We start from the raw sequence: 56,084 nt of genomic DNA on the forward strand, positions 1-56,084 counted from the left end.
GGTCGAGGCGATCATCTCCACCGGTGCCTCCGCCTGCACTGGCGGGGACGCGTCCTGCCTCATGCACATCGGTGGCGGCCTCTCCCGCACCGGACGCCTGGTGCCCGGCGAGGGCCACATTCCCGCCGCCGTGCACCTGGCACGCATCCTGGCGTCCACGAAGGAGAATCCGTTGCTGCTGCCCGAGGACGGCGCCACGGTGACGGGAGGTGCGCTGCGATGAACACCCCGACCCGCAACACCACCGTCCTCGGCATGCCGACCGTCCCCGGCCGTGGAAACCTCAACGAACTCCACCCCTTCCCCGAGGTCGCCGAACACGAGCTCGGCAACGTCCAGATGCGCACCAACCTGCGCAAGGCCACCGGCACCATCCGCGGCAAGCGTCTGCAGCGCGTCGCCGAGATGCCGGACTGGGAAGACCTTCGCGACACCGCCGAGGCGACGAAGAACGACGTCATCGACCGGCTGCCCGAACTCCTCCTCCAGTTCGAGGAGGCCTTCACCGCAGCCGGCGGCCACGTCCACTGGGCCCGCGACGCCGACGAAGCCAACGCCATCGTCACCGGACTCATCGAGGAGAACGCCCCGGTCAATGAGCGGGGACGCCGTGACGTCATCAAGGTGAAGTCCATGGCCACCCAGGAGATCGGCCTCAACGAGGCCCTCGAGCCCGCCGGCATCGACGCCTACGAGACCGACCTCGCCGAACTCATCGTCCAGCTCGGCGGCGACAAGCCCAGCCACATCCTCGTCCCCGCCATCCACCGCAACCGCGAGGAGATCCGGCAGATCTTCCTCAACGGCATGGACGACGTCGACCCCGACCTCGACTCCGAACCCGAGCACCTCGCCGAGGCGTCCCGCCGGCATCTGCGCCGCAAATTCCTCGAGACGAAGGTCGCCGTCTCCGGCGCGAACTTCGGCATCGCCGAGACCGGTGCGCTGTCCGTCGTCGAGTCCGAGGGCAACGGCCGCATGTGCGTCACCCTGCCCGAGACCCTCATCACCGTCATGGGCATCGAGAAGCTGCTCCCGACCTTCCAGGACCTGGAGGTGTTCATGGAACTGCTCCCCCGGTCCTCCACCGGCGAGCGGATGAACCCGTACACCTCCTTCTGGACCGGCGTGACCCCCGGCGACGGCCCGCAGAATGTCCACGTCGTCCTGCTCGACAACGGCCGCACCCGGGCCCTGGCCGACCAGCACGGCCGCGACGCCCTGCGCTGCATCCGCTGCTCCGCCTGCATGAACGTCTGCCCCGTCTACGAACGCGCCGGCGGCCACGCCTACGGCTCGGTCTACCCCGGCCCCATCGGTGCGATCCTCACCCCGCTGCTCACCGGCGTGGACGAGTCCGCCAACGGTTCGCTGCCCTACGCGTCCTCCCTCTGCGGAGCCTGCTTCGACGCCTGCCCGGTGAAGATCAACATCCCCGAGATGCTCACCCGGCTGCGCAACGAGGACCAGGAGGTCAACCACAACACCCGGCTGCCGCACACCCAGCTGGACGCCGCACTCGACGGCGCGAAGTGGATGATGAGCGACGGCCGGCGCATGGGCCTGGTCGAGAAGGGCCTTCCGATCGCCAACCGGCTGTCCCCGAAGGCCGGCCTGTGGGGACTGCCCGGCGTCGCCGGGAAATGGACCTCCTCACGCGATGTCCCGCAGCCGCCGAAGCAGTCCTTCCGCAGCTGGTTCAAGGACCGTGAGAAGAACGGCGAGAAGGGAAAGAACAATGACTGACACCTCTGACGCGCGCACCGAGGTCCTCGCCAGGATCCGGTCGTCCCTGGGGATGCGTGACGGGGAGAACAGCACCCTGCCCGCCGGGGAGACCACCGACATCCCCCGGAACTACCGCCGCAGCGGTGACCTCGCCTCCGGCTCCCCCGAACTCGTCGACCTCCTCGTCGACCGTCTCGAGGACTACGACGCCACCGTGCGACGCGTCGCGGACACCGATGACGCCATCACGGACGCCGTGGCGTCCTACCTGGCCGAGCGCGGCCACGGCGGGGACGGGAACACCGTGGTCGCCCCCGTCGACGTCGACGCCCGATGGCTCGGTTCCTTCGAGGACGCCGGCGGCGAGGTCCTGCAGGACTCCGCCTCCGCCCCCTTCTCCGTGGCCGACCTCGACCGGGTGGACGCCGTGGTCACCGCGTCCTTCTGCTCGGTGGCGGAATCGGGGACCATCCTGCTCGCCGGCCCGGACTCCGGACGCCGCGCCACGACCCTGGTCCCCGACCACCACGTCGTCGTGGTGAAGGTCGCCGACATCGTCGAACTGCTGCCCGAGGCCGTCACCCGGCTCACCGACGCCGGTCTGCACACCTCCCCGGTGACGATGGTCGCCGGGCCGAGTGCCTCGGTCGACATCGAGCTGGTGCGTGTCCAGGGCGTCCACGGGCCGCGGACCCTGGACGTGGTGCTCGCGGGGTAGTCACTCCCCGGCGGGGAGGTTGCGCTCCGCCGGCTTCCGGATGAAGACGACGGAGGCCAGCGCACCCACCAGGGCCAGCACGGCGGCGATGATGAAGATGCCGTGCAGGCCGTCAAGGAAGAACTGCAGGGACTGCTGCGCCAACGGCGCCGACTGCTCCGCGATCGCCCGGAACTGCCCCGCCTCGGCGGCCTCCTGGGCGACATCCCGGAACTGGTCGGGGATCGGCAGACCGTCCAGTCCAGACCCGACCTTGTTCGCCAGGTACGCGCCGTAGACCGCCACACCGAAGGCCGTGCCGAGCGGCAGCGCCGTATTCGCCAGACCACTGGCCATCCCCGTACGGGACGCCGGCACGACCTCCACCGCCAGACTCATCACGTGCGGCAGCATGAGGCCGGTTCCCGCACCCATCACCACGAGCATCGGCAGCAGTGTCTGCCAGCCCGAGGAGGCGTCCAGCCGCAGCCCCAGCATCAGTCCGGCAGCGACGACGACCATGCCGACGGCCTGCACCCACCCCACCGGGATCCACGTCACCGCCCGGATACCGACCGCCGAGAAGATGATCATCGGCACCGCCAGACCACTGGCCACGTAGCCGATCTCCAGGGCGGACAGCCCCAGCTGACCCGACATCCACAGCACCAGGAACGGCAGCATGCCGAAGCTGAACATGCGGGACGCGAAGGCGTTGAAGGTCACCGTGGCGAAGGAGGGGATACGGAACAGGCGGAAGTCCACCATCGCGGCGTCCTTCTTGTTGATCTCCCAGAGGATGAGCGCGGCGAAGAGGAGCACACCGGCGATGAGTGCGGCGAGGATCGCGTGGTCCGTCCAGCCGCGGTTCTCGCCGTCGATGATGCCGTAGTTCACCAGCACCAGGGCACCCACCGTCAGCACCATGGCGAACGGGGCGACACGCGGCACCTTCTGCTGCGACGGGTCGCCCCGACGGTGCAGGTCAGGAACACAGAACAGGGTGGCGAGGATGACGAGGACGCCGATCGGGATGTTGATCGCGAAGATCCACTTCCACTGCCCCGTCTCGACCAGCGCACCACCGATGAGCGGGCCGAAGGCACTGGCCGCGCCACCGATGCCCATCATCGCGGCGACCGCCTTCGTGCGCTTGGCGGAGTCGTCCGGGGAGAAGGCGTCCGACAGCAGCGGCGTGGCTGTCCCGAAGACCAACGCACCACCGGCGCCCTGGAGGGCACGGAAGGCGATGAGGCCGGCCTCCGAGCCGGTGACGATACAGCCGATGGACGCCGCGAGGAAGACCACGTGCCCGATGAGGAAGATCGTGCGGCGTCCGATGATGTCCGAGAGGCTCGCCGCAGCGAGCATGAGGGACGCGAAGGTCAGCGAGTAGGCGTTGATGACCCACTGGGAGCCGGACAGGGTCAGCCCGAGATCCTCGCGGATGGCGGGGAGGGCGACGAGGACGATCGTGATGTCCAGCGTCATCATGATGGTGGAGACCGCGGAGACCCCGAGACTCCAGCCGACGATGCCCCGGGACGACCGGTCGGGGTCGGCATTGGCCCTGACCTTCCGGTGCCTTCCCGGGCTTCCTCGGCCGGTCCGTGCGCTGGGTGCGGTAGTCATTCCAGTCACTGTATCGGAGGGGAACGCGGTTGTGGTGGAACAGTGGCCACAGAAGTTTCATTCAGCGCCAGGCAGCGCCAGGCAGCCCCAGGCACGACGGAACCCCCGCGTCCGTCCGGGATGGACAGGCGCGGGGGTTCCGGGACCCTTTGACGGGACGCTGTGGCTCAGAGACCGCCGAGCAGCAGATGGAGCAGATCGCCGACAATTCCAACGAGACCAGAAACGAGACCCATGTGGTTCTCCTCCTGAGGAAAATAGGTTGAGGTGAGGGTAGATGTTCTGGCTGTCCGGGTGTCCGGATCAGCGCTTCGAACACCCATGAATGTATGGGGGTAGCACTATCAACTGATTGCCCGGCCATTACAGGTCAGTAACAACACCTGTTTCCGCCGTGCTACACCAGGGTTTTCCTCTACTCCCTCCCGTTGCCGACCCGGCATGCGTAAGGTGGCCCGCATGAATGAATCTCCTTTCAGTACCACGCTGACCGTCGGCCGGCTCGAGCTGCCGAACCGCATCGTCCAGGCCCCCATGGGCCGCCTCCGCGCCGACCTGGAGGGACGCCCCGGCGATCTCATGGTCGAGTACTTCCGGCAGCGCGCCGGTATGGGCCTCATCGTCACCGACGGCACCTCCCCGTCCCTCGACGGCCGCGTAATGTACACACAGCCCGGCCTGTACTCCGATGACCAGGTCCCCGGCTGGACCGCCGTCGCCGATGCCGTCCACGCCGAGGGAGGACGCATCGTCGCCCAGCTCATGCACGCCGGCTGGAACACCCACGAGAAGGTCACCGGCCTGCCGGTCGTCTCCGCGAGCGCCGTGGATCACCGTGGCTGGGCGCACGACGCCGAAGGTAACCGTCTCCCCTACGAGACCCCTGTCCCCCTCGATGCCGAGGGCATCGCCCGGATCCGTGCCGACTTCGCCGCCGCCGCCCGCCGTGCCGTCGACGCCGGGCTCGACGGTGTGGAGCTCCACTCCGCCAACGGCTACCTGCTGCACTCCTTCCTCGCCCCGAACTCCAATATCCGTGACGACGAGTACGGCGGATCCCCGGAGAACCGGGCACGCTTCGTCATCGAGGTCGCTGCCGCGGTCGCCGAGGAGATCGGCGCCGACCGCCTCGGCATCCGCATCAGCCCCGGCATGACGATCCAGGGTGCCGTGGAGGACGACGACGCCGTCGCCGCCGAGACCTACCGGCACCTCATCGACGGGCTCAACGCCCTGGGTGACGGCTCCGGCATCGCCTACCTCAACCTGGCCCAGCCCGCCCTCGACGGCGAGCTGGCGACCGGCATCCGCGAGCAGTTCAACGGCCCCATCTTCGCCAACCGGACCACCGGAACCAAGCAGGTCAGTACCCGGCAGGACGCGCTGGACATCCTCTCGCTCGGCTACGACGCCGCCACTGTCGCCCGCCCTGCCCTGGCCAATCCCGACCTCGTCGTCCGGTGGACCGCCCCGGATTACACGGAGGAGTCGCTCAACGCCCCGGACCCGAAGACCTTCTACTTCGGCGGCGAGAAGGGCTACACCGACTACCCGACGCTCTGACGGGTACCTGTCTTCCCCCGCGTCCTCCCGCTGCGCGCCCTCTCCGCGCCCTCTCCGCGCCCTCTCCGCGCCTTATGTCGAGTTAGCACCCTCACCGGCAGGATTGGGGCGGACTTTTCTGCCTGTGAGGGTGCAAACTCGACACGGGGATCAGGATGGCGGCGCTGCCAGTGCTTCAGCAGCAGCCACCGCCCTCGCAATCGCAGCATCCACCTGCTTCATCAGCTCCTCCAGATCCGACAGCAGATCGCGGTTCACCCGCACCACCTCCCACCCGAGGTCCTTGAGCTGTTGGAACAGTCGGAAATCAGTGTCGTTCTGGTCGTCCTCGTCATGATGCCGCCCGTCGTAGTACAACGCGACTTTCAGTTCCACGCACGCCAGGTCAGGTGTCGTGCGCTTCCGGTACCCGGTCCCGAGAGCCACCGTGACCTGGGACGACCAGACGTGGTCGCCCGCGACATCCGCAAGCGCGTCCCGCACCAGCAACCGGAGCACGGTCTCCATCGGTGACTGGGCACCCTGGTCGCACAACGCCAGCACCCGCTTCAGCACCCGACGGCTCACCGTCCCCCGCGCCGCCACGAGAATCTGCCGTGCCGTGACATGGGTGCACTGGTAGAAAGCATCGATCAACTGGACCGCCCGCACCTCCCGGTCCCCCATCCCGGGAACTGACGGTATTCACCAGGTCTTCTTGCCGCGCATAACGCTGGACAGGCACTGGACGGCGGCGGTCGCGGCGTCCACCGAACGCAGCTCGGGGAACAGGGGGTCAGGACGCACCGTCACCAGGTCAGCGGGCGGCGTCCGGAACTTCGCGCCGAAACGACTGCGGGCGCTGCGGCGGGTGTGGGTCGAGAAAAAGACGACAGGTTCACTGTCCGCCCAGTGCGGCAGACCGTGCATCGCCGCCGCGAGCCAGCCGGTAGCGACAGCATCGCGGGCGAGTAACCAGTGTGCCCTGCCGCGGGTGACGATGTCCCACTGGAACTCCCCTGGATCCTCGCTGGACCAGCCGCAAGGTCCCAGTCGTTCCGGGAACGGCCCTCCCTCTTCCGGCGGGATCAGAACACCACGGGTAGGACGGTCCGACCGGTCCACTGCACTGCGTGGTATGCCCTGGTCAAGGGCATCTTTCCGCAACAGCGGAGCCAGGTCCGGCAGCACCCTTTTCGTGAAGTTCGGTCCCCGGCCAGGCTTTATCCGGCCGTCTCGTTCTGCGGCATCCCAGAGTTCTCCCCCGTATTTCCCCATGGCACCAGTCAACACGACGGGGACAAGCTGACGGGGCGTTTTCCCCGACTCCCTCCGGTCCATCCCCGGAGATGTCGAGTTCGCACCCTCACCGGCAAGATTGAGGCACATTTTCCTGCCGGTGAGGGTGCGAAATTGACATCAGAGACATCAGAACAGTGGGGCGGAGGATTGTGGGGCGGGAGTGGTGAGCGGGGACGCAGCGTACGCAGGGGGCGCGGCAGCTACTTCTTGCACGTCACGATCGGCGAGGGGTCGTACTTCGTCGTCGTGGTGTTCCGGGAGACCTCACGACCCGAGAGATCACGCACCACGCGGGTGTCCGTGGTGGTGAACCCGCGCGAGCCCGAGGACGGGGAGCACTTGTCACCCTCCAGCTCGATACGCTCCGGGTCGGTGTAGTTCGTCTTCGCACCCGGGATCGACTCCACGTCCACGTGCCGCACACCGCGCAGCTTCACCGACACCGAGGAGCTGTCCGCCGAGGCCTGGATCAGCACCGGGGTGTCGAAGGTGTTCTTGAACTGCAGGTCGATGGCACCTTCATAGACCGTCGCCTCGCGTCCCGCGGGGTACCGGCTGATGTAGTAGGAGTGCGCCGTGTGCGCCACATCCTCCATCCCGGCGAAGTAGGACGCGTTGTACAGGGTCGTGGCGAACTGGCTGATGCCACCGCCGACGGCGGTGTCCGCATGGCCGTCCTGGATGACGCCCGCGTCCACGTACCCCTGCGCCTCGCCACGCGGACCGGTGTATCCGTTGAGGCTGAAGGTCTCGCCCGGCAGCACGATCGCACCGTTGACCTGCTCGGCGACCCGGCGGATGTTCACGCCGGAGTCGCTGGCGAAGCCGTCGGTGGAGAATTCACCCATGACGTCGTCGAAGGTCGCCTTCTCCGCCATCTCGGTGGTGTACGTCGCCTTACGGTCGTTGTAGGTCACGTCGTGGTGACGCTCCCGGGTATCCAACAGCTTGTCCTGGAGCTTGTCGAGGGTCTTCTCCCAGTCGATCTCCACCCCGTCCTGGGACGGGATGACGGTGAGGTCATTGCCGTTGACCTCGAAGTTCGCGTTGCGGAACTCCACCTCGGTCTGCCCCAGCTGTCCGGTGAGGATCTCCTTGGCGGCCTCGGTGTTCCAGTCGGTACGCAGGCTGTCCCCGTCCGGGACGAAGGTGACCACGCGGCCCATGTCCGCAGGACGCAACACACCCTCGACGTTGTCGCGACCGGAGAAGACGAGGTCACCGGAGGTCACCTTGTCGACGACTTCACGGGCGACCTTGTCTGCCTCCTCACGGCTGACGGCGGCCCTGGTCACGTCGGCGTCCACGCTCACCCTGTGGTCGGTGTTGAGCCAGTTGTCGCGGATCGCCGCGTCCACGGCGTCCTGCTCGACGCTCTGGCCGTCCACGTCATCGGCGATGTCGGCCTTGCCCTGGTCATTGATGGCCAGGGTGGCGTTCGAGGCGTCCTGACTGAGGTCGTCGGCGACCCGGCGGACGGTACCGTTGACGAGATTGTCGTTGAAGTGGCTGACGGTACCGACCTCACGGGTCTGCCAGAAACTGGTCACCCGGGTGATCGGGTTCTTCGGCTGTTCACCGGCCTGGTCGACGGTGGCGTCCCAGTCGACGGTCAGGCCGGAGGTCACCGGGTCGACGGTGGTCTCGAGCCCGCCGGCGGTCACGTCCACCGGGGTCTTCACCTCGTCGGCGAGCTGGTTGCGCAGGCGGACCTCCGCCTGGTTCGGTGACATCCCACCGATGTCGACGCCACCGACGGACACACCGCGGGGCACCGTCCCCTCGGACATGACCAGGTCGGTGGCGTAGAGGACGCCACCGATCCCGAGCACTCCGAGCAGCGTCCACAGCCACCAGAGGCGCCGGAACAGGGACCTGTTGGCGCGTCGGGGTGCGTGGACGTCATGTGTTCTGCTGCTCACGCCCCATACCTTAACCGTTCACAGGCTCCGGTACGCCCGTTGCCGGTCCCGAAGCGCAGATCCGGTCCGCCGCCGTCGTCACCACACCGAGGTCAAGTGATCCGTCGGCGACTCCCGCGACGACGGCATCGAGGACGCCGGATACGGCCGCTGCGTCCATCCCGGAGGACACGAGCGGGGCGTCCGCCCCGGCACGCAGGGCGGTGACCACGGCATCCCCGGGGCTGAAGTGGTCGGTGATCGCCTGCATGCCGGTGAGGTCGTCGGTGTAGATGACGCCGTCGAAGCCCGGCGCGTCATTGACCCCGCTGCGCAGCAGCCCGTAGGACGCCGGATTCAGCGAGGCCGGCGTCTCAGCACCGTTGACACCCTCGACGTCGAAGCCGGGGACCTGCATGTGCCCGACCATCACCGCGACCCCGGGGACCTGCGCCAGTTCGGCGAAGGGCTGCAGGTCCGGACCCATCTGGTCGATCGGCGGGGTGGTGACGGTGCCGAGGTGGGAATCCCCGGTGGCGTGGCCGTGGCCGGGAAAGTGCTTGATCACCGGGGTGACGCCCCCGGCGAGCAGCCCGTCGATGACCGCCCGTCCGTACTCCACCACGACGGCGGGGTCGGCGGAGAAGGCGCGGTCCCCGATGGCGTTGTCGCTGACCGCCTCGCCACCGTCGAGGTCGACGTCCGGCGCGAAGTCCACGGTGATGCCGAGGTCGCGGAGCTTGCGGGCGTGGTCGGTGAACAGTTCGGTGACCTCGGCGGGGGCCATGGTCGCCGTCATCTCCCGGGCGGAGGGCAGCGGGCCGGTGAGGTCGGCGAGCCGTTGGACCTGACCGCCCTCCTCGTCGACGGAGACGGCGAGGTCGCCGCCCGCCCGTTCCTGCAGGGCGGCGAGCGAACGGGCGGGGTCGCCCTGGCCGTTGAGGAGCGACTGGTCGGTGGTGGAACCGATGAAGATGTGGCGGACACCGGCGTCGACGGCGGTAGCGGCGTCGTCGAATCCGGTCACACCGACAGAGAGGGTGGATGCCGCCGCCCGGCGTACCGCCTCGCTGTCCGCGGGGTCGATCTCACCGACGCAGGAGACGGGCTGTTCGGCGGGCGCGGTACCCGGCGTGGTCTCCGAACTCTCTGCCGCGGACGTGGCGACGGAGGTGCCGGAGTCCGTGGAATCGGAGGAGTCGGAGGAGTCGGTCGAACAGGCACCGAGGAGGCTCCCGGAGAGGGTGGCGGTCACCGCCAGGAGTGCGACAGCGGTGGTGCGGCTGCGGGTGGTGGTGCGGGTGTACCTTCGGGCGTTCATCCTCCCGACGGTACGGGGTGGGACTACGCTCGTGTGCATGAGCAGCGACACGAACGCCCCCACCGATTCTGTCCTCATCGCCTTTGACGGTTCTGACCAGGCGAAAGCAGCCATCCGCTATGCGGCACGACTGCTGTCTACCCACAAGGCGTACATCATCACCGCCTGGGAACCGATCCACCGTCAGGCCGCCCGCGCGGCCGGTGTGGGTGGACTGGCGACCGGCGGCCAGGGGGTCAATGAAGACCCCTCGGACTACTCCACCGATCCGGCGTACATCGACGCCACGGAGATCAGCCACGCCGGGGTCGCCCTGGCCGCCGAACTTGGTTTCGAGACCGAACCCTACCTGGTAGAGTCGTCGACAGCCGTGTGGAGCGCCATCGTCGAGGCGTCCCAGGAGCTGGATGTCGACCTCATCGTCGCCGGTACCCGGGCACTGAGTGGGTGGCAGTCGCTCCTGCACTCCAGCGTGGCGGACAATCTCGTCAAGCACGCCGGTGTCCCGGTGCTCGTCGTGCCCCCGCTCGACGAGCCGCTCCAGTAACAGTTACCGCAGCACCAGACCAGAGGACAGAGAACCCATGCCCTTCGAGACCGACTCCACGCCCCGCCGTAGTCTCGGCCCCGCTGTCGCCTCCGCCGTCGTCGGCGTCGTCCTCGGCGGTCTCGTCGCTGTCGGCGTCGGCATGGTCGCCGACAGTTCCAGTCTGCCGTCGAACAACGTCGACGCGAACGACGCCGTCCTGGGCTCGGTCCAGTACGGCGAGCGGCGCTGACTGACACCACATTGACTCCGACGCTCACCAGGCGCGGGTGGATCCTCTCCACCTGCGCCTGGCTCGTGCTGTGTCTGGCCCAGGCACCGCTGCTGACCGTCGCGGACACCAAGCACGACCTCGTGGCGGACCCGTGGGGGTTCCTCCACCAGGCCCTCTCGCCGTGGACCGATGTCTTCCCCCTGGGCCAGCTGCAGAACCAGGCCTACGGCTACCTCTTCCCGCACGGGCTGTTCTTCGCCCTGCTCTCCTGGCTGCCCGACTGGCTGACCCAACGCCTGTGGTGGACGCTGCTGCTCACGCTCGCCTTCGCCGGCACGGTGAAACTGCTGGACGCGCTGGGCCCGCACGGCACCGGGTCCCGGGCGTCCCGGCTGGTCGCCGCGGTCCTGTTCGCACTCTCGCCGCGGATCATGACCACCCTCGGCGCGATCTCCTCCGAGGCGTGGACGATCGCGCTGGTGCCGTGGATCCTGCTGCCGGTGGTGCGGATCCTGGGCGCGTCTTCCCCGACCCGCCGACAGACCGCCACCGCCGCCTGTTCTTCGGCGGTGGCGGTGCTGTGCCTGGGGGCGGTGAACGCCGTCGCCTCCCTGGCTGCCGTGCTGCCGGCGGTGATCTGGTGGGTCTGCCACGCCCGCCGACCCACCGCCTGGCGCTTCCTGGCCTGGTGGGTTCCGGCGGGCGTCCTCGCGTGTTTCTGGTGGGTCGGACCGCTGCTGATCCTCGGCCGCTACTCCCCGCCGTTCACCGACTTCATCGAGTCCGCGGGGATCACCACCCACTGGTTCAGCCTCGGCGAGGTGCTGCGCGGCACCACGAGCTGGACGCCCTACCTCTCCGACGAGCGTCAGGCCGGTGCCGCACTCGTCGGCGAGCCGGTCTTCGTCGCCGCGACGCTGTTCCTCGCACTGCTCGGCCTGTGGGGACTGTCGGGCATGTCCCGCACCCGGGTGCCCTACCGTCACGTGTGGCTGGTGATGCTGGGCTGCGGGCTGCTCATCTTCGGTGTCGCCGGACCGTTCTCCCCGGTCCAGGACGCCGCCCGGTCCTTCCTCGACGGCGCAGGCGCTCCGCTGCGCAACCTCCACAAGTTCGACGCCCTGGTCCACCTGCCGCTGGTCATCGGCCTCGCCCACCTGCTGGGCCGGGTGAGCGTGCCGGGGTGGGCGCAGCGTGGCCACTGGGCACACCCCGAGAAGCACCGGCCGGTGATCATGGTGACCGCCGTCGGACTGCTCGTCGCCACCCTCACCGCCCCGGCCTGGTCCGCCCGGCTGGTGCCCGTCGACGGTTACCGGTCCGTCCCCTCCTACTGGACGGAAGCCGCGGACTGGCTCAATGACCCGGCGAACGGGGCGGCGGACTCCCGCACGATGATTCTGCCGCGGGCCGCGTCTGCCCGGCAGGACTGGGGCAACACCCGCGATGAGCCGGCCCAGGCACTGCTCGACGTCCCCTGGGTCGTCAGGGACGCGGTACCGCTGGTCCCACCCGAGGCGATCCGCGGGCTCGACGGGGTCCAGCGCGAGTTCGACACCGGGGCTCCCTCGGAATCCCTCGCCGCGGCGCTGACCCAGCAGGGGGTCGGCTATCTGCTGGTCCGCTCCGATCTCACCCGGGTCGCCGACACGCCCGGCGCGCGGTCGGTGTTGCGCACTCTGCGGAACTCCCCGGGGTTCACTGAGGAGGCGTCCTTCGGCGACGGCGACGTGCGGATCTTCCGGGTCGGTGGTGCTGACGGCGCGTCCCCGACCGCCCCGCGGACCGTGCACACCGACGATCTGGATGTCGTCGCCGGTGGCCCGGAGGTCCTGCCCCGGCTGGCCGCCGCCGACGGGGGCACCCCGCGTGACCGCGTCCTCACCGGGGACGCCGGCGACCTCGGCCTGGCCGGGCCCGTCACCGTCACGGACACTCCCGCCCTGCGCGAACACTCCTACGGCACCGTGACCTCACCGGATTCCGCGATCCGGGCGGCAGGTGACCCGTGGCGCGGGATGAACCCGGTGCGCGACTACCCGGTCGACGGCGCACAGACCACCGTCCGCGAGACCGACGGACGCCTGATCCCCAGCTCCGCCGGTGATGATCCGACGTCCTTCGGCGGGGCGGACACCCTCTCCCCGGTCTCCGCCGCCGTGGACGGCGACCCCACGACCGCCTGGTACCCGGCGTCCGGTTCCCCGGTGAACCAGTCCGTCACGGCGGAGCTCGCGCAGCCGGTCGGGCAGCTGCGCCTCACCGCCCGCGCCCAGGGCTCGGCGCTGCGGCTGCATGTCACGACGCTGCGGGGTGGGCGCACCGTGGCGTCCTCCACCGTGCAGGTACCGGTCGGCCGGGAGAAGACCTTCACCCTCCCCCCTGGTGAGGCCGACCGCGTCGAGCTGCGCATCACCGGTTCCTTCGGCAGTGCCGGGCTCAGCGAGTTCTCGCTCACCGCCCCTGACGGCACCGATGTCACGCCGCGGCGCGACATCGTCGTACCGACCCCGGAAGGACGCGAGGTCTCGCGCTGGGTGCTCGGACAGGAGATCCCCGAGGGCACGATGCGGCGCATCATCACGGTCCCTGGGCCGGGCGCGACGGTGGAGGTGTCCACCGCGGACTGCGAGGCCACGACCTCCGTCGACGGGGACGCCGTGCGCTGCGGGCAGAGCCTTGACCTGACCCCCGGGGAGCACACGGTGCACAGCACCGCCCGGTGGGTCGAACTGACGGACACGACGACGGAAGCGTCGGTGTCCGACGGAGATGCCGGCGACCGGATCGTCTACACCCCCACTTCGGTCAACGCCGGCCGGGTCGGGACACTGGATGTCGACGGGACCTCGGTGGAGCTTGAACCGGTGACCGTCAACGGCTGGTCACAGGGCTGGCTCGTCCCCGCGGACCTCGCCCCGGAGATGTCGGACGAGGACCTCGCCGCCGCGGTGTCCGTGGACTTCTCCGCGACCTCGACGTACCGGACCTGGCTGGCGGCGGGGCTCGGCACGGCGGTGCTGCTGCTCGGGGCCTGGGCGCTGCTGCTGTGGCGGGGCCGGGGTGACAGGAGGAGTGTCGGCATCACGCATCCTGAGGTCGGTTCCGTGGAGGTCCGAGCAGCCTCAGACTGCGCGATGCCGACCAGCCGGGTCGCCACCGTCGCCTGGGCAGGGGTCAGCTGGGTCCTCGCCGGCATCCCCGGCGTCCTCGCGGCGGCGGTGACCGTGGGCATCCTGCGGTACGGGCCCCGGGTGTGGTCCGGTGTCCGGCCGTCGTGGATCTTCCTCGCGTCCGGCGGTCTGGCGACCCTGCTGCTCACCCGCAGTCCGTGGGGCACCGACGGCTACGCCGGTGACTCCTCCGTCGTACAACTCGCGCTCGTCGTCTGCCTGACCGCGGTCGTCCTGACTCCCCTCGCCCGCCACCACCGCGAGACCGCCCGGCGCGCCGGATCCTCCACCAGCGCGTAGCTCAACGCCGCGACCGGCACCGAGAGGGCAGCGGTCACCGCGAAGACCAGCAGCATCACCACGTAGCCGCCGCTGAACAGGCTGATCCCCAGCAGCGGGAAGACCAGCGACAGGATCGCCATGTGCCACAGGAAGATCGAGTAGGACCAGCGTCCCAGGGTCTGCATCACCGTGCTCTCGAGGAACCGGGACCGCGGGGCCAGGGCCACCGGCACCACCAGTGCCGCGGCGAAGGCGACGCCGCAGGTCGTCCGGCGCGCGAACTCCCCCGGCGAGGCGGAGGACAGCCCCTCCGGTCCGCCGAAGGACGCCAGGACCAGTACCCCGACAGCCAGGGCGACCCACAGGAGGCGGCGTCCGGCCCAGCGTCGGACGGTCTCTGCACGGGGCCCGCCGACCTCCGCCAGCCAGCCCTCGGTCTCCGCGGCGAGCAGGCCGACGCAGAAGGAACCGAAGAAGGCCCAGGGCATGATGTGCGGATTGAGGTCGCCCGTCCGCGGCCCGGCGAGGAAGGGCCACAGCGCACTGAGCACGCCGACGGTGACGATGGCGGCGACCCGGACCGCGCGGCGTCGGCGTCCCACCGCCAGGGCCAGCAGCGGCATGACCAGGTAGAGGAACATCTCCACGCACAGTGACCAGAGGTGTGTCAGACCGCCGATCATGCCGTCGGGGACGTAGTTCTGCAGCAGCAGGAGGTTCGCGACGATCTGGAGGACGCCCGGATCACCGGCGACCGGGAAGAAGGCGATGACGATGATGACGACCGCCAGGCTGGCGGGCATGATCCGGCCCAGGCGTTTGACGTAGTAACCCGCCCAACGGCGGCGTCCTTCCGCGGAGAAGGTGAAGTCGGAGGCGTGGCGTCGCCAGAGCAGGAACCCGGAGAGCGCGAAGAAGACGGGCACGAAGAAGTCGGTGCGCGCGATGATGCGGTTGATGACCGCGCCGGTGTCGTTGCCGGTCTGGAAGGCGGCGTGGGTGAGGATGATGCCGAGCGCGGCGACGGCGCGCAGGCCCTCCAACGCCGGGAGGAAGGGGAGGCGCGACATGGATTCCGATCCTACCCCCGACACGAGGTTTCTCCCGTTAAACTAGCCCGTATGAAAAAGGTTCTCTCTCACGCGCTCATCGTCATCGGTGCCGCGCTGATCGTCATCGCCATCGCCCTGCCGATCTACGTGTTGCCGAAGGGCAAGGTGATCCCCAAGGACGTCGAGTCCTACACGGTCACCGATGAGACGGAGGGTCGCCTGCTGGACGCGGCCGCACTGGCCGCGGGCAAGCCCGTGGGAGACAACGCGAAGAAGCGGGAGTGCCGTGGCGACTCGCCCACCGTCTCCTGTTACATCTGGCCCGATGTGCCGCTCCAGAACCAGCGCCGCGTCATCGCCCAGGAGCCGACCACGGACAAGGAAGTCACCCTCGAGGCGGGAAACACCGTCTTCCGCACCGACCTGCCTGAGCCGCAGAACCTCATTGCCGCGACCATCGACCGCGTCACCCTGACCCGAAAGACCGCCTTCCCGGTCGACAAGCCTGTCTCCTCCTTCGACATGACTTCCCCGACCGTCGGTGGCGGCGTGGCCGAGGAGGACACCCCGGTGTTCGTCCGTGACGGCCTGCAGTACCAGTTCCCCTTCGGCACCGAGAAGAAGGCGTACCCCTACTTCGACGGTCAGGTCCTGAAGAGCCAGGACATCGACTTCGTCGACAAGGAGACCATGAAGGGTGAGACGGTGTACCGCTTCGAGCAGACCGTCGCCCCGACCGAGCTCTACCCGGCGGTCGAGTCCCGTCTCAACGCCGACGGTGAGCTCTCCGCGGCGGACAAGCAGTCCCTGGCAGCGCTGCGCCTGAAGTTCCCGGCGTCCACCTGGGGCCTGTCCCGCGACGAGGTCGACGGCTGGGACGAGGACGACGAGACCGGCCCCGAGGTCGAGATGTCCCGCTACTACACCGTCAACCGCACCCTGCACGTCCAACCGGACACCGGCGTGATCGTCAAGGGTGCCGAAGAGGTGTGGATGTACTACGCGCAGGATGACGAGGAAGCCGCCGAAATGGCGAAGTCGGAGAACCGCGAGAAGGAGCTGGCGAATCCGACCCGCACCGCCCTGTACTTCCCGGGCGAGTTCAACCAGGCCACCCAGGACGCGCAGATGACGCGGGCGAAGGACGCCCTGAAGAAGATGGACCTCATCGGTCAGTGGCTGCCCTGGGGTGCCGGCCTCATCGGTCTGATCCTGCTGATCATCGGTGTCGTGCTGCACCGCAGCGTGCGGAAGGGCTGAGTGACCTGACCGCAGGTACCCTGCAGAAGTGACCATCACGACCGACGCCACCGTGTCCCGCACCGGGAACCGGTGGCGTCTGTCATGGTGCGTGGTCCTGACGGCGGTCGTGCTGTGGCCTTTCGCCGTGGCCGTGGTGGCCGGGTGGGACCGGGACACTGCCCTGCTGCTGCGCGACCTGTCCGTGCCCGGGTCCATGGCGCTCAACGACCTCGCCACCGGAGCGCACGGACTGGCCCGGGCCGTTCCGCAGGACGCCGTGCTCGCGTTCCTCTCCCCGGTGCTCCCACCGACGGTGGTCGTGGGACTGCTCATGTGTGCCTGTGGTGCGGCGGGTGCATGGGGCGCCACGGTACTGGCGCAGCGGTTCGGCGCCGGGCGCGTGGGCCAGGCGCTCGCGTCTTTCCTCGTGGTGTGGAACCCGTACGTCGCCGAGCGGCTGTTGCAGGGGCACTGGTCGGTGGTCGCCGCCGGGATGCTCCTGCCGCTGGTCGCATGGCTTTCCCTGGAACGTCGTCGGGTGTGGCTCGTGGTGGCGCTCGCGGTGTGCGCGCTGACGCCGACCGGGCTGATCCTGGCGGTGGTGACCGCGGTCGTGGCGTCCGGTTGGCGGTGGTTCTCCCTGGTCCCGGCGGTCGCCGGAGCTGTACTGTCACTGCCCTGGGTCATTCCGTCGCTGGGGGACGCCTCGGCGACCCTCACCGATGCAGGTGGCGCGTCCCTGTTCGCCGCGCGGGCGGAGCCGTGGGTGGGCACGCTCGGTGCCCTCGCCGGGCTCGGCGGGATCTGGAACGCGGACGCCGTGCCGGATCACCGTGTACCGGTCGCCGGGGTACTGCTCGCCGTGGCTGCCGTGGTCGTGGCGGTGGTGCTGTGGCGACGGGGTGAATGGTCCGGCGGTCTGCGTCGGCTGTCGGTGCTGGCCGTGACTGCGGTGCTGGTGCCTGCCCTGCTGGCGACCGGGCCGGGAGTCACACTGCTCGGCGAGGTGCTGGAGATTCTCCCCGGGGCAGGGCTGCTGCGGGACACCCAGAAGTTCGTGGTACTGGCCCTGCCGGCGCTGGTGATCCTGCTCGCCCGGGTGGACGTGCCGGTGCCGCGGGTGGCATCTGCTGCCCCGGTGCTCGCGGCGGGGTTTCTGGCGTTCCTGCAGGTCCCGGCACTGCCTGTGGACCTCTCCGACCTGCGTCCGACGACGCTCGACCGCGGGTACGCCGATGCCGTGGACTCGGTGGAGGACGCCGGCGCCGGACGTACGCTGCTGTGGCCGCCGGGGAACTACCGGATCATCGACGGACGCCCGGCACTCGACCCGCTGCTGAAGATGCTGCCCGGTTCCCCGGTGGACCCCGGCTATCTCGTCGTCGACGGGCGGATCGTCGACGGGGATCCGGACACGGTACGGCTGCTGTCCGGTCTCGCCGCCGGTGACGACGGCCTGGCCGAAGCGGGTGTCGACCTGGTGCTCGTCGAGACCGACGCCACGGAGGACGCCGGGGTCAGCGTCCCCGCAGTTCTCACCGACGGGGCGTCCCCTCACGAACTGCTGTGGTCGGCCGACGGGTGGGAGCTCTACCGCGTGCGGTGACCGCCATGTCGAGTTACCACCCTCACCGGCAGCGATTCGGGGAGAAAAGCTGCCTGTGAGGGTGCTAACTCGACAGGGGACGGAGAAGAGGGGACGACAGGGCGGCAGAGAAGGGACGGCGGAGACTACTTTCCGCCCAGTGCGCCGGCCTTCCATTCCTCGATGAACTCCGGGTTGTCCTTAGCCCACTCGGCGGCGGCCTTGTCGAGGTTCTCGCCGCCGTAGTTGTCGTCGGAGAACATGACATTCTCCAGGGACGCCAGGTGCTCGTCGTCGAGGACCAGGTTCTGCAGCAACTGCGCGACATAGGGATTGTCGTCGCCGAAGCCGGTGCGAGAGAAGTTGTAGATGTTCTCCGCACCACCCATCGCACCCTCCGGATCCTCCAGGTCACGGACCGGGAAGGCGTCGTAGGCCCAGTGCGGACGCCACAGGGTCACCAGGATGTCATCACCGGCGTTGGTCGCCTTCTTCAGCTCGGCGAGCATCGCGGGGGTCGAGGAGGTGACGAAGTCCCAGTCGTCCAGACCGTAGACCGGGATGGCTTTCTCCGTCTGGGCGGTCAGGCCGGCACTGGGCTCGATGCCGACGATCCTCTTGCCGTAATCGCTGCCCATGTCCTTGAGATCGGCGATGGACTGTGCCGGAGAGTCCTCATTGACCGCGAGCGTGAGCACCGCGTTGTCGTACCAGCAGCCCAGCGGTTCGATCGAGTCCTGGTACTGCTCCAGGTACTCCTCGTGGGTGACAGGCAGCCAGGTGTCCATGACGACGTCGATGTCGCCGCGGGAGACACCGGTGTAACCGGGGCCGGCATCCAGGGCCTCGATGTCGACGGAGTAGCCCTCGTCCTCAAGCACATACTTGAGCAGGTGGGATGCGGCGAAGGACTCGTCCCAGCCGTTGAAGGCGGCAAGGGTGATCTTCTTGTCGTCGTCGACGTCCATGCCGTTGACGTCCGACGAGTTCTCACCCGGGGTGCAGTCGGCGAACCGTGCGGCGTAGGGCTCATTGCCGTTGTCACTTTCGACCTCGTCATTGGAGTTCTTCGCTCCGCAGGCGCCCAGGGAGAGGGTGAGTGCGCCGATCGCGAGGGCGGACGCGACGGTGCGGGTCTTCTGTGTGATGGTGCGCATGATGTCCTCCTACGCGTCCTGGGCCTGCTGTGCGCGGGCCTTGGCCAGCGGGGTCTTGTTGCCGAGTCCGGCGGTGACACGGTCGAGGAAGACCGCGAGGATCACCACGGCGACACCGGCATTGACACCCAGCGGGACGTTGATGCTGCTGATCGCGCTGGTGATGTCTGCGCCGAGGCCCGGGGCACCGGCCATACCGGCCAGGACCACCATGGACAGCGCCAGCATGATGATCTGATTGATACCGGCCATGATGGTCGGCAGGGCCAGGGGCAGCTGGATGCGGAACAGGATGTGGGTGCCCGTCGCACCGAAGGCGCGACCGGCCTCCACGGTCTCCTTGTCGACCTGGCGGATTCCCAGCTCGGTGAAGCGGACGCCGGGAGGCATACAGAAGATCAGGGTGGCGATCATGCCCGGGGTGACGCCGATGCCGAAGATCACGATGATCGGCACCAGGTACGCCAGGGCGGGCATGGCCTGCATGAAGTCGAGGACAGGCTTGACGATCTTCGAGACGGTCTCCGACTTCGCGGCCCAGATACCCAGCGGAACAGCCAGGACTACCGCGAAGAGCACGGCGACGAGCACCTGGGAGAGAGTCTCCATGGCCTGCGGCCACTCATCAACCGCGCGGACCAGGTAGAAGCCCAGCGCGGTGAAGACGGCGGCCTTCCAGGAGACGGCAGCCCAGGCGATGAGCGCGAAAACGATGATCATGATGTAGTAGACCGGCGTGTCCAGCACCCAGTGGAAGGCGTCGTGCAGCCCGTCGAGGACGGTACCGATGAAGTCCAGCAGCCAGCCGAAGACGTCGGTGAACCAGTCGATGAAGTCGGAGATCCAGTCTCCGAGCGGGACATCAGGATTGGCGAAGGTACCCATCAGTTCTCATCCTCCTCGGTGGCGGCGTCTGCGGCGTCTGCATCGTCGTCGTACTCGTAGTCCGGCGTCGCCATGGCGGAGACGATGTCCCCGGCCTCGACGGTGCCGACCACGGAACCGTTGTCGGCGACGGCGATCGGGCCGTCGGTGGACGCCGAGTGCTCGAACAGGTCCGAGACCATGTCGGACGCCTGGACCACCGGGAAGCTGCCGGAATCCGGGTTCGACTCGAACTCGGCCTCATCGATCGGCGTCATGATCTCTGCGGCGGTGAGGACGCGGGACCGGTCGACGTCGGCGATGAAGTCGGCGACGTAGGCGTCCGCCGGGTTCGTGAGGATCTCGTTGGCGGTGCCGATCTGGGCGACCCGGCCGTCACGCATGATCGCGATGCGGTCACCGAGCTTCATGGCCTCGTTGAGGTCGTGGCTGATGAAGATGATCGTCTTCTTCAGGTCGTGCTGCAGCTCGATGAGCTGGTCCTGCATCTCGGTGCGGATCAGCGGGTCGAGGGCGGAGAAGGCCTCGTCCATGAGCAGGATGTCGGTCTCCGCGGCGAGCGCGCGGGCCAGCCCCACGCGCTGCTGCATACCGCCGGAGAGCTGACCGGGGAGCTGGTCGCCCCAGCCGTCGAGTCCGACCTTGGCGAGCCATTCATCGGCCTTGGCCAGACGCTCCGCCTTCGGAGTCCCCTGGATCTCCAGGGCGTAGGCGGCGTTCTCGCGCACGGTGCGGTGGGGCAGCAGGGCAAAATGCTGGAACACCATGGAGACATGCTTGGCACGCAGGTCACGCAGTGATTTTCCGTCGAGTTCGGCGATGTTCTTCCCCATCACCTCGACAGATCCGGCGGTGGCTTTCCAGAGTCCGTTGATCATGCGGATCAGGGTCGATTTACCGGACCCCGACAGTCCCATGACAACGAAAATCTCTCCTTCCTCCACCTCGAAATTCACGTCGATCACGGCAGCGGTCCCCAGGGCCGTCAGCTCACTCCGGTCGGCCCCCGCCTCCAACTTCCGGATCACTTCACCAGACTTTTTCCCGAACACCTTGTAGAGGTGTTCGGCTCGCACTGCAGTCATCGGTCATCTCCTCCAGCTGTAGCAGTTACGGCTCTCGTCAGAAGAACACCCGACCACTCTACCGAATCTGAGAATTCCACTCACGGCGGAAACCTGGCATTTACCGGTAAATAACCCCGGACACAACGTTGTTACCTGCGAGGACGATGAATTCTCTCCAACAGCGATTTCCACGCCTCTCCGGTGAGATTCCACGAGAAATTGTGCGCCCGTTCGCGGGCGGCGTCACCGAGTTCGCGGCGCCTGTCCGGGTCGTCCAGCAGCCCTGCCAGAGCGGTGATGAGGCCACCTTCTGAATCCACCAGTAGCCCGGTTTGACCGTCGATGACGCTGTCACGGAGACCGTCGGAGGACGCGTAGCCGATCGTCGGCACGCCGTGCAGCCCGGCCTCGACGACAGCCAACCCCCACCCCTCCTTCGCACTCGGCATGAGGTGCACCGCCGCTCCGGCGAGCAGGCGGTGCTTGATCTCCTCGGTGACATGGCCGTGGAAGACCACGTTGCCGGTCACGCCCAGGTCCTCGGCGCACCGCCGCAGATTCTCCGACCACCAGCCGTCGCCGATGATGTCGAGCACGGTTCCCGGATGGTCCGGCAGGACCACGGCCAGCGCGTGCAGGGCATGTTCGATCTGCTTGTACGGGGTGAGGCGGGACAGGGTGACCAGATGGAGACCGGAGTCCCGGGGCACGGGTGCGGGCTCCGGCGGGGCGTCCACCCCGTTGCGGATGATGGTGATCCGGTCGCGGTCCACCCCGAGGCCCACCAGGTCGTCCGCACTCGGCGCGGAGACGGTGACGTACGGGGTGTGCCGGTGGATCCACGGGGACAGCCGGGATTCGACGAACCAGCCGACCCGGGACAGCACGGGGCCCGCGACCGGCCACTGGTCACGGTGGCAGTGGTGGGTCAGCAGCACGACCGGGACACCGCAGCCGCGCCCGGCGCGTCCCCGACCGAACACGCGCGCGAAGAAGGGGACGCCGTTCTGGGTGTCCACGATGACGTCGAACCGCCGGCGCAGCATGGACAACCATGCGCGCGGATAGACGGTGAGCGGACCACCGCCACGGACGTAGGTCACCCCGTTGCGGTGCTCCACCGGGGCGGAACCGGGGTAGCGCGCGGTGCGGAAGGTGACGTCGTGGCGTCCTCCCGCGGGGGACGCGAGATACTCCGCGACGCGCTCGAGGTAGACCTCACTGCCGCCGCCCTCGGGGTGCCGGGAATCGCGCCAGCAGAGCAGTAGGACTTTCATGGTGGGAACAACGGTAACACTCAACTGATGAGGGGTGACTTCCCCTGCTAGCGTCGCACTTATGCACCCCGCACCGCCGCCGCCCCCGTTCCGGCACCTCGACACCACCACCGGTGTCGCCGCCCTGGCGGAGGCGCTGTGCGACCCGCCGGACATGACACCCACTCTGGTGGTGACCGCCGTGAACCGGACCCGCGGGATTCCGCTGGATCTGGCGCATATCGCCGATGAGGTGGGGGACGCCGCCCGTCTCGTCGTGATCACCGACCCGAATCTGACCCGCGCGCTCACCGGACTGATGCCGCCGGGGACCACCCCGTACAACGGTGCGGCGCGGATCTACCCGGCGCACGACCTGACGTGGACGGGGGACTGTTTCGCCGGTGACCTCCTGTTCGCGAACATCCGACCGGACAACGGGGCGCGGATCGCCGGGGTGATCTCCGCCCGACTGCTGACCATGGCGGAGAACGCGCAGGGGTTCGAGGCGCTGGACGCCCTGGCGGACCGTTCCGTGGGAGCTGTCGCGGAGGACGCCGACCCGCGGCCGTTCCGTGGCGAGTTCACCGGCGCGTCCTCGGCGACAGTGGGCATGATCTCCTCGGCGGACGCCCCGGGTGTGGGCATGCTGCGGGTCGACCTGGACACACTGCTGCCCGGCGCACCGGTCGTCATCGGCAGCATCTTCGCCGACGGTGACGAGGTCAGCGGACATTTCGACGCCTCCGGCGCGGTTGTCGACGTGGCCGGGATGCGCACGGCGGAGCAGCTGGCCGGGGACCTGGTGGTGCAGCACTGCTATCCCGCGGTGGTGACCGGCGTGGTGGCGAAGAGCCAGGTGAGTGTGCAGGTGGTACCGGGGATGACCTCCTACCTGACGCAGTCCGGGATCGGTACGTCCGTATCCGCCGGAGACGTGATCGCGGTGCAGGTGCAGTCCGTCGGCGAACGCCACGGCACGCTGAAGATCATCGTCGGCCCGGCGCCGGAGGACGCGACGGTGGAGGACGCCCCGTCACTGCGCACCGGCGGTCCGGCGTGGGTGTCCATGCATGCGCCGCTGGACGAGACCACATCCGGTGCGGAGAGCTCCACCTCCCGGAACGACGTCACGGTCGGCGTCCCCGCGGGATCTGTCGCGGAACTGGAGGGGCTGCGCCGGAAGGTGCCGCAGCTGAAGCACGAGAAGGCCGAGCTCTCGCGCACCATCGGACAGCTGCACGAGAAGCTGGAGATCATCGGCCGGGAGAACGACCACACCTGGCAGGAGAACGACCGGCTCACCGATGAGAACGAGCGGCTGCAGGAGGCGCTGCGCCGGGCCGGCGTCCACGTTCCGACGACACTTCCCGGGGCGGGACAGGGCAGAGGCCCCCGCCGCCGGGTGCGTACCGAGGTGGAGGTCGTGCACACCGAGCGGCCGTTCATCGGCAACGAGTTCACGGACCCGGCGGACCAGCTGGACCTCGAGGTCCGGGTGGAGTGGGCGCGGCGGGTCGATGCCGCGGAGAAGGCCGCCCACCCGCTGCGCTTCCGGTTCGGGGTGCAGTTCCTCGGGTCCGTGCGTCGGGTCATCGACGACAGCGAAGCCCTGCGGTGGAAGCTGCCCCGGGTGATGATGTGGATCGCCAGCGGCTACGAGGACCGCACCACCCGTCCCCACCAGTTCCGGATCTCCGATGCGGGCGGGGCGCCGTACCTGGTCCGCGACGACCGGGCGAAGGCCTACCGGGTCGATCTGGAGACGAACACGGCAGCCGCCCGGCGGCTGCACTACTGGAAACTGCCGGACGGGACGGTGGAGTTCCAGCGGGTCGGTTTCCACGACGAACCGGGGTTCTGACGCTCCCGGGGCGTGGGGCCTCACGTGTGAGGTCGGTGTTGTCCACAGGGGTCGAGTTGTCCACAGGGTCCTGGGGTTTTGTGTTCCGAGTTCAGGGGCGGCTCTCTTACGCAAGCTACCGTCAGCGGAAGACATGTCTTGCCGAGGCGATAAGGAGCAGGAGAACCTACGATGCGTCAACACAACCTTGACGAACACGGAGACGTCAATATAAGGTTTACGCGTGAGGGTCACTGACAGCGCCCTCAAATACAAGGTGACAGAGGAGTCCATTCATCACGCGTGGGCCAACGCCATCCGGCTCGTCGAGTTCGAATACGACGGTGAGGAGAGATTCCTTGTCATCGGCCCGGACTCGGGCGGCGCACTCCTCGAACTGGTTGCAGTGCCCGCAGATGAACCGGCACGGATCATCCACGCGGACCGGTTACGGGCCAAGCTCTACGAATACCCTCGCTAAGGACAGTGAATTGCATGACCACCAGTCACATCAATGACATCACCGGGCTTGATGACCTCGACCCAGCCACCACCCCAGCCCGCGATGCCACCAACTTCCGACGCATCATCGCCGCACGTGACAAGGTCAACGAAGCCAAAGAAGAGCTCCAGGCCGCAGTGGATGCCGCCCGTAGCAGCGGCGATTCGTGGACGGTCATCGGTGCTGCCCTCGGCATCAGCAAGCAGGCGGCTTACCAGAGGTTCGGCAGACGCCGGGCGTGATTCTCGATCCCGTCCGCGCAGACCTCACCGCACCGCGCAGTCCGCCCGGACCTCCGCGCTGATCACGCCACGGCCCTGCAGCCAGGCGAAGATCCGGCAGCCCAGGCAGAACCCGGCGAAACCCTCGAGCGATGCCGCGACAACCAGCAGGGCGAGCACCACATCGGCAGCGACCGTCGCAGCGTCCCCGCCGACCAGGCGCAGCACCAGCGCCACCCCGGAGAACACCACCCCGATCCCCTGCGCGAACCGCTTCGGCGGCCCGGCGGTCATCACCGGCTCCCCGAACACCGCCCCGGCCAGCCACCGCACCGACAGCTGACCGAAGGGGTCGAACCGCGGTCCGGCGAGCACCCGCAGCACGAAACCGGCGAACAGCAGCGCGTTGAGCACCAGCGCCACGGTGCCCCATCCGAGCAGAGATGCCACGACGGTCACCACCGTCAGCGCCACGACCAGCATCGCCGTCGTCCGCGCAGCCCGGTCGTTGACCACCGGCGGGAACCACCACAGCGTCCCCGCACCACGGGGCGGACGCGCGTCCTGCCCGGACGACGAGGGGATGACCGGGGTGTTGAGGTTGTACTGCTGGCTCATGCTCCGCGGAGCGTACTCCCCCGCCACCACTCTGACCAGGGTTCCGGTCACGCTGTGCCATGATCGACGCATGCCCGCGCCATCTTCTGCGTCCTCACGCCCGTCACACGGCACCGCCGAGTTTGCGTCACCTTTTTCGCTGTTCTCTGCCACGGATCGGTGGAAATGGTGACGCAAACGTCGACCGACGCCGCCCGGCGTCCCCTCCCCACGCTGCGCCGCCGCGCGACACTTCGCCGTTCCCTCGGCCTCCTCGCCGACTTCCGTTTCGAGCAGTCCGATCCGGACCGGTTCTACGGGCACCTCGCCGCAGACACGGTCGGCATCCTCTCAGATATCTGGGCGGACGCCGGCCCCACCTCCTCCCTGGCCGGCACCCGGATCCTCGACGTCGGCGGCGGACCCGGCTACTTCGGACAGGCCTTCGCCGCGGCCGGAGTCGACAACTACGTGACCTGCGAACCCGATGTCGGCGAGATGGCGGCGGCGGGGATCAGGCTGGCGTCGTCGGTGCGGGGGTCAGGCATGGACCTGCCCTTCGCGGACGCCGTCTTCGACCTCACCTACTCCTCCAACGTCGCTGAACACGTCAACGATCCGTGGCGGATGGCCGATGAGATGCTGCGTGTCACGAAGCCCGGAGGACTGGTGGTCTACTCCTACACCTGCTGGTTGGGACCGTTCGGCGGTCACGAGACCGGTCTGTGGCCGCACTACATCGGCGGGGAGTTCGCCGCCCGGCGCTACGAGAGGAAGGAAGGTCACCCGCCGAAGAACCGGTGGGGCGAGTCCCTGTTCGACGTCTCCTGCGCCGACGGCCTGCGGTACGCGGACGCCACACAGGACAGTGGGGGCGCCGAGCCCGTGGCGTCCTTCCCCCGGTACCACCCGTCGTGGGCCTGGTGGATGACCAAGGTGCCCGGACTGCGCGAAGTGGGGGTCTCGAACCTCGTGCTGGTCCTGCGGAAGCGGTAAGCACCGAATATAGGTTCACCAGACAAAACCGCAGGCAGAGGGCACAAAAGAAAACACCCCCGATTCGCGGAGGTTTGCCCGCGACAGACCGGTATGCGGTTATAGTGATCGGCGACACAGGTTGCGCTTCGGCGGCAACACAGCACAGATGTGAGGACCACTATGACTGACGCATCCGCTTCGGGAATCCCCGAGGCCTTCATCTACGAGGCGATCCGTACCCCGCGAGGCAAGGGCAAGCCGGGCGGCTCCCTCCACACCGTCAAGCCGGTCGACCTCCTCTCCGGCCTCATCACCGAGGTCCTGGAGCGGAACCCGGAGCTCGATCCCGGTGCCATCGAGGACATCCTCACCGGCGTCGTCACCCCGCTGGGTGACCAGGGCATGGACATCGCCCGCACCGCCGCGCTCAATGCCGGCCTGCCCTACTCCGTCACCGGTGTGCAGCTCAACCGTTACTGTGCCTCCGGCCTGACCTCCGTCAACTACGGTGCGATGAAGGTCCGCTCCGGCTTCGACGACCTCGTGCTGGCCGGTGGCGTCGAGTCCATGTCGCGCGTCCCGATGGGCTCCGACGGCGGCGCCCTGGCCATGGACCCGGAGACCTCCTTCTACAACGACTTCATCCCGCAGGGCGTCTCCGCCGACCTCATCGCCACCCTCGACGGTGTCTCCCGTGACGAGCTGGACGCCTACGCCTCCCGCTCCCACGAGCGCGCTGCCAAGGCATGGGAGGAAGGACGCTTCGCCGACTCCGTCGTGCCGGTCAAGGACAACAACGGCCTGACCGTCCTCGACCGCGACGAGACCATCCGCCCCGGCACCACCCCCGAGAAGCTCGCCGGTCTGCGCCCCGCCTTCGCCGTGGTCGGCGACCAGGGCGGCTTCGACGCCGTCGCGCTGAACAAGTACCCGCAGCTCGAGAAGATCAACCACGTCCACCACGGCGGCAACTCCTCCGGCATCGTCGACGGCGCGTCCCTGCTGCTCATCGGTAACGAGGCCGCCGGTCAGAAGAACGGCCTGACCCCGCGCGCCCGCGTCGTCGCCGCCGCGACCACCGGTGTCGAGCCGACGATCATGCTCACCGCCCCGGCCCCGGCCGCCCGCGCCGCCCTGGCCAAGGCCGGTCTGACCCCGGAGGACATCGACGTCTGGGAGATCAACGAGGCGTTCTCCTCCGTCGTCCTGCGTGCCCAGCGCGAGCTGAACATCCCGGACGAGAAGCTGAACATCAACGGTGGTGCGATCGCCATGGGCCACCCGCTCGGTGCCACCGGCGCCATGATCACCGGCACCGCCGTCGACGAGCTGCACCGCTCCGGCGGACGCTACGCCCTGATCACCCTCTGTGTCGCCGCCGGTATGGGCGTCGCGACCATCATCGAACGAGTCTAAGGAGACCACACAATGAGCGAGAACATCATCGGTTGGGACGCAGACGCCAACGGTGTGGTCACCCTGACCATCGACGACCCGTCCGCCCCCGTCAACGTCATGAACGACGCCTTCCGCGACTCCCTCGCGGAGACTGTGGCCAAGCTGCAGGCCGCGGTCGAGGCCAAGGAAATCTCCGGTGTCGTCATCACCTCCGCGAAGAAGACCTTCTTCGCCGGCGGCGACATCAAGTCCATGATCACCGCCGGCCCGGCCGAGGCCGAGGCCACCCGTGACATGTGCGACGGCATGAAGGCCAACTTCCGCGCCCTCGAGACCCTCGGCGTCCCGGTCGTCGCCGCGGTCAACGGTGCCGCCCTCGGCGGTGGCCTCGAGGTCGCCCTGGCCACCCACCACCGAATCGCCTCCGACGCGAAGGGCCTGAAGGTCGGCCTGCCCGAGGTCACCCTGGGCCTGCTGCCCGGTGGCGGCGGCGTCGCCCGCGTCACCCGCCTGCTCGGCCTGGCCACCGCACTGACCAAGGTCCTGACCACCGGCAAGCAGTTCAACGCCGAGGCTGCCAGGGAGATCGGGCTGATCGACGAGGTCGTCCCCGCCGACCAGCTGATCGACGCCGCGAAGGCCTGGATCGCCGGGAACCCGGACGCCACCCAGCCGTGGGACCGCAAGGGCTTCAAGATCCCCGGCGGCACCCCGACCACCCCGGCACTCGCCGCGATGCTCCCCAGCTTCCCGGCCAACGTCACCAAGCAGGTCAAGGGCGCCCCGATGCCCGCCCCGAAGGCGATCCTCGCCGCCGCCGTCGAGGGTGCGCAGCTCAAGCGCATCGAGGACGCCACGGCCGTCGAGACCCGCTACTTCGTCGAGCTGGTCACCGGCCCGACCTCGACGAACATGATGCAGGCCTTCTTCTTCGACCTGAACCACTGCAACGGCGGCGGCTCCCGCCCGCTGCAGGCTGACGGCACCCCGTTCCCGAAGACCACCTTCAGGAAGATCGGCGTCATCGGCGCCGGCATGATGGGCGCGGGCATCGCCTACGTCGCCGCGAAGTCCGGTATCGAGGTCGTCCTCAAGGACATCTCCGAGGAGAACGCCGCCCGTGGCAAGGCCTACTCCGAGGGCCTGGAGGCCAAGGCGCTCAAGCGCGGCCGCACCACCGAGGAGAAGTCCGCCGAGCTGCTGGCCCGCATCAAGCCCTCCGCCGACTACGCCGACCTGGCCGACGTCGACCTGGTCGTCGAGGCCGTCTTCGAGAACACCGAGCTCAAGCACAAGGTTTTCGCCGAGATCGAGGCCGCCGTGCCGGGCACCGCCGTCCTGGGTTCCAACACCTCCACCCTGCCGATCACCGGTCTGGCCGAGGGCGTGGACCGCAAGGGCGACTTCATCGGTCTGCACTTCTTCTCCCCGGTCGACAAGATGCCGCTCATCGAGATCATCTCCGGCGCCGAGACCTCCCCGGAGACCCTGGCCAAGGGCCTCGACTTCGCCCGCCAGATCCGCAAGACCCCGATCGTCGTCAACGATTCCCGCGGTTTCTACACCTCGCGTGTCATCGGCACCGTCCTCAACGAGGCAATGCGCATGCTTGTCGAGGGTGTCGACCCGGCCGTCATCGAGTCCGCGGGCCGCCAGGCCGGTTACCCCGCCCCGCAGCTCCAGCTGCAGGACGAGCTGAACCTCAAGCTGGCCCGCAAGATCGGTGCCGAGACCAAGGCCGCCGCCGACGCCGCGGGTGTCTCCGTCGACGACGGTGGCGTCAACGCCCTGGTGGACGTCATGCTCGACACCTTCGAGCGTCCTGGCAAGCTCGAGGGCAAGGGCTTCTACGAGTACGACGAGAACGGTCGCCGCGCCGGCCTGTGGTCCGGTCTGCGTGGTGAGCTCGCCGAGAAGCTCGGTATCACCCCGGTCACCGTGCCCGACGGCGAGGCCGCGACCGACGGTCACGGTCTGGATTCCACCGTCTCCGCCGGCGAGGCCGGCCCGAGCCTCAACGACCTCGTCGAGCGCATGCTCTTCATCGAGGCCATCGAGACCCAGAAGTGTGTCGACGAGGGCGTGCTGACCTCCGATGCGGACGCCAACATCGGCTCCATCCTCGGTATCGGCTACCCGGCGTGGACCGGCGGCACCCGCCAGTTCATCACCAACTACGCCCGCCCGGCCGCCGCCACACTGCCTGAGGACGCCGCGGCCGACTACCCGACCGCCGGTGTCGCCGGCTTCGTCGCCCGCGCCGAGGAACTCGCCGCCACCTACGGTGAGCGATTCACCCCGGTCGCGTCGCTGAAGGGTTAGTGACCCGCCCGGTACACCCGCCCCTCCGGATTCACAGTCAATCCACAGAGCACCCCAGGTAAACGTGTTTTACCATGGGGTGTTCTGTCGTTCCTGACCAGATCTCCCCCGAAAGGCCCCACGTGATCTCCTCCGTCCTCGACTGGCTCGTCTCCCTCATGGAGACCATCGGCGCCCCCGGCGTCGGCCTGGCGATCCTCATTGAGACGGTCTTCCCGCCGATCCCCAGCGAGGTGGTCCTGCCGCTCTCCGGCTTCGCGTCCACCGGGGGGCACATGAACGCGTTCGCGGCGTTCGCCTGGTCCACCGCCGGTTCGATGATCGGTGCCTGGCTGCTGTACTGGCTGGGTGCCGTGATCGGCGCCGACCGGCTCCGCGCGATCGCCGAGAAGATGTGGCTCACCGAGGGCGAAGACGTCGACCGTGCCCTGCACTGGTTCGACCGGTTCGGAGACATCGCGATCCTCATCGGCCGCGTCATCCCCGGTATCCGCAGCCTGATCTCCATCCCGGCCGGTGTCCACCGCATGAGCCTGGTGAAGTTCAGCGTGCTCACGCTCATCGGCTCGTCGGTGTGGAATGCGGTGCTGATCTGGGCGGGCGTCCTGCTCGGTGCGAACTACCACCGTGTGGCGGACACCATCGACAGTTTCTCCACGGTCATCTACGCCCTGTGCGCGGTGGCGCTGGTGGTGGTCGTCTTCTACCTGGTGCGCCGCGACCGGAAGCGGAAAGCGGCGAAGGATCAGGCGCCGGGGACCAGCAACCCGCTCTCGTAGGCGAGGATCACCAGCTGCGCCCGGTCGTGGGCGTTGATCTTCGACATGATCCGGTTGACGTGCGTCTTCGCCGTGTGCGGGGAGATGAAGAACTTCTCGGCGATCTCCTGGTTCGACAGTCCCTGACCGACCAGCAGCAGAACCTCCTGCTCGCGCCCGGTCAGCCGTGCCAGGTCCTTCGCCGCGTCCTCGGAGACGGTACCGCCGGAGGACGCCCCACCCTGACCCGTGGCGTCCGGCACGTCGATGTACCGGGTGATGAGGCTGCGGGTCGCCGCCGGGGAGAACAGCGAGTCCCCGGCATGGACGGCCTGCACCGCACGGACGATGTCCTCAGGTTCGGCACCCTTGCCGATGAACCCGCCGGCCCCGGCGCGCAGGGCGGAGACCACGTACTCGTCCTCCTCGAAGGTGGTGAGGATGAGGACGCGGGTCGACGCGTTCGCCGGGTCGGCGCAGATCTGTCCGGTGGCTCCGATGCCGTCGAGAACCGGCATACGGACGTCCATGAGCACCACATCCGGGTGCAGGGAGGCCACCCGGTCCACCGCGTCCTCCCCGTCACCGGCGGTGGCGACGACCTCGATGTCGGGGTGGGTGGAGATGATGTCGGCGACAGCCTGGCGGATCAGCGCCTGGTCGTCGACCACGAGTACGGAGATCACGGGGCGTCCTTTCGACGGGAGGTTCTGAGAGGCAGTTCGGCGTCCAGCCGGAAGACGGCGTCGTCGGTGCCGGTGCGGACCGTACCGCCGGCGGCGGCGACCCGCTCCCGTAGGCCGGTCAGCCCCAGTCCGCCGTGGGGGGCGTCCCGCTGGTTCCGGTCCGTGCCGGAGACCGGGTTCGTGACGGTCACGGTCACCGATCCGGAGAGGACGCCGATCTGCAGCGTGACGGTGTGACCGGACCCGTGTCTGCCGGCGTTGGTCAGGCCTTCCTGCGCCACCCGGTAGAGCACCCGGCCGGTGATCTCGTCGACCCGGTCCAGGCCGGCAGGGGGTTCGTAGGTGACGGTCATGCCGGAGTCGCGGACGGTGCGGACCAGGGCGTCGAGCTCGCCGGTCCCCGGCTGCGGCATCGAGGCCGCGGACTCGTCGTCCTCGGCCCGCAGGTAGCGCAGCAGGACGCCGATCTCACCGAGCACCTCACGGGACGCGGTGCGGATCGTCCCGAGTGACTCCCGGGCCTTGTCCGGGTTGGTCTCCACCGCGGCGGACGCCACCCCGGCGTTCAGGCTGATCACCGAGATGCGGTGGGCGACCGTGTCGTGGAGGTCCTGGGCGATGCGCAGCCGCTCCTCGGCGACCTGCCGGCGAGCCTCGGCCTCGCGGGTCTGTTCGGCGCGTTCGGCACGCTCGGTCATCGCCGCGGTGTACTCCCGGCGCGACCGGGTGCTGTCGCCCAGGGCCGCGGCGATGGCGATTCCGGCGGCGATCTGGAAGACCTGCGGGTCCAGCGTGAGTTCCCCGGAGTAGATGAGGCTGAGCAGCGCGACCACACCGGTACCGGTGATGCCCACCACCAGGGTGGTCGTCCGGGTGTGACGGGTGGCCACGGTGTATACCGCCACGACCGCCGCGAGGCCTGCTCCGATCACCGGCAGCTCAAGGACGACGGTGACGGTGTAGATCACGAGGGTCGCGGCGAACACCGGCACCGGCCAGCGGTGTCGCAGCAGGATGACTGCGGCGGCGAGGACCGCGGCGACCGGGACGATGACCCAGAACCGGTCGGGGTCGTCGATGCCGGTCATACCGCTGAAGCCAGCCCGGCCACCCCGGTCGTCCGGCATGTCCGGTGCCGGCGGTCTCCCCTGTGGTCCGGGATCACCGGAGGGCCGGGGTCCGAGCAGTGCGGTGGAGACCAGGATCAGTGCCACGACGGCGGCATCGATCAGCCGGGCGGGGGTCCGGCCCTGAGTGGTCATGCCGCCATTATGGCGGACGCCACCGGTCCAGGGACGGCGTACCCGGTAGGTCATTGTCATTCTCCTTAACAGACACCGTGAAATATGAACTGTCCATCCTCCTCCGGATAAGTGTCCGGTACATCCTCCACCCGCGGACACCCCGTACCGCAGCGGGAGTATCCGCCACGTACTGCGTTCGTGGTACGCCTGCCGGACAACTTGACACTCACAGGAAAACTCCATAATTGCAGTTCACAACACATGGGGAATGCCACCCACAGGGAACTGACAGCTGAACCCCGCATCGCCTGGAGGATTCCGGCACAGCGACCGCAGACTGAGACTCCGGCTCACAGGATCCGCCCACGTGGGGGTCGCATTCTTATCTCCGTCAGTGGCACCCAGCAGAACAAGGACACCGCAATGTCTTCAATGTCTTCCTCCACCATCATGATCCTCGTGGATCTCCTCGCCGTCTCGATCCTCGTCTTCGGCATCTACTACCCGCGCCACCACCGCTCAGACCTGGTGGTCGCCTTCCTCGGCGTCAACGTCGGCGTCCTCGCCGTCAGCCAGGTCCTCGGCTCCTCCACCGTCGGCGCCGGCCTCGGTCTCGGTCTGTTCGGCGTCCTGTCGATCATCCGCCTGAGGTCCTCCGAGATCTCCCAGCGCGAGGTCGCCTACTACTTCGCCGCGCTGGCCCTGGGTCTCATCTCCGGCATGTCCACCGAGGTCACCACACTCAACATCAGTCTGATGGCCGTCCTGCTCGCCGTCCTCGCCGTCGCCGACTCCCGCCTGGTGTCCAACGGCGTGCGCACCATGGAGATCCGTCTCGATGCCGCGGTCACCGACCCCGCCCAGCTGCCGCAGGAGATCAACGCCCGCACCGGTGCCGAAGTCGTCGACGCCACCATCGAGTCCATCGACTTCGTCAATGACACCACCCTGGCCACCGCCACGGTCCGCACGAACGGGCGCAACCGGTTGTTTCCCTCGCGCTCCGCACTCAGCGCACCGTCGTCGGAGATGACCACCGCGTCCGCCACCACGGCCACCTCCGTCCCGTCCACCGTCCGGAGCGCCCAGCGATGAACACCGTCAGCCTCGAGGAACTCAATGCCGACGCCGCCATGCTCACCCGGGTCGACCGCAAGTACGTGCTGCGGTCCGCCGAGCTCGCCGAGGACCTCACCCGGTTGGAGCAGGACGCCCCGGAAACGCGGGTCCTCAGCATCGACGGCCGCACCGCCCACAGCTACCGCTCCGTCTACTTCGACACCCCGGACCTCGACAGCTTCATGATGGCGGCCCGGCCCCGCCGCCGGAGGTTCAAGCTGCGGACCCGGACCTACCTCGACACCGGAGCGTCCTTCCTGGAGTTCAAGGCTGAGGGAGCCCGCGGGCTCACCGTGAAATCCCGCTACGAGCTCACCGGCGAGGACGCCACGCTGGCCGCCGATGACCGACTCTCCCCCGGTGCCGTCACCTGGGCCGAGGACCTGCTCGGCCAGGCCCGCGCCGCCGGAGTCAGCATCCACGCCACCGACCTGGAGCCGGTGATGTGGGGCACCTACGACCGCATGACCTTCCTGCTTCCCGGCGGGGTCGGACGTGCCACCGTCGACACGAACCTCACCTGGCGCGGCGTCGGCACCGACACCCTGGACCGTCCCGACATGGTCATCGTCGAGACGAAGTCCGGCTCCCGCCCCTCGGACATCGACCGGCTGCTGTGGCACTGCGGTCATCGTCCGTCGAAGATCTCGAAATTCGGCACCGGCATGGCGGCGCTCCACCCGGAGCTCCCCCACAACCGCTGGAACCGCGTCCTCTCCACCCACTTCACTGCTTAAGGATCACGTCATGCGTAACCATCTTCTCGGCGGCGTGGCCGCCGCCTCCATGGCGGGCGTCCTCGCTCTCGCCGCCTGCTCCTCCTCCCACGACTCCGCTTCCGCCTCCGCGGAGACCACCGCCGCCTCCGCCACGGACGACGGCGACCTGGTCAACGTGCCGACCGCCGACGACGCGCTCGCCGCGAACACCGGGGCCTCCTCCGTGGACGACTCCGACTGGAGCGAGGACGACGCCGTCGACTACGACGGCGGCACCATCACCGAGGCCGGCGTGTACCGGATCAGCGGAGACGTCACCGAGACCGTCACCGTCGAGGCCGCCGACGACGCCCGGGTCGTGCTCATCCTCGACAACGCCACGGTCTCCTCCTCCGACGGTCCGGCGATCAACGTGGTCAGTGCCGATGACGTGGCCATCTCCCTGACCGGGGAATCCACCGTCTCCGACACCGACGCCTACGCCGGGGACGCGGACGCCGACGCCGCGATCTACGCGGACGCCGACCTCACCATCACCGGTGACGGCACCCTGAATGTCGAGGGCAACGGGGCCGACGGCATCACCTCCACCGACGACCTCGTCGTGGCGTCCGGCCCCCTGAACGTCACCGCCGCTGACGACGGCTTGCGCGGCAAGGACGCCCTGGTCATCGAAGGCGGCACCGTGACCGTGGAGTCCGGAGGAGATGCCCTGAAGTCCGACCAGGACGAGGACGCCTCCACGGGCTACGTCAACATCTCCGGCGGCACCGTGAAGCTCACCACCACCGCCGGAGACGGCATCGACGCCGCCACCGACGCCGTCATCACCGGTGGCGACCTGGACATCTCCGCCGGCGGCGGGGCTGCGGCGGGTAAGGACACCTCGGAAGAGGCGAAGTCGACCAAGGGCATCAAGGGCGGTGTGTACGTCATCGTCGACGGTGGAACCGTCGACGTCGACTCCGGTGATGACGCCGTCCACGCCAAGGGCGGCATCCGGATGTCCTCCGGCGACCTGACCCTGGCCACCGGCGACGACGGCGTCCACGCCGAGGTCGCCGTGATCCTCGACGGTGCCGATGTCACGGTCACCGGGTCCGAGGAGGGCATCGAAGGTGGTCTGATCACCGTCTCCGACGGCCTGGTCGACGTCACCTCCAGTGACGACGGTGTCAACGCCTCCGGATCGACCACCACCGAGGACGGTATCGCCGCGATCGCCGAGTCCGACTCGGAGCAGACCGACGAGAGCACGGACGGCAGCGTGGAGGTCCCTGACCAGAGCGAGATGCCGACCATGCCTGAGGGCATGGCCGACGGAGACATGCCCGCGATGCCTGAAGGTGGCCCGACGCGTGGCGGCGGCATGAGTGGCGGCATGGGTGGCGAGGAGTCCACCGGTGAGCAGCTCACCGTCACCGGCGGCACCCTCGTCGTCGACGCCGGGGGCGACGGCCTGGACTCCAACGGCGACGCCACCGTCAGTGGTGGCACCGTCACCGTCTACGGCCCGACCAAAGACGGCAACGGTGCCCTCGACGTCGGCGGCGAGCTCACCGTCACCGGCGGCGAACTCACCGCGATCGGTTCCTCGGGTATGGCTGTCTCCCCGGACAACACCGACGGTCAGGGCTGGGTCTCTGCGAACATCGACGGGTCCGCCGGCGACACCATCACCGTGAAGGACTCCACCGGTGCCGAGATCGCCTCCTTCACCAGCGAGAAGGACTTCGCCAACGTGGTCTTCGCCTCCGAGGACATCACCATCGGCGAGACCTACACCGTCACCGTGGGTGACACGGAGACCGAGGTCACCGCCGGTGAAGCCGCTGCCGGTGGCATGGGCGGTGGCATGGGTGGCGCGATGGGCGGCAGCATGGCCGGGTAGTCATTCACTCCCCGCGGACGCGCCGGTGCAGGGTATCGAGCTCCCTGGTCAGGGCACCGGTGGTGAGGTCATCGAAGAACCCGGTCCGCAGCTGCCAGTTCAGGCCGCCCTCGGTCTCGAAATTGTCGATGAGGCCACCGATCGGGGTAGTGGCGTCCCGCAGACCCGGCTCCAGACCGGCGACGGTGTTCCGGATGAACATCTCGGAGGACGCCGGGTCCAGGCCGTTGTCTGCGGCCCACTGACACAGTTCCGCAATGTACTGCAGAAGTCCGGTCTGGGCCCCGGTGAGCACGGTGACCGTGGCCATCTGCTCCTCGTCGTCGACGGCGAGATGTCCGCCGAGCAGGTCGAACAGGGCCACCGCCCGGGGGTCGGCGGGGATCACCGGGGTCACCCCTGCACGGCGTGCCACCGGCGGCAGCGGCACGGAGCGGACGATGGAGGGCTCCGCCGCGTCGGAGCCACCCACCGCGTCCCGCAGCGTGGCCAGGTCAACGCCGGCGAGGGTACTGATGACCAGCTGGCCGGGGCGGAACCTGACCCCGTCGAGGGCCTCGGTGAGCTGGTCGGGACGCACGGAGACGATCACCGTGTCCGCGGCCTCAACAACCTCTGCGTTGGATGTCGCGACGCTCACCGCGTCGAACCTGGCGGCCAGGCCGGCGGCCCGCGCCGCACCGCGCGGTGAGAGCACGACGCGGCCGGGAGCACCGGCGGGGTCGCTGAGCAGGCCCACCACCAGTGCCTCGGCGATTTCCCCGACGCCGATGACGCCGATGACGTCGGCGGTCATTTCCCGTCCCTCGGCCACTTCTCCGCCTCCTGCATGATCATCTGGATCACACTCGACGTATGGATCTGGAGCAGCTCCTCGATATCCGGAGCCCCCTCGGACCGGTCGAGTTCATGGGAGATGATGAGCCCCTCGGCGCCGGCGATGAGGTAGGTGATGATCGCCGTGCGGCGTCCGACCGGGACGTGGGAGAAGTGCGTCTCACCGATCTTCTCGAAGCGGGCGGTGAGGTTCTCCCGCATCTGCAGGTACATCCGCCGCGGCCGCGGATCATCGGACCGCTTCTGCAGCGCCAGCGGCAGACCGATGTGGAGGAACTGGGGATGCTCCTGCAGCGCACCGATGAGCTGCTCGGCTATGGCGAACAGTTCGAGGAGGATGTTCCCGTCGGCGTCGATGTCCCAGGACTGGTTCCAGGCGTCGAAGCTGTCCTCGATGACCGTGGCCATGAGGTCATCCTTGTCCTTGAAATGCCAGTAGATGGAGCTCGCGGGCAGGCCGCACCGGCGCGAGATCTCGGCGATGGACGTGCCGTCGTATCCGCGCTCCGTGGCGATCTCGGCGGCTGCGTCGAGGATCTTCTGCCTGGAACGTTCCCCGTCAGCGCGACGGGCCCGGGTCTTCCGTGGCGTGTCGAATTTCCGGGGGTTGCGCGGTGCAGCGCTTTCTGCGGTTACTCCGGTCATGGAAACCATCCTAACGGTGGAAGGGGAGACGCCCCCGGTCGACCTCAACCAACCGGGGGCGTCTCCACTGTGAACTGACAGGTGTCAGCCGGCCTTGTGCACCTCACGGAGGTCGACTTCCTCGATCGCGTCGAGCACCTTGGCTGCAGCCTCGACGTCGTCGGCGTAGGCGAACTCGAGGATCTCGTCGTGGTGGTTGTGGCCGTAGGACTTCTGCCCCACGCCCTCCTGCCGCTTTTTCAGCAGCTCCTCACGCTGCTCCAGCGGGGTCAGCGGGTTGTCGAACATCCGGCGGGCGACCGCCGGAGTGTAGACACGCGGCGTCTTCGCCGGGGTCTTCAGCAGCAGCGGCTCCATGTACCGCACCGCCCGCGGGCAGATGCGCTTGAGCAGCCAGAGGAACAGCTTCGGGTTGCTGTCCAGCACCTCGTGGATCGGGCGCCAGAGGGCGATGGAGAGTGAGTCTGCGAGCTTCGACTGCTTCACACCGAGCATCGGACGCATCCACCGTGGGTAGGTGGCGATGATGCTCCAGCGCAGGAACGGGAGGCCGAGCTTGATGAACCACTTCGGCAGGTCCGGCTCGACGGTCTCGAAACCGTCGATGATGTGGTCGACATTGCGGATCGCCGCCTCGGAGGCGGACAGCTTCTGCCGCCAGTCATCGAGGAACTTCAGCACCTCACCACGGGTCGCCGGGACATCTTCCGGGTTGATCGTCTGAAACGCTGCAGCGACCGACATGGCCTCCCGGTACTCGTTCTCCTCGTCACGGTTGAGCTTGCCGGGACCGTACTTCTCGTAGGTGTAGAGAATCGAGTGCCAGGCGGTGACGAGGATCCACAGCTGCGACGACGACCGGTTGGCGTCGTAGTCGTTACCGGTGACCGGATTCTTCCCGTAGGACCGGTCGTGGACCTTCATGAGGATGTCCGACATCCGGGTGACAGTCTGGGCGTCCGCGAAGAGCACCGCAGCGAAGAACTCCATCGTGCGGTCGTAGCGGACCGGGGTACGCTTGTGGACCTCGCCGGAGTCGTCCACAGTGGCGACGAGGTCCGGGTCAAGGTGCTCGATGGTCACAGCGCGGAAGAAGCCCTGCAGCGCCGAGGTCGGGTAGGATCAGACCTTCCAGGCGACCGAACCGGGGCCGAAGAAACCCTCGTCGGCGCGGTGCGCGGGTTCGGTGCGGGACCGCTTCCCTCCCCGCGGAGCTCGGGTCTCTGCGGCGGAGTCGGCGGCGGTATCGGGGATGGTGGCATCGTCAGTGCCGGTGAAGGGGCAACTCATGGTGTCCTCCAGAGTCATGGTAGATATGTAACGCGTACTACAGAAGGCGGAGAACATATCTGTGTGTCATGGAACCATTCTTGCTGAAAAATCGTGATGTGGATCACATTACACAGGTCGCAATGTCCGGGAGAGCATCGGCAGGTCGCTCCGCTCAGTCCCCCAGACCGTCGAGGAACGCCGGAGAAGGCACGAAGTACAGCGATCCGGTGACCGCCGTGGAAAAGTCGAGGATGCGGTCGTAGTTGCCCTCCGGGACACCGACGAACATGTTGCGCAGCATCTGTTCGGTCACCGCCGGATCCTTGGCGTAGCCGATGAAATAGGTGCCGAACTCGGCGTCCCCCACCGACCCGAAAGGCATGTTCTCGCGCACGATGTCCCCGTCGATGTCATTGAGCGCGACGTGGGAGTTCGAGGGCTTGTGCTCGTCGTCCAGCTCCAGGTCATCCAGCTTGGTCCGGCCGATGACCTTCTCCTGGTCCTCGGTGGACAGGGCGTTCCAGGCTGCCATGTCGTGCAGGTACTTCTGCACGATGACGTAGGAACCGCCGGCGTAGGTGGCGTCCTCCCCGCCGATGACGGCGGCATCCACGGCGTCCTCTCCCTCAGGGTTCTCGGTACCGTCGACGAAGCCGAGCAGGTCGCGCTCGTCGAAGTACCGGAAACCGTGGACCTCGTCGACGACCGTTGCGGCCGTGCCCAGCTTGCCGGTGATGACGCGGGCCAGTTCGAAGACCACGTCCATCCGCGCCGCGCGCAGGTGGATCAGCAGGTCACCGGCAGTGCAGACAGCGGTGTGCGTGCCGCCGCGGATCTCCTCGAAGGTGTGCAGGTGTGTCGGGCGCGGCCGGTCGGGGAACAGCCGGTCCCACAGGTCCGAACCGATGCCGACGATGCTCAGCAGTTCAGACTCCGGGGTCCGGAACCCCACCGAGCGGGTCAGGCCGGGCATATCGCCGAGGACGTCACGAACGGCGTCGGCGGCTGCGTCAGAGCCGTCCACCGTGTAGACGAGGAACATTGCGGCGTTCGCGGGGTGGGACACCACCTGCTGACTGGGCATGGATGAGGGCCTCTTCTCTTGTCAGGACTCTTGGCTGATCGGAAACGTCGGAGCCGAGAATAGTCGCCCGCTGTTCCGTGACCTGACAAGGTGTCGGCATCGCGCAGCGTGAGGTTGCTCTGACCCACCCCGGAACGACCTCAGGGTGCGCAATGCGGACATCCTCCCGTGGACAAGGACTCACGGACCCGACCCCTCCTGCACTCGGCCACATGGAGACCCTCCCCTTCGCGATCGGCCACCGCGTCAGCGAATACCACCTGTTCACCGAAGGGATCGACCGGTCGACACCGGTCGGGGTGGTCGTCCGTCTCCACGTCGACGGCGACGAGGAGTTCCGCCACCCGGACGGCCTGCTCACCTCACTCGCCCGAGTCACCGCCGAACGGAACATGATCCTCGCCGCCCCGCTCACCCCGCACCGAACACGGGGATGCACCTGGTGGCGCAAGCTGGAGAAGAACATCGCCTGGCTCGACGTCATCCGCAGCTGCGACCACTACAACGTCCCCCCAGCCGCAGCTGCTGGCATCCTTCCTCGACACCCACCGTCAGTCGGAGCTCTCCTCCCCTGACTCCGTGTTCGCACGCATCTCGCGTGCCCTCTCCACGTCCCGGGCCATCTTCGACTCACGCTTCTCGGAAGCCGAGGAATCACGGACGCGCAGTTGCAGGTTCTCCTCGGCCGGCAGACCCGCCCGCAGCTGCCGCATCCGGACGACCTCGCTGTCGATGAGCGCGCCGAAGACCAGTGACGCATTGACGAGGAAGAGCCACAGCATGAGCACGACGACGCCGGCCAGCGCGCCGTAGGTCGCGTTGAAGGACCCCGCCTTCGAGACATAGAGGAAGAAGAGCGCCGTCGCCAGGACGGTCGCGACGATGGCGATGGTCGCACCGACCGTGAACCAGCGCATCCAGAACAGGTACCACGGGAAGTGGCGTCCTCCCCAGGTACGGCGCACCCGGACATTCGGGGTGATGCGGTAGAGCATCCCCACGCCCAGCACGACGACCCCGATGACAAGCACCCAGCGGACGTAGCGCCACACCGTGATCACCGCGGTCTCCAGGTGGATCAGTTCGCCCACCGCCTCAGCGACCGGTCCGGCGACCACCGACCCGATGAGTCCGACAGCGGCCAGCAGCAGGAACATCGCGGTGAGCAGGTACATCTGCAGGTTCCACTTGAATACACCGCGTCCCTCCGAGATCCCGTACACCGCATTCATCGTGCGGCTGAAGGTCTTGATGAAGCCGGACGCCGTCCACAGTGTGGTCACCAGACCGATGACCAGACCTAAACCGGCCTGCGGCGCGCGGAGAATGGACTCGAGGACCGGACGCACCGACTCCCAGGTGTCCTCCGGGGTAACCCCTTCGAACTGGTTGAGCAGGCGGACGACCGACTCCTCGGACTGGCCGAACAACGCCAGGATCGAGACCAGGGCGATGAGACCGGGGAACAGGGCGAGCAGGGCGCGGAAAGCGAGACTGCCGACGAAGTCCACGAAATCCTGGTCGATGAAACGACGGACCGCCCGGGAAGGGACGTACCACCATGACGGCGGCAGGTCGGCTACCGGGCTACGGGGCGAGGGAGTGTTCAGGGTGTCAGCCCTTCACCTCAGTGGCGTGAAGCTGCTCGTCGAGATCCTCTGGGTCGAGGTTCGCATTCGAGAAAGCCGAGGTCAGCGGTAGTCGCAGGTCAAGGTCGGTGCCGGGGCACAGCTCGATCTTCCCCTCGGTGAGGGTGAAGTCGAGGACGTGGCCGCCCTGGGTCCGGGCGTCATCGATGAAGTGGACGTGGCACCCCGGGACCGAGATATTCTTCTCGTAGATCGGGGTGCGGAAACCGGCGATGACGCCGGAGATATCGGTGAAGTGCTGTTCGGCGTCATCTCCGACAGCCTGGGTCATCGGCGGGTAAGGCTTCTCCTGGCGCACGACCGTACGGGTCGTGACATCGGAGAAGGTGCCGGTGATGCGGACGGCGTACATGTAGTTCGCCGAGGGCGTCATCTCGTCGATGAAGTCGGAGAGATCCTTGCGCCGGATATTCTCCGGGGCACGACGACGGATACGGGGCACGAAGTTCGTGCACACCGAGTAGGGGGAATGCTGCTCAAGGTCGGCGCGGGTGGCGGTGCCGTCGTGGCGCAGCTGGTAGCAGACGCCGTCGATGATGACCATCTCCCCGTCGAGGGCATCGAAGGTGCCGAGGCCGAAGTTGCCCTTGCCGAGCAGCTCGCCGACGGACATTTCACCGTCGTAGATGCCGTCAAGGAGAGCGGACATGAGGGAGTTCTGAAAGATCGTGTGCCGGGTCACGGGACTGTCGTTCATGGGTACAGCGTAGCGCCGCTACACCGCTTCCGGGCGCTACGACCGACGGCGATGTGCGTGATGCCCGTGACTTTCCCGGACTTCTCCGGACCACGTACCCACAGGGCACCCTTCAGCTCTGCCTCGACATCCTGACAGGTCGTAGCCTGGAACCATGACAGCACTCACCGACAACCTCACCCTCACCACCGGCGCCGACATCCCGGTCCTCGGACTCGGCACCTGGTTCATCGACGACGACAAGGCCGCGCAAGCCGTGAAGGACGCCGTCGCCGCCGGCTACCGCAACATCGACACCGCCCAGGCCTACGGCAATGAGCGCGGAGTCGGCCAGGGCGTGCGCGAGAGCGGCGTCCCCCGTGGGGAACTCTTCGTGTCCACGAAGCTCGCCGCCGAGATCAAGGACTACGACGGCGCCGTCGCCGCCATCGACGGTTCCCTGGAGACCATGGGCCTGGACTACGTCGACCTCATGCTCATCCACGCTCCGCAGCCCTGGGACGACTTCCGCGGCGGCACCTACGACGAGGGAAACCTCGCCGCCTGGCAGGCACTGGAGGAGGCCTTCCACGCCGGGAAGGTGAAGGCCATCGGTGTCTCCAATTTCCTGGAGCGCGACCTCGACAACATCATCGACAATGCCGAGGTCACCCCGCACGTCAACCAGATCCTCGTCCACGCAGGCAACACCCCGGCCGCACTCATCGACTACTGCCGGGACAAGGGCATCGTGGTCGAGGCCTACTCCCCCATCGCCCACGGCGAGATCCTCGACAACCCGCAGGTGACGGCACTCGCGGAGAAGTACGGCGTGAGCGTTCCGCAGCTGTGCATCCGCTACACGCTGCAGCTCGGCACCGTCTCCCTGCCGAAGACCTCGAACCCCGACCACATGCGGTCCAACGCCGAGGTCGACTTCACGATCGAGGACGCCGACATGGACGCGCTGCGCACCCTCGACGACCGTGACTACGGCGAGTCCGCCGCGTTCCCCGTGTACAGCGGGAAGTAGGCGCACCTACCCCGGGAGGACCTCCCGGACCACCCTCGCCGGCGATCCGACTGCCGCCGTTCCCGCCGGGATGTCCCTGGTCACCACGGAGCCGGCGCCGATCACCGCGCCGTCACCGATGGTGACGCCAGGTGTGACCGTCGAGTTCGATCCGATCCACACGTCCTTGCCGATGACCACCGGTGCGGGTTCCAGGTCGGCCCGGCGCGCCGGATCCATCGCATGGTTCAGCGTGGCGATGACCGTGTTGTGCCCGATGAGCGCACCGTCGCCGATCGTGAGGCCGCCCTGGTCCTGGAACCGGCACCCCGAGTTGATGAAGACATTCCTGCCGAACCGGATACTGCGTCCGAAATCACTGGTGAACGGCGGGAACAGGCCGACGGTGGCGTCCACCCCGTAGCCGACCAGCTCACTGAGCAGGGCGCGGACGCCCGCCTCGTCGTGGTAGGTCCCGTTCGTTGAGCTCCGTGGTGATCCGGATGGCCTCCTGGGACTGCCGGTGCATCGCCTGGTGCAATGGAGAATCACCGGGGATGAGATGGCCGGCGTCGAGCTCGGCGATAAGGTCCGCGAGTGTCGCGTCGTGCATCCTCAGACTCCTTCTCTGTGTGTCCGACCGGTCGCCGCGAGTGAGGCGAGCAGCCGCAGTTTCTCCTCGGACGCCGACCCCGGCTCAGCGGAGTAGACGTAGAGAGCCAGTCCATCATCTGCGGTGACCTGGAGCTCTTCGAAGGCGAGGGTGAGCTCCCCGACCTCCGGGTGGTGGAACCGTTTCGTCCCTGCCCCGTGGATCCGCACGTCGTGCGCGGCCCACAGTTCGGCGAAGTCCTCGCTGTGCGTGGACAGTTCCCCGACGAGATCCTGCAGCCCGCGGTGCCCGGGGTTGCGTCCGACCTCGGCGTGCATCACGCCGACGCACATCCAGGCCATGGTGTCCCAGTCCGGGTAGAACTCGCGGGACGCCGGGTCGAGGAACTGGAACCCGGCGAGGTCCGCGACCTCACTACGGCGCAGTCCCGGAACCCGACGGTTACCCGTGGTGGGGAGGCCCGCGGCGTCCGGCGTGATGCGGGCCCGGCGGGACGTGAGGAATTCCTGCACCTCCGCCTGGGCCGCCTGAGCGCTCGACCTGTTCTCCATGGTGTCCGAGTCTAGGGACCTTCCCGTGCCGGAAGGAGGGGTGAGCGGTGCCCTGTCAGTACCTCGTTGGCCGCGGTGGGCGGCCGCTGGGAACACCACACACAGAGAAGTCCCCACCTGCTGAGGTGCGCCCGGAAGCCGGGAGCGCACCTCAGCAGGTGAGGACTTCAGGAGAAGGGGAGAGAACCCCTAGACGTCGGCCTTCTCAGCGGCGACGGCGGCCTCGACGCGCTGCTTCAGGGCGTCGAACTGGTCGTGGATCTCCTGCGGCACCTTCGGGCCGAGGAAGGTGAGGTACTCGTCGTTGTCCTCGATGTCGTTGGCCCACTGCGCGGCCGGCGCGGTGAGCGCCTCGCGGATGTCGGCCTCCGGTTCGGTGACGCCCTCGAGGTCCAGGTCCTCGTAGCGGGCGGTGTCGCCGACGATGGTCTCATCGGCACCGACGCGACCCTCGATACGGTCGACGACCCACTTGAGCACGCGGGAGTTCTCGCCGAAGCCCGGCCACAGGAAGCGGCCGTCCTCGCCACGACGGAACCAGTTGACCAGGAAGACGTCCGGCATCTTGTCGCCGCCCTTCTTGCCCATCTCGATCCAGTGGGCGAGGTACTCGCCGGCGTTGTAGCCGATGAAGGGCAGCATCGCCATCGGGTCGTGGCGCAGGGTACCGACCACACCCTCCTGGGCGGCGGTCTGACCGGAGGCCAGCAGCGCACCGACCATGGTGGCGTGGTTCCAGTCGTGGGTCTGGGTGACCAGCGGGACGGTGTCCGCACGGCGACCACCGAAGAGGATGGCGTCGACCTTGACGCCCTTCCAGTCGTTGAACTCCGGGGCGGCGGAGGGGCACTGGGCGATCGGCACGCAGTAGCGGGAGTTCGGGTGGGCGGCCTTCTCGGAGGACTCCGGGGTCCAGTCGTTGCCCTTCCAGTCGATGAGGTGGGCCGGGGCGTCGCCCATGCCCTCCCACCAGACGTCACCGTCGTCGGTCAGTGCGACGTTGGTGAACAGGGTGTTGCCGGCCTCCATGGTCTCCATGGCGATCGGGTTGGAGCCGTAGCTGGTGCCCGGCGCGACGCCGAAGAAGCCGTTCTCCGGGTTCACGGCGTAGAGGTGGCCGTCCTCGCCGAACTTCATCCAGGCGATGTCGTCACCGACGACCTCGGCCTTCCAGCCCGGAATGGTCGGGGTGATCATGGCGAGGTTGGTCTTGCCGCAGGCGGACGGGAAGGCGCCGAGGATGTGGTAGGCCTTGCCCTCCGGGCTGGTCAGCTTGAGGATGAGCATGTGCTCGGCGAGCCAGCCCTCCTCCTTGGCCATGACGGACGCGATACGCAGGGCGAAGCACTTCTTGGCCAGGATGGCGTTTCCGCCGTAACCGGAGCCGAAGGACCAGATCTCCTTGGAGTCCGGGAACTGGGTGATGTACTTGGTGTCGTTGCACGGCCAGGCGACGTCCTCCTCGCCGGGCTCCAGCGGGGCGCCGACGGAGTGGAGGCAACGGACGAACTCGCCGGTGGCGTCGATCTTGTCGAGGGCGGCCTGGCCCATGCGGGTCATGACACCCATGGACAGCACCACGTAGGCGGAGTCGGTGAGCTGGACGCCGAGCTTGGGCTGCGGGTCGTCGATCGGACCCATGCAGAACGGCACGACGTACATCGTGCGGCCCTTCATCGCACCCTTGTAGTGCTCGGTCATCTCCTCCTTCATCGCGGCAGGCGGAGCCCAGTTGTTGGTCGGGCCGGCGCCCTCCTGCTTCTCGGAGCAGATGAAGGTGCGGGACTCCACGCGGGCGACATCGGCCGGGTTGGAGCGGGCGAGGTAGCTGTTGGGCCGCTTCTCCTCATTGAGCTTGATCAGAGTGCCGGCGTCGACGAGTTCCTGGGAAAGTCGGTCGCGTTCCTCCACAGAGCCGTCAACGAACACGACCTGCGCCGGCTCGAAAAGGCCTACCGCGTCAGTGATCCACTGCAGCAGTTCCTCATTCGTGGTGGGTGCCTGGCCGACGAGCCCGGGGATGGTCATGAATTCTCCTGACAAGGGTGGTGAAATCGCGTCTTAACCACCCCAGCCTAACCCCATCCCCCCCGTTCCACACATTCCCACCCACCTGTTGTCCAGTTATCCGTGGGACCGGTGGGGGTGACGGGGGGTTCAGCGCCCGTGTCACCGGCCTTCCCGGCGCGCTCCCAGTGCGACCAGGACCCGTCAAAGCCCACGACAGACAGCCGGTCGACGTGTCCGTCCCCGTCTGTGTCCGCGCAGACCGCCATGCCCCGGTCGTCGGTGAGGGTCACCGCGTCCTCCACCGCGTCCTCCCCCAGATCGTGGGGCGCGGGCAGCCCGTAGCTCACGCCGCCGATGTCGAGGATCAGGTGCCCTTCCGACGCCAGGTCCACCTGGTCCAGAGCGTCGAGTCCGTCGAGACCGTCGAGTCCGCCCAGATCGAACCAGTCGCCGCTCATCGCGTCACCCCTGTCATCCCCGCCGTCCCCGCCGTTTCAGCCACCACGGCGTCCGCCACCGTCGGTACCCGCAGCCGGGACACCACCTCCGTGGCCACCGCGCCCCACTGCCGACGCAACTGCGCCGCCCCCGCCGCACGGTCCCGCTCCCGGCGCGCCCCGGCGAGCATCCGCCGGCGCACCAGGGCGAGTGTCACGGCGACGATCACGCCCACGAAGACGCCGATCAGCGGTCCCGCCAGCCGACCCACCGCGACAGCGGCGGCGAGTCCTGCACCGCAGGACGCCACGAGGACCAGCAGTTCACGCTGACGGTCACCGCCGGGCACCGGTGACGCCCCGGCCGGGGTCGGTGATTCCGGCAGGTGCGGCCACTCCACACCGTGCTCCAGCACGGTGCAGCGCAGCCGGGCCCGGAACAGCGCGTCGAGCAGCCCCCGACCGTCCGATGTCGCGGCGTCCGCCTGCCCGCCCGGCTCGAGCAGGTCGGACGCATGACGTTCGGCGGTGAGACGGACGGCCACCCGCACCCGGTCGATGCGGTCGGCGTCTGCGCGTCGGGCGTCGGAGACCCACCGGGGCACGTCGATCCACCGGTCCGTGACCGCCGCGGCGAGCCGGTCGATGTTCCTCCGGTCGGCCGCGTCCCCGTCCCAGGGCACGACGGTGACACCGGGTTCCGCTGACAGGGCAGTCAGCTCTCCCCCGGTGTAGACGACGCAGCCGCCCATGGCGTCCCGGACCGCGCGGACGATCGCGGCGTCCTCATCTTCCTCACCTGCGGTGACGGCGATGACACCGCCGGCGGTGTCCGGCCCCGCACCGACGACGAAGCGTCGGCCGGGCACCCTCTCCTGCAGGGTCGCGGCCACGGCCGCGACGTTGTCACGCTCGGGTCCGATGACGGACACGACCGTCGGTACCGCTGATGCACTCACGGTGTTCACTGGTGCCTCCCCCGTCCGGCGTCCCCGCCGGATCGTCTGATTCTGCCGGACCAAAGAGCCGGCGTTGTTTCCCCTGCGCTGCGGTTCTGCCACAATGTCAGGGATGTCTACTACTGAAAATTCCCCGGAGTCCCCGCAGGAACCGGATTCCTCCCGAGCCGCCCACCGCGGTCGGCCGCTCCAGACCGAGTTTAACGACGGTCGCGATTATCCGCGACTGGGTAGTTTCAGCTTCCGTCGCGGCACCCTCACCGACAATCAGGAGTACACCTGGGACGAGAACTGGCCCCACCTCGGCCGCGTCCTCGACGAGAACTCCGTCACCGCCGACGACCAGGTCATCGACCTCGACGACTGGTTCGGACGCACTGGCCACGACACGATCGTCGAGATCGGCTCCGGCACCGGCACCTCCACCGCGGCGATGGCCCCGCTGGAGACCGACCACAACATCGTCGCCGTGGAGATCTACCGCCCCGGCCTGGCGAAGCTGCTCGGCTCGGTGGTGCGCGGCGGCATCACCAACGTCCGCATGGTCAAGGGTGACGGCGTGGAGGTCCTGCAGCGCATGTTCGCCCCCGGCAGCCTCGCCGGGGTGCGCGTGTACTTCCCGGACCCGTGGCCCAAGGCCCGCCACCACAAGCGTCGGATCATCCAGACCGGCACGCTGCACCTCATCGCCTCACGGCTGAAGCCCGGCGGGATCCTGCACGTCGCCACCGACCACGCCGACTACGCGGAGTGGATCGACGAGCTGGTCAACGTCGAGGACGACCTCGAGTACCTGGGCTGGCCGGATGACCCTGCCGTTCGTGACGAGACCGTCCCGGTGCTCACCGACCGGCAGATCATCACCAAGTTCGAGGGCAAGGGCCTCGACAAGGAGCATGTCATCCGCGAGTACCTCTGGCGGCGACGCTGATGGGTGCCACCTTCTCCTACTCGGAGGCACCGGAGCGCCGTCCGGTCGTCCTGCTGGTGTGGGACGCCCCGAACATCGACATGGGTCTCGGTTCGCTCCTGGGGTCCCGGCCGACCGCCGCCCACCGCCCCCGGTTCGACGCGGTGGGCCGCTGGCTCATCGGCCTGACCGCCGACATCGTCGAGGAGTTCCGCGGCGATGACGGTGCCGCCGACGGGTCCACGCCGGACCCCGAGCCCGAGGCGACGGTGTTCACCAACATCGCCCCCGGCTCCGCCGACCAGGTCCGCGGCTGGGTCGACGCCCTGCGCAATGTCGGTTTCGCCGTCTTCGCCAAGCCCAAGACCAGCGATGATTCCGATGTCGACCCGGACATGCTGGACCACATCCGGCGTCGTCACGCCGAGGGCGTCCTCGACGGACTCGTCGTCGCCAGCGCCGACGGCCGCAACTTCCGGGAGCTGCTGGAGGAACTCGCCGACGAGATCCCGGTGACCGTCCTCGGTTTCCGGGAGCACGCCCACTGGGCGGTCGACAACCCCGTCCTCGACTTCGTGGATCTGGAGGACATCGACGGTGTCTTCCGTGAGCCGCTGCCGCGGATCAGTCTCGACACGCTGCCTGACGGCGGTGCCTGGCTCCAGCCCTACCGTTCCCTCAGCACCCTGCTCGGCTGATCTTCTCCGGCCACCCCGTACTCTCGCGAAAGGATTCCACGATGTTCACCAGATGGGGAGATATCGCCTACCGCTGGCGGCGGGTGGTACCGGTCATCGTCGTCGCGGTGATCGCCCTGCTGTACCTGCTGGTCGGGACGAAGCTCGGTGACCGGATGAGTTCCGAGGGCTGGGACGACCCGCACAGCGAGTCCACCCGCGCCGCCCAGATCGAACAGGACGTCTTCGGACGCGACGCCTCCGGTGACGTCATCCTGCTGGTCACCCGGGACAACCCGGACACCGACCTCAGCTCGGAGGAGGTACGCACCGACTTCACCCGCCAGCTCAACGCGATCTCCTCCTCCCACCCGGACCAGGTCCGCCAGACCCTCAGCTACTTCGACGGCCAGCAGGCCCAGTTGATCACCGACGACGGCTCCGCCGCCTTCGCCTCGGTCTCCCTGCAGGGCGTCGAGGACGAGGTCCTGAAGAACTACCGGGAGATCGAGGACGCCCTGCACTCCATCGAGGTGCCCGGTGCGACCGTGGAGGTCGCCGGTGCCACGGCGGTCTCCGGCGCCCTGGACACCGGCATGAGCGACGACATCGCCCGCGCCGAGGTCATCGGACTGCCGGCGGTCGCCCTGCTGCTCATCCTCGTCTTCGGTTCGGTCGTCGCGGCCTGTATGCCGCTACTCGTCGGTGTGCTGTCGATCCTCGGCTCGATGGGCGTGCTCTCCCTGCTGGCCGACATCACCATGGTCAACACCTTCGCCCAGTCGGTGGTGACGCTGCTGGGTCTGGGCCTGGCGATCGACTACGGCCTGTTCATGGTCTCCCGGTACCGGGAGGAACTGGCGGAAGGACGCGACGTACGCACCGCGGTACGCAACACCACCGCGTCCGCCGGAAAGACGGTGGTCTTCTCGGCACTGATGGTGGCGGTGGCACTGTCGAGTCTGCTGCTGTTCCCGCAGGCTTTCCTGAAGTCCGTGGCCTACGGCGCGATCTCTGCGGTCGGTCTGGCTGCTCTGCTGTCCGTGATCGTGCTGCCGAGTGTCTTCGCCCTGCTCGGCCGCAACATCGACAAGTGGACGCTGTTCCACCGCGGCCGCACGAAGGAGGACACGGTCAACTCCTGGTGGGGTCGCGTCCCCGCCTTCGCGATGCGGCACGCCAAGGTCCTCACCGTCGGCCTGGTGGGCGTCCTGCTGCTGCTGACCATCCCGCTGGGCGGCGTGAAGTTCGGCGGCATCAACGAGACCTTCCTGCCGCCGGACGACACCACCCGTGTCGCCCAGAACAACTTCGACGAGAACTTCCCCGAGCTGCGCACCGACCCGGTCAAGCTGGTCATCCGGCAGGACGACGGCACCTCGGCGGTCGGCCAGGTGTACCAGCAGGCCAATGCGGTCGAAGGGCTCACCGGCCAGTTCCAGGTCAGCCAGCCCACGAAGGACGGCGTGACGGTGCTCTCCGCCGGCATCGCCGACCGGGACGACAACGACCGCATTGTCAATGAACTGCGCGACATCAAGGTCGACGGGGCCGAGGTGCTCGTCGCAGGTACCCCGGCGATGGAGGTCGAGTCGATCGACGCGCTCTTCGGCAAGTTGCCGTGGATGCTGCTGTACATCATCGTCGCGACGTTCATCCTGCTGTCGCTGGTCTTCGGTTCGGTGATCCTCCCGGCGAAGGCCGTGATCATGAACCTGCTCGGCACCGGCGCCACGCTGGGCATCCTCACCTGGATGTTCGTCGACGGTTTCGGTGCGGACCTGTTCAACTTCTCGCCGGGTCCGCTGATGAGTCCGGTACTGGTGCTCATCGTGGCGATCGTCTACGGCTTGTCGACGGACTACGAGGTCTTCCTGGTCTCGAGAATGGTGGAGGCCAGAGCCCACGGGGCGTCGACGAAGGAGGCGATCCGCTTCGGCACGGCGACGACCGGCGGGATCATCACCGCCGCCGCCGCGATCATGATCGTGGTCTGCGGCGCCTTCGGGTTCTCGTCGATCGTGATGATGAAGTACATCGCCTTCGGCATGATCGCCGCCCTGGTCATCGACGCGACAATCATCCGCATGCTGCTGGTGCCCGCCCTCATGGCGCTGCTGCGCGAGGACTGCTGGTGGGCCCCGACCTGGGTCACCCGGATCTCGGAGAAGATCGGCCACAATGAGCGGCTCGAGGGGGTGGACGCCTCGACGGCCCCCACACCCGCTGCGGCGGAACGCTCCGACGAGGGCTCCGAGCGGAGTTTGCGCCGCACTTCTGCCGTGTCCGTGGCAACGGAGGACGGAAATGTCGGCGCAAACTCGGGAGCGGGCGCCCACGAGGACGGACCGGTCCCCTTCGCCGAGCTCATGGCGCGACTGGAACGCGACCGACGCAACGACAGGAAAGGCTGACCCGGTGACCGCTGCAGAGACGCCGGATCACCCGGAAGACGACGACGGCACCGGCAGCGCTGACGGCGCTGACGGCGCCGTTATCCGTGAGACCTCCCGCTGGAAGCGCTTCAGACTGTTCATGAAGGACTTCCGGGTCCGCGCACTGCTGACCCTCGCACTTCTCGTCATCATCGCCTTTGCCGCCCGCGGCCACTACCACCTCTTCGCCGACGGCTGGGAGGCTATCAAGCAGGCGAACAACTGGTACGTCGTCGCCGCGTGCGTGGCGATGGCACTGGCCATGATCGCCCAGGCCGAGGTGATGGTCGTCCTGCTCCGGTCCGCCGGTGTGAAGGTCATGCGCACGACCGCCAACGCCCTCGGGCTGTCGGCGAACGCGTGGTCGGCGACCTTCCCCGGCGGCCCGGCGATCTCGGCGGCGATGATCTTCCGCGAGCAGCTCAAGTGGGGTGCCACCCCGGTCATCGCCAGCTGGTACATGGTGCTGTCCGGCGCCCTGTCCGGTGCGGGCATGGCGATACTCGGGTTCGGCGCGATGTTCTTCCTCAGTGCCGACGTCCACCCGTACTCGATGGCGTTCACCCTGGTCATCCTGTGCCTGCTCGCCTGGGGCATGAACTGGATCGCCAAGCATCCTCAGAAGGTGGAGTCCGGTCTGCTGCGCGTCCTGACCTGGTTCAACCGGAAGCGCAAGGCCCCGGAGGACCGCTGGCACGACAAGATCCGCGGATTCTCCGACCAGCTCAGCGCGGTGGAGCTCCCCCCCGCGAAGCTGCTGTGGTCGGTCGTTCTGTCGCTGTTGAACTGGATCACCGAGATCCTGTGCCTGCTGTTCTGTGTCCACGCCGTCGGTGCGACCCCGTCCATCGCCGGTGTGGTGCTCGCCTTCATCACCGCGAAGCTTGTCGGCCAGGCCCAGATCACCCCCGGTGGCCTCGGCCCGGTGGACGCCGCCCTGGTGGGCATGCTCGTCGGTGCCGCGCAGATGGGTTCGGCGAAGGCCCTGGCCGCGGTGATCGTCTTCCGCATGATCAGCTTCCTCGGCCTGGCCATCATCGGCTGGCTCGTGTTCCTGTGGAACTTCGTCCGCGATTCGGTGGACACCCAGCACTTCCCCACGCTGCGTCAGATCGCCAGCGGCTCGGCGGCGCGGGGTGAGAACGGCGCCCCCGGTGCAGGCGGTACGGACACGGCGGAGCCACCGTCGAACTAGACTGTCGGCATGTCCAACAGAGATGCCGGAAGCAGTACAGATCCAGTCGGCCCGACCTCCGCCACCGCAGGCCTCAGCACCCGCAATGCCGTCATCGCCGACGTGGTCGCCGTCCTGGTCTTCGCTCTCCTGGCCCGGATGGCGCACAACTCCGATGAGCTGCCCCTGTCCTTCACCGGCTGGCTCGACACGACCTGGCCCTTCCTCATCGGTACAGCCCTGATCTGGGGCCTTCTCGCCGCCGGACGCATCCACCCCGCCCCCGGTTCCGCCTGGGTCATCGTCGGGGCCACCTGGGTTGTCGGCATGCTCTTCTGGGCCCTGCGTCATTCAGAGGTTCCGCACTGGTCCTTCATGATCGTCGCCGCGGTGATGCTCATCGTGCTGCTCATCGGGTGGCGCGTCATCATCTCGCGGATCACCGCCCGGCACTGACGCCACCGGTCACACCTCCCACCACGAAATCCAGGAACGCCTTGACCGGCGGGGCCGGGGTGCCGTGGGCCGACCAGACGACGCCGAGTTCACGACGTCGGCCGGTGTCCAGCGGAATGACCTGCATCCCGGGCAGCTGCAGGTTGGGGTCGTCCAGCGGCAGCAGAGCCACGCCCAGACCCGCCGAGACCAGTCCCGCGACCGTGGTCAGCTCCATCGACTCGAAGACCAGGATGGGGCGGAAGCCGGCGTCCTCACTGAGCTGGTCGAGGATCATCCGGGTGCCGAAGCCCTCCAGCATGGCGATGAAGGGCTCGTCCCGTGCCTCTGCCAGGGCGATGGAGGTGCGGGGACGCCCCGTCGCGTCCACCGCCAGGGGATGGCCCTCCGGGACCGCCAGCCCGAGGCCCTGCTGGGCGAGTTCCCGCCACCGTACCTGGCCGGCGTGGATCTGCTCGACGGGCTCCGGCCCCACGAGTGCGAGGTCGGACGCCCCCTCCACCACCCGCTCGATGAGTCCGCGGGCCGCGCCCTGGACCAGCTCGAAGCGGACCGAGGGGTGCTCTGCCCGCCAGGACCGCAGAAGGTCGGGGACCATCCAGGTGCCCAGGGAGTGCATGAACGCCAGCCGGACGGTGCCGCGTTCCGGATCGACGGCCCGGCGGACCTTCTCCACGCCCTCCCGCCAGATCCCACGGGTACGGCGTGCAGCCGCCGCGAGGATCTCGCCCCGGTGGTTGAGCACGAGGGTGCGTCCCCGCCGGTCGAAGAGGTCGGTGCCGACCTCGGCCTCCAGGCCGGCGAGGCGTCGGGACAGGGAGGACTGGCTCAGGCCGGTGGCGGCGGCGGTGTCCGCCATGTTCTCGGTCTCCACGAGGTCGAGGAACCACCCCAGATCATCAATGCGCATACCGGGACACTATCCTCTGTCTGTTGCATTTTGTGGAGGACAGACCGCGGCGCACCATGGGTCCCATGACTGAGACAGGCCTCTCCCCCGGCGACCCCGGCTACCGACGGGTCATGGTCGCCGCGGCGACGGCCGGCCTGGCGTCCTTCAACGCCATGTACCTCACCCAGGCACTGCTTCCGTCGATCAGCGAGAACCTGCACGTCTCCCCTACCACCGCCGCACTGACCGTGTCGGCGACGACGGGACTGCTCGCCGTCGCCGTCGTACCGGTGAGCATCATCTCCGAGCGGGTGGGACGCCGCCGCGTCCTGCAGGTCTCCGTCCTCGCCGCGACCGTGCTCAGCCTGGTGCTCTGCCTGGCACCCGGCATCGAATCCCTCATCGCACTGCGCGCCCTGCAGGGCATCGCCGTGGCCGGCGTACCGGCGGTGACGATGACCTTCCTCGCCGAGGAGATCCACCCCAACCACCTGGGTCGGGTGATGGGCCTCTACATCGCCGGCACCACCCTCGGTGGCCTGCTCGGACGCCTGATCCCCTCCTGGTTTCTGGAACTCACCGACTGGCGGGGCGCGACACTGGCGGGTGCGGTCGTCGCCTTCGTCCTCGCTGTCGTGTGCGCCTGGGCCCTGCCCGCCCAACGCAACTTCACGCCCAAGCGGATCACGCTGCGTCGCGAGATCACCGCCTTCCGCCGGCACTGGAGCAACCCGCGGCTGGTGCCGCTGTTCATCCTGCCGTTCCTGCTGATGGGCGTCTTCGTCTCGCTGTACAACTACCTCGGCTTCCACCTCACCGAGCGCTTCGGACTGTCGGAACTGTGGGCCGGCATGGTCTTCCTCCTCTATCTCTCCGGCACGTGGTCGTCGACCCGGGCCGGGGCGCTGGCGACGAAGTACGGTCCCGGGCAGGT

The 56,084-nt window shown here is 68.1% G+C and carries 53 protein-coding genes and 1 pseudogene (2 of these 54 running past the window's edge); 27 read left to right on the forward strand and 27 right to left on the reverse strand.

Going from position 1 to position 56,084, the window contains the following annotated elements; translation table 11 throughout:
* The 3 genes in view from CVA01_RS03805 to CVA01_RS03815 are tightly spaced (each overlapping or abutting the next) and all read left to right on the forward strand, a layout consistent with a single transcriptional unit that may run on beyond the window.
* Positions 1–223: the 3' end of a (Fe-S)-binding protein gene (locus CVA01_RS03805; protein WP_141328744.1), read on the forward strand. It extends 602 nt beyond the left edge of the window; only the last 223 of its 825 coding nucleotides appear in the window; its start codon lies beyond the left edge, outside the window; it ends in the stop codon at positions 221–223.
* Positions 220–1,746 (forward strand): lactate utilization protein B, encoded by a 1,527-nt coding sequence (locus CVA01_RS03810; protein WP_141328746.1) that lies wholly within the window; start codon positions 220–222, stop codon positions 1,744–1,746. Before CVA01_RS03805 ends, CVA01_RS03810 begins: the two co-directional genes overlap by 4 nt.
* Positions 1,739–2,446 carry a LutC/YkgG family protein gene (locus CVA01_RS03815; RefSeq protein ID WP_141328748.1) on the forward strand — a complete coding sequence of 236 codons (708 nt, stop codon included), beginning with the start codon at positions 1,739–1,741 and terminating at the stop codon, positions 2,444–2,446. Before CVA01_RS03810 ends, CVA01_RS03815 begins: the two co-directional genes overlap by 8 nt.
* Here the strand turns inward: CVA01_RS03815 and CVA01_RS03820 are convergent, their stop codons facing one another.
* Positions 2,447–4,057, reverse strand: a complete 1,611-nt coding sequence (locus tag CVA01_RS03820) for an MFS transporter (RefSeq protein WP_141328750.1) — start codon at positions 4,055–4,057, stop codon at positions 2,447–2,449.
* 459 nt (positions 4,058–4,516) lie between these two features.
* Here CVA01_RS03820 and CVA01_RS03825 point away from each other — a divergent pair, with 459 nt between their 5' ends.
* Entirely contained in the window at positions 4,517–5,620 is a 1,104-nt protein-coding gene (locus CVA01_RS03825) for an oxidoreductase (protein WP_141328752.1), read from the forward strand.
* A 150-nt stretch (positions 5,621–5,770) separates the two neighbouring features.
* On the opposite strand, the gene CVA01_RS15195 is transcribed toward CVA01_RS03825, so the two are convergent.
* The 4 genes from CVA01_RS15195 to CVA01_RS03840 form a co-directional block, all read right to left on the reverse strand.
* Positions 5,771–6,271, reverse strand: coding sequence for a DUF559 domain-containing protein (locus CVA01_RS15195; protein WP_244938125.1), 501 nt, complete (start codon positions 6,269–6,271; stop codon positions 5,771–5,773).
* Positions 6,272–6,304: 33 nt separating this feature from the next.
* Positions 6,305–6,724 carry a hypothetical protein gene (locus tag CVA01_RS15200; RefSeq protein ID WP_244938126.1) on the reverse strand — a complete coding sequence of 140 codons (420 nt, stop codon included), beginning with the start codon at positions 6,722–6,724 and terminating at the stop codon, positions 6,305–6,307.
* A gap of 377 nt (positions 6,725–7,101) precedes the next feature.
* Positions 7,102–8,691, reverse strand: coding sequence for a VanW family protein (locus tag CVA01_RS03835; protein ID WP_244938147.1), 1,590 nt, complete (start codon positions 8,689–8,691; stop codon positions 7,102–7,104).
* Positions 8,692–8,833: 142 nt separating this feature from the next.
* The gene (locus CVA01_RS03840; protein ID WP_244938127.1) at positions 8,834–10,123 is read right to left on the reverse strand and encodes a glycoside hydrolase family 3 N-terminal domain-containing protein; all 1,290 of its coding nucleotides are present in this window, start codon (positions 10,121–10,123) and stop codon (positions 8,834–8,836) included.
* Positions 10,124–10,160: 37 nt separating this feature from the next.
* Between CVA01_RS03840 and CVA01_RS03845 the strand changes: the two genes are divergently transcribed.
* Genes CVA01_RS03845 through CVA01_RS15650 form a run of 3 tightly spaced genes read left to right on the forward strand, consistent with a single transcriptional unit; the run spans position 10,161 to position 14,357 of the window.
* On the forward strand, positions 10,161–10,670 hold the full coding sequence (locus tag CVA01_RS03845; RefSeq protein WP_141328754.1) for a universal stress protein: 510 nt from the start codon (positions 10,161–10,163) through the stop codon (positions 10,668–10,670).
* A gap of 37 nt (positions 10,671–10,707) precedes the next feature.
* The gene (locus CVA01_RS03850) at positions 10,708–10,902 is read left to right on the forward strand and encodes a DUF2613 domain-containing protein (RefSeq protein WP_014008842.1); all 195 of its coding nucleotides are present in this window, start codon (positions 10,708–10,710) and stop codon (positions 10,900–10,902) included.
* A gap of 11 nt (positions 10,903–10,913) precedes the next feature.
* Positions 10,914–14,357, forward strand: a complete 3,444-nt coding sequence (locus CVA01_RS15650) for a DUF3367 domain-containing protein (protein WP_444979567.1) — start codon at positions 10,914–10,916, stop codon at positions 14,355–14,357.
* Between the two features lie 20 nt (positions 14,358–14,377).
* On the opposite strand, the pseudogene CVA01_RS03860 reads toward CVA01_RS15650, so the two are convergent.
* Positions 14,378–15,409 (reverse strand): annotated as a pseudogene (locus tag CVA01_RS03860) (acyltransferase family protein); the annotation flags it as partial.
* A gap of 51 nt (positions 15,410–15,460) precedes the next feature.
* On the opposite strand from CVA01_RS03860, the gene pgfA reads away from it, so the two are divergent.
* Complete coding sequence (gene pgfA, locus CVA01_RS03865; protein ID WP_141328756.1) at positions 15,461–16,651, forward strand: cell envelope lipid trafficking protein PgfA; 1,191 nt, start codon at positions 15,461–15,463, stop codon at positions 16,649–16,651.
* Positions 16,652–16,679: 28 nt separating this feature from the next.
* Positions 16,680–18,239 carry an MmpA family trehalose lipid delivery protein gene (locus CVA01_RS03870; protein ID WP_141328758.1) on the forward strand — a complete coding sequence of 520 codons (1,560 nt, stop codon included), beginning with the start codon at positions 16,680–16,682 and terminating at the stop codon, positions 18,237–18,239.
* Positions 18,240–18,364: 125 nt separating this feature from the next.
* Here the strand turns inward: CVA01_RS03870 and CVA01_RS03875 are convergent, their stop codons facing one another.
* The 4 genes from CVA01_RS03875 to CVA01_RS03890 form a co-directional block, all read right to left on the reverse strand.
* Positions 18,365–19,375: a glycine betaine ABC transporter substrate-binding protein gene (locus CVA01_RS03875; RefSeq protein WP_014008838.1), complete on the reverse strand. Its 1,011-nt coding sequence runs from the start codon at positions 19,373–19,375 to the stop codon at positions 18,365–18,367.
* A gap of 9 nt (positions 19,376–19,384) precedes the next feature.
* Positions 19,385–20,260, reverse strand: coding sequence for an ABC transporter permease (locus CVA01_RS03880; RefSeq protein ID WP_141328760.1), 876 nt, complete (start codon positions 20,258–20,260; stop codon positions 19,385–19,387).
* Entirely contained in the window at positions 20,260–21,345 is a 1,086-nt protein-coding gene (locus CVA01_RS03885) for a quaternary amine ABC transporter ATP-binding protein (RefSeq protein WP_141328762.1), read from the reverse strand. Before CVA01_RS03885 ends, CVA01_RS03880 begins: the two co-directional genes overlap by 1 nt.
* 131 nt (positions 21,346–21,476) lie before the next feature.
* On the reverse strand, positions 21,477–22,604 hold the full coding sequence (locus CVA01_RS03890) for a glycosyltransferase family 4 protein (RefSeq protein WP_141328764.1): 1,128 nt from the start codon (positions 22,602–22,604) through the stop codon (positions 21,477–21,479).
* A 61-nt stretch (positions 22,605–22,665) separates the two neighbouring features.
* Between CVA01_RS03890 and CVA01_RS03895 the strand changes: the two genes are divergently transcribed.
* The 3 genes from CVA01_RS03895 (at position 22,666) to CVA01_RS03905 (ending at position 25,170) form a co-directional block, all read left to right on the forward strand.
* Positions 22,666–24,447 (forward strand): hypothetical protein, encoded by a 1,782-nt coding sequence (locus CVA01_RS03895; protein ID WP_141328766.1) that lies wholly within the window; start codon positions 22,666–22,668, stop codon positions 24,445–24,447.
* A gap of 223 nt (positions 24,448–24,670) precedes the next feature.
* A complete protein-coding gene (locus CVA01_RS03900) occupies positions 24,671–24,907 on the forward strand; it encodes a hypothetical protein (protein WP_141328768.1) in 237 nt (78 codons plus the stop codon).
* Between the two features lie 14 nt (positions 24,908–24,921).
* Positions 24,922–25,170 carry a hypothetical protein gene (locus CVA01_RS03905; protein ID WP_141328770.1) on the forward strand — a complete coding sequence of 83 codons (249 nt, stop codon included), beginning with the start codon at positions 24,922–24,924 and terminating at the stop codon, positions 25,168–25,170.
* Positions 25,171–25,194: 24 nt separating this feature from the next.
* Here the strand turns inward: CVA01_RS03905 and CVA01_RS03910 are convergent, their stop codons facing one another.
* Complete coding sequence (locus tag CVA01_RS03910) at positions 25,195–25,767, reverse strand: DUF4395 domain-containing protein (RefSeq protein WP_244938128.1); 573 nt, start codon at positions 25,765–25,767, stop codon at positions 25,195–25,197.
* Between the two features lie 165 nt (positions 25,768–25,932).
* Between CVA01_RS03910 and CVA01_RS03915 the strand changes: the two genes are divergently transcribed.
* The 4 genes from CVA01_RS03915 to CVA01_RS03930 all read left to right on the forward strand — a co-directional run bounded on the left by CVA01_RS03915 (position 25,933) and on the right by CVA01_RS03930 (position 31,223).
* Entirely contained in the window at positions 25,933–26,742 is an 810-nt protein-coding gene (locus CVA01_RS03915) for a class I SAM-dependent methyltransferase (protein ID WP_141328774.1), read from the forward strand.
* Between the two features lie 162 nt (positions 26,743–26,904).
* Entirely contained in the window at positions 26,905–28,140 is a 1,236-nt protein-coding gene (locus tag CVA01_RS03920; protein WP_141328776.1) for an acetyl-CoA C-acetyltransferase, read from the forward strand.
* Between the two features lie 12 nt (positions 28,141–28,152).
* Positions 28,153–30,444: a 3-hydroxyacyl-CoA dehydrogenase NAD-binding domain-containing protein gene (locus tag CVA01_RS03925; protein ID WP_141328778.1), complete on the forward strand. Its 2,292-nt coding sequence runs from the start codon at positions 28,153–28,155 to the stop codon at positions 30,442–30,444.
* A gap of 122 nt (positions 30,445–30,566) precedes the next feature.
* Positions 30,567–31,223, forward strand: coding sequence for a DedA family protein (locus CVA01_RS03930; RefSeq protein WP_041629740.1), 657 nt, complete (start codon positions 30,567–30,569; stop codon positions 31,221–31,223).
* On the opposite strand, the gene CVA01_RS03935 is transcribed toward CVA01_RS03930, so the two are convergent.
* Entirely contained in the window at positions 31,190–31,888 is a 699-nt protein-coding gene (locus CVA01_RS03935) for a response regulator transcription factor (RefSeq protein WP_041629739.1), read from the reverse strand. The genes CVA01_RS03930 and CVA01_RS03935 overlap by 34 nt on opposite strands.
* Positions 31,885–33,150, reverse strand: coding sequence for a sensor histidine kinase (locus tag CVA01_RS03940; RefSeq protein ID WP_141328780.1), 1,266 nt, complete (start codon positions 33,148–33,150; stop codon positions 31,885–31,887). Before CVA01_RS03940 ends, CVA01_RS03935 begins: the two co-directional genes overlap by 4 nt.
* 405 nt (positions 33,151–33,555) lie before the next feature.
* On the opposite strand from CVA01_RS03940, the gene CVA01_RS03945 reads away from it, so the two are divergent.
* The 3 genes from CVA01_RS03945 to CVA01_RS03955 are packed head-to-tail and all read left to right on the forward strand — an operon-like array spanning position 33,556 to position 36,861.
* Positions 33,556–34,227 (forward strand): DUF4956 domain-containing protein, encoded by a 672-nt coding sequence (locus CVA01_RS03945; protein WP_141328782.1) that lies wholly within the window; start codon positions 33,556–33,558, stop codon positions 34,225–34,227.
* The gene (locus CVA01_RS03950) at positions 34,224–34,988 is read left to right on the forward strand and encodes a polyphosphate polymerase domain-containing protein (protein ID WP_141328784.1); all 765 of its coding nucleotides are present in this window, start codon (positions 34,224–34,226) and stop codon (positions 34,986–34,988) included. The genes CVA01_RS03945 and CVA01_RS03950 overlap by 4 nt, the downstream gene beginning before the upstream one ends.
* A gap of 10 nt (positions 34,989–34,998) precedes the next feature.
* Complete coding sequence (locus CVA01_RS03955) at positions 34,999–36,861, forward strand: carbohydrate-binding domain-containing protein (protein ID WP_141328786.1); 1,863 nt, start codon at positions 34,999–35,001, stop codon at positions 36,859–36,861.
* Positions 36,862–36,865: 4 nt separating this feature from the next.
* Here the strand turns inward: CVA01_RS03955 and CVA01_RS03960 are convergent, their stop codons facing one another.
* The 5 genes from CVA01_RS03960 to CVA01_RS03975 all read right to left on the reverse strand — a co-directional run bounded on the left by CVA01_RS03960 (position 36,866) and on the right by CVA01_RS03975 (position 40,699).
* Entirely contained in the window at positions 36,866–37,657 is a 792-nt protein-coding gene (locus tag CVA01_RS03960; RefSeq protein WP_141328788.1) for an NAD(P)-binding domain-containing protein, read from the reverse strand.
* Complete coding sequence (locus tag CVA01_RS03965) at positions 37,654–38,343, reverse strand: TetR/AcrR family transcriptional regulator (RefSeq protein ID WP_141328790.1); 690 nt, start codon at positions 38,341–38,343, stop codon at positions 37,654–37,656. Before CVA01_RS03965 ends, CVA01_RS03960 begins: the two co-directional genes overlap by 4 nt.
* An 84-nt stretch (positions 38,344–38,427) precedes the next feature.
* Positions 38,428–39,447 (reverse strand): oxygenase MpaB family protein, encoded by a 1,020-nt coding sequence (locus CVA01_RS03970; RefSeq protein ID WP_280528061.1) that lies wholly within the window; start codon positions 39,445–39,447, stop codon positions 38,428–38,430.
* An 18-nt stretch (positions 39,448–39,465) separates the two neighbouring features.
* Complete coding sequence (locus tag CVA01_RS15210; RefSeq protein WP_244938130.1) at positions 39,466–39,651, reverse strand: hypothetical protein; 186 nt, start codon at positions 39,649–39,651, stop codon at positions 39,466–39,468.
* 136 nt (positions 39,652–39,787) lie between these two features.
* Entirely contained in the window at positions 39,788–40,699 is a 912-nt protein-coding gene (locus CVA01_RS03975) for a Dyp-type peroxidase (protein ID WP_141328792.1), read from the reverse strand.
* 212 nt (positions 40,700–40,911) lie between these two features.
* Here CVA01_RS03975 and CVA01_RS03980 point away from each other — a divergent pair, with 212 nt between their 5' ends.
* Complete coding sequence (locus CVA01_RS03980; RefSeq protein ID WP_141328794.1) at positions 40,912–41,274, forward strand: hypothetical protein; 363 nt, start codon at positions 40,912–40,914, stop codon at positions 41,272–41,274.
* Here the strand turns inward: CVA01_RS03980 and CVA01_RS03985 are convergent.
* Entirely contained in the window at positions 41,251–42,309 is a 1,059-nt protein-coding gene (locus tag CVA01_RS03985; protein ID WP_307723354.1) for a YihY/virulence factor BrkB family protein, read from the reverse strand. The two genes, CVA01_RS03980 and CVA01_RS03985, sit on opposite strands and share 24 nt — an antisense overlap.
* Positions 42,310–42,313: 4 nt before the next feature.
* Positions 42,314–43,045 (reverse strand): acetolactate decarboxylase, encoded by a 732-nt coding sequence (budA, locus tag CVA01_RS03990; RefSeq protein WP_141328798.1) that lies wholly within the window; start codon positions 43,043–43,045, stop codon positions 42,314–42,316.
* A 154-nt stretch (positions 43,046–43,199) separates the two neighbouring features.
* On the opposite strand from budA, the gene CVA01_RS03995 reads away from it, so the two are divergent.
* Positions 43,200–44,057, forward strand: a complete 858-nt coding sequence (locus tag CVA01_RS03995) for an aldo/keto reductase (RefSeq protein WP_141328800.1) — start codon at positions 43,200–43,202, stop codon at positions 44,055–44,057.
* Positions 44,058–44,063: 6 nt separating this feature from the next.
* On the opposite strand, the gene CVA01_RS04000 is transcribed toward CVA01_RS03995, so the two are convergent.
* From CVA01_RS04000 to CVA01_RS04020, 6 genes are all read right to left on the reverse strand, one after another.
* Positions 44,064–44,453 (reverse strand): DapH/DapD/GlmU-related protein, encoded by a 390-nt coding sequence (locus CVA01_RS04000; protein ID WP_244938132.1) that lies wholly within the window; start codon positions 44,451–44,453, stop codon positions 44,064–44,066.
* A gap of 16 nt (positions 44,454–44,469) precedes the next feature.
* A complete protein-coding gene (locus CVA01_RS15215) occupies positions 44,470–44,649 on the reverse strand; it encodes a hypothetical protein (RefSeq protein WP_244938133.1) in 180 nt (59 codons plus the stop codon).
* Between the two features lie 2 nt (positions 44,650–44,651).
* On the reverse strand, positions 44,652–45,200 hold the full coding sequence (locus CVA01_RS04005; RefSeq protein WP_141328802.1) for an MmyB family transcriptional regulator: 549 nt from the start codon (positions 45,198–45,200) through the stop codon (positions 44,652–44,654).
* A gap of 189 nt (positions 45,201–45,389) precedes the next feature.
* The gene (locus CVA01_RS04010) at positions 45,390–47,228 is read right to left on the reverse strand and encodes a phosphoenolpyruvate carboxykinase (GTP) (protein ID WP_141328804.1); all 1,839 of its coding nucleotides are present in this window, start codon (positions 47,226–47,228) and stop codon (positions 45,390–45,392) included.
* A gap of 47 nt (positions 47,229–47,275) precedes the next feature.
* Positions 47,276–47,668, reverse strand: coding sequence for a DUF6802 family protein (locus tag CVA01_RS04015; protein WP_073884217.1), 393 nt, complete (start codon positions 47,666–47,668; stop codon positions 47,276–47,278).
* Positions 47,665–48,606 carry a hypothetical protein gene (locus CVA01_RS04020; RefSeq protein WP_244938134.1) on the reverse strand — a complete coding sequence of 314 codons (942 nt, stop codon included), beginning with the start codon at positions 48,604–48,606 and terminating at the stop codon, positions 47,665–47,667. Before CVA01_RS04020 ends, CVA01_RS04015 begins: the two co-directional genes overlap by 4 nt.
* Before the next feature lie 103 nt (positions 48,607–48,709).
* Here CVA01_RS04020 and trmB point away from each other — a divergent pair, with 103 nt between their 5' ends.
* From trmB to CVA01_RS04045, 5 genes are all read left to right on the forward strand, one after another.
* Complete coding sequence (gene trmB, locus CVA01_RS04025; RefSeq protein WP_141328809.1) at positions 48,710–49,537, forward strand: tRNA (guanosine(46)-N7)-methyltransferase TrmB; 828 nt, start codon at positions 48,710–48,712, stop codon at positions 49,535–49,537.
* Positions 49,537–50,214 carry an NYN domain-containing protein gene (locus CVA01_RS04030; protein ID WP_052302438.1) on the forward strand — a complete coding sequence of 226 codons (678 nt, stop codon included), beginning with the start codon at positions 49,537–49,539 and terminating at the stop codon, positions 50,212–50,214. The genes trmB and CVA01_RS04030 overlap by 1 nt, the downstream gene beginning before the upstream one ends.
* Before the next feature lie 41 nt (positions 50,215–50,255).
* Positions 50,256–52,607 carry an MMPL family transporter gene (locus CVA01_RS04035; protein WP_141328811.1) on the forward strand — a complete coding sequence of 784 codons (2,352 nt, stop codon included), beginning with the start codon at positions 50,256–50,258 and terminating at the stop codon, positions 52,605–52,607.
* Between the two features lie 121 nt (positions 52,608–52,728).
* Positions 52,729–53,823 (forward strand): lysylphosphatidylglycerol synthase transmembrane domain-containing protein, encoded by a 1,095-nt coding sequence (locus tag CVA01_RS04040; RefSeq protein ID WP_141328911.1) that lies wholly within the window; start codon positions 52,729–52,731, stop codon positions 53,821–53,823.
* Positions 53,824–53,832: 9 nt separating this feature from the next.
* Positions 53,833–54,258 carry a DUF3054 domain-containing protein gene (locus tag CVA01_RS04045; protein ID WP_141328813.1) on the forward strand — a complete coding sequence of 142 codons (426 nt, stop codon included), beginning with the start codon at positions 53,833–53,835 and terminating at the stop codon, positions 54,256–54,258.
* Here CVA01_RS04045 and CVA01_RS04050 read toward each other — a convergent pair.
* Entirely contained in the window at positions 54,242–55,168 is a 927-nt protein-coding gene (locus tag CVA01_RS04050; protein ID WP_141328815.1) for a LysR family transcriptional regulator, read from the reverse strand. The genes CVA01_RS04045 and CVA01_RS04050 overlap by 17 nt on opposite strands.
* Positions 55,169–55,224: 56 nt before the next feature.
* On the opposite strand from CVA01_RS04050, the gene CVA01_RS04055 reads away from it, so the two are divergent.
* Positions 55,225–56,084, forward strand: the 5' portion of a protein-coding gene (locus CVA01_RS04055) for an MFS transporter (protein WP_141328817.1). The gene runs 337 nt beyond the window's last position; only the first 860 of its 1,197 coding nucleotides appear in the window; it begins with the start codon at positions 55,225–55,227; its stop codon lies beyond the right edge, outside the window.

It is taken from the genome of Corynebacterium variabile (genome assembly GCF_006539825.1).
In the GTDB taxonomy this organism is placed as follows: domain Bacteria; phylum Actinomycetota; class Actinomycetes; order Mycobacteriales; family Mycobacteriaceae; genus Corynebacterium; species Corynebacterium variabile.

What these genes read in the sequence shown, in the direction of transcription:
- CVA01_RS04050 (WP_141328815.1), bottom strand. Translation starts at nt 55,168, where the DNA reads ATGCGCATTGATGATCTGGGGTGGTTCCTCGACCTCGTGGAGACCGAG.
- CVA01_RS03810 (WP_141328746.1), top strand. Translation starts at nt 220, where the DNA reads ATGAACACCCCGACCCGCAACACCACCGTCCTCGGCATGCCGACCGTC.
- CVA01_RS03975 (WP_141328792.1), bottom strand. Translation starts at nt 40,699, where the DNA reads ATGCCCAGTCAGCAGGTGGTGTCCCACCCCGCGAACGCCGCAATGTTC.
- CVA01_RS04030 (WP_052302438.1), top strand. Translation starts at nt 49,537, where the DNA reads ATGGGTGCCACCTTCTCCTACTCGGAGGCACCGGAGCGCCGTCCGGTC.
- CVA01_RS03835 (WP_244938147.1), bottom strand. Translation starts at nt 8,691, where the DNA reads ATGTCCGAGGGGACGGTGCCCCGCGGTGTGTCCGTCGGTGGCGTCGAC.
- CVA01_RS03980 (WP_141328794.1), top strand. Translation starts at nt 40,912, where the DNA reads ATGGAGACCCTCCCCTTCGCGATCGGCCACCGCGTCAGCGAATACCAC.
- CVA01_RS03895 (WP_141328766.1), top strand. Translation starts at nt 22,666, where the DNA reads ATGCACCCCGCACCGCCGCCGCCCCCGTTCCGGCACCTCGACACCACC.
- CVA01_RS03905 (WP_141328770.1), top strand. Translation starts at nt 24,922, where the DNA reads ATGACCACCAGTCACATCAATGACATCACCGGGCTTGATGACCTCGAC.
- budA (WP_141328798.1), bottom strand. Translation starts at nt 43,045, where the DNA reads ATGAACGACAGTCCCGTGACCCGGCACACGATCTTTCAGAACTCCCTC.
- CVA01_RS03885 (WP_141328762.1), bottom strand. Translation starts at nt 21,345, where the DNA reads ATGACTGCAGTGCGAGCCGAACACCTCTACAAGGTGTTCGGGAAAAAG.
- CVA01_RS03910 (WP_244938128.1), bottom strand. Translation starts at nt 25,767, where the DNA reads ATGAGCCAGCAGTACAACCTCAACACCCCGGTCATCCCCTCGTCGTCC.
- CVA01_RS03920 (WP_141328776.1), top strand. Translation starts at nt 26,905, where the DNA reads ATGACTGACGCATCCGCTTCGGGAATCCCCGAGGCCTTCATCTACGAG.
- CVA01_RS03940 (WP_141328780.1), bottom strand. Translation starts at nt 33,150, where the DNA reads ATGACCACTCAGGGCCGGACCCCCGCCCGGCTGATCGATGCCGCCGTC.
- CVA01_RS03965 (WP_141328790.1), bottom strand. Translation starts at nt 38,343, where the DNA reads ATGACCGGAGTAACCGCAGAAAGCGCTGCACCGCGCAACCCCCGGAAA.
- CVA01_RS03995 (WP_141328800.1), top strand. Translation starts at nt 43,200, where the DNA reads ATGACAGCACTCACCGACAACCTCACCCTCACCACCGGCGCCGACATC.
- CVA01_RS03955 (WP_141328786.1), top strand. Translation starts at nt 34,999, where the DNA reads ATGCGTAACCATCTTCTCGGCGGCGTGGCCGCCGCCTCCATGGCGGGC.
- CVA01_RS03850 (WP_014008842.1), top strand. Translation starts at nt 10,708, where the DNA reads ATGCCCTTCGAGACCGACTCCACGCCCCGCCGTAGTCTCGGCCCCGCT.
- CVA01_RS03890 (WP_141328764.1), bottom strand. Translation starts at nt 22,604, where the DNA reads ATGAAAGTCCTACTGCTCTGCTGGCGCGATTCCCGGCACCCCGAGGGC.
- CVA01_RS03840 (WP_244938127.1), bottom strand. Translation starts at nt 10,123, where the DNA reads ATGAACGCCCGAAGGTACACCCGCACCACCACCCGCAGCCGCACCACC.
- CVA01_RS03815 (WP_141328748.1), top strand. Translation starts at nt 1,739, where the DNA reads ATGACTGACACCTCTGACGCGCGCACCGAGGTCCTCGCCAGGATCCGG.
- CVA01_RS03820 (WP_141328750.1), bottom strand. Translation starts at nt 4,057, where the DNA reads ATGACTACCGCACCCAGCGCACGGACCGGCCGAGGAAGCCCGGGAAGG.
- CVA01_RS15215 (WP_244938133.1), bottom strand. Translation starts at nt 44,649, where the DNA reads ATGCACGACGCGACACTCGCGGACCTTATCGCCGAGCTCGACGCCGGC.
- CVA01_RS03960 (WP_141328788.1), bottom strand. Translation starts at nt 37,657, where the DNA reads ATGACCGCCGACGTCATCGGCGTCATCGGCGTCGGGGAAATCGCCGAG.
- CVA01_RS04005 (WP_141328802.1), bottom strand. Translation starts at nt 45,200, where the DNA reads ATGGAGAACAGGTCGAGCGCTCAGGCGGCCCAGGCGGAGGTGCAGGAA.
- CVA01_RS03915 (WP_141328774.1), top strand. Translation starts at nt 25,933, where the DNA reads ATGGTGACGCAAACGTCGACCGACGCCGCCCGGCGTCCCCTCCCCACG.
- CVA01_RS03925 (WP_141328778.1), top strand. Translation starts at nt 28,153, where the DNA reads ATGAGCGAGAACATCATCGGTTGGGACGCAGACGCCAACGGTGTGGTC.
- CVA01_RS04045 (WP_141328813.1), top strand. Translation starts at nt 53,833, where the DNA reads ATGTCCAACAGAGATGCCGGAAGCAGTACAGATCCAGTCGGCCCGACC.
- CVA01_RS04010 (WP_141328804.1), bottom strand. Translation starts at nt 47,228, where the DNA reads ATGACCATCCCCGGGCTCGTCGGCCAGGCACCCACCACGAATGAGGAA.
- CVA01_RS15210 (WP_244938130.1), bottom strand. Translation starts at nt 39,651, where the DNA reads ATGACTCTGGAGGACACCATGAGTTGCCCCTTCACCGGCACTGACGAT.
- trmB (WP_141328809.1), top strand. Translation starts at nt 48,710, where the DNA reads ATGTCAGGGATGTCTACTACTGAAAATTCCCCGGAGTCCCCGCAGGAA.
- CVA01_RS03950 (WP_141328784.1), top strand. Translation starts at nt 34,224, where the DNA reads ATGAACACCGTCAGCCTCGAGGAACTCAATGCCGACGCCGCCATGCTC.
- CVA01_RS04035 (WP_141328811.1), top strand. Translation starts at nt 50,256, where the DNA reads ATGTTCACCAGATGGGGAGATATCGCCTACCGCTGGCGGCGGGTGGTA.
- CVA01_RS03945 (WP_141328782.1), top strand. Translation starts at nt 33,556, where the DNA reads ATGTCTTCAATGTCTTCCTCCACCATCATGATCCTCGTGGATCTCCTC.
- CVA01_RS04040 (WP_141328911.1), top strand. Translation starts at nt 52,729, where the DNA reads ATGAAGGACTTCCGGGTCCGCGCACTGCTGACCCTCGCACTTCTCGTC.
- CVA01_RS03845 (WP_141328754.1), top strand. Translation starts at nt 10,161, where the DNA reads ATGAGCAGCGACACGAACGCCCCCACCGATTCTGTCCTCATCGCCTTT.
- CVA01_RS04015 (WP_073884217.1), bottom strand. Translation starts at nt 47,668, where the DNA reads ATGAGCGGCGACTGGTTCGATCTGGGCGGACTCGACGGTCTCGACGGA.
- CVA01_RS03825 (WP_141328752.1), top strand. Translation starts at nt 4,517, where the DNA reads ATGAATGAATCTCCTTTCAGTACCACGCTGACCGTCGGCCGGCTCGAG.
- CVA01_RS03880 (WP_141328760.1), bottom strand. Translation starts at nt 20,260, where the DNA reads ATGGGTACCTTCGCCAATCCTGATGTCCCGCTCGGAGACTGGATCTCC.
- CVA01_RS03875 (WP_014008838.1), bottom strand. Translation starts at nt 19,375, where the DNA reads ATGCGCACCATCACACAGAAGACCCGCACCGTCGCGTCCGCCCTCGCG.
- pgfA (WP_141328756.1), top strand. Translation starts at nt 15,461, where the DNA reads ATGAAAAAGGTTCTCTCTCACGCGCTCATCGTCATCGGTGCCGCGCTG.